Origin of the sequence: Pleurocapsa sp. CCALA 161 (assembly GCF_003003995.1) — a bacterium.
Lineage (GTDB): Bacteria > Cyanobacteriota > Cyanobacteriia > Cyanobacteriales > Xenococcaceae > Waterburya.
Map to the genome: position 1 here is coordinate 1 of NZ_PVWF01000004.1, position 57,671 is coordinate 57,671.

General features: G+C 40.3%; 51 protein-coding genes (1 of these 51 running past the window's edge). 27 read left to right on the top strand and 24 right to left on the bottom strand.

Features of this window, described 5'->3' with window-relative positions; genetic code table 11:
* Positions 1 to 355: 355 nt before the first annotated feature.
* The 5 genes from C7B62_RS01770 to C7B62_RS01790 form a co-directional block, all read right to left on the bottom strand.
* Entirely contained in the window at positions 356 to 1,579 is a 1,224-nt protein-coding gene (locus C7B62_RS01770) for a sulfite exporter TauE/SafE family protein (RefSeq protein WP_106232889.1), read from the bottom strand.
* A gap of 140 nt (positions 1,580 to 1,719) precedes the next feature.
* Positions 1,720 to 4,080, bottom strand: a complete 2,361-nt coding sequence (locus C7B62_RS01775) for an ATP-dependent helicase (RefSeq protein WP_106232890.1) — start codon at positions 4,078 to 4,080, stop codon at positions 1,720 to 1,722.
* A 174-nt stretch (positions 4,081 to 4,254) separates the two neighbouring features.
* Positions 4,255 to 4,749, bottom strand: a complete 495-nt coding sequence (sixA, locus tag C7B62_RS01780; protein ID WP_106232891.1) for a phosphohistidine phosphatase SixA — start codon at positions 4,747 to 4,749, stop codon at positions 4,255 to 4,257.
* A gap of 28 nt (positions 4,750 to 4,777) precedes the next feature.
* The gene (locus tag C7B62_RS01785; RefSeq protein ID WP_106232892.1) at positions 4,778 to 6,001 is read right to left on the bottom strand and encodes a bifunctional oligoribonuclease/PAP phosphatase NrnA; all 1,224 of its coding nucleotides are present in this window, start codon (positions 5,999 to 6,001) and stop codon (positions 4,778 to 4,780) included.
* Positions 6,002 to 6,146: 145 nt separating this feature from the next.
* The gene (locus C7B62_RS01790; protein ID WP_106232893.1) at positions 6,147 to 6,644 is read right to left on the bottom strand and encodes an HNH endonuclease; all 498 of its coding nucleotides are present in this window, start codon (positions 6,642 to 6,644) and stop codon (positions 6,147 to 6,149) included.
* 190 nt (positions 6,645 to 6,834) lie between these two features.
* Here C7B62_RS01790 and alr point away from each other — a divergent pair, with 190 nt between their 5' ends.
* On the top strand, positions 6,835 to 8,013 hold the full coding sequence (gene alr / locus C7B62_RS01795; protein WP_106232894.1) for an alanine racemase: 1,179 nt from the start codon (positions 6,835 to 6,837) through the stop codon (positions 8,011 to 8,013).
* 157 nt (positions 8,014 to 8,170) lie between these two features.
* Here the strand turns inward: alr and cysK are convergent, their stop codons facing one another.
* A complete protein-coding gene (gene cysK / locus C7B62_RS01800; RefSeq protein WP_106232895.1) occupies positions 8,171 to 9,124 on the bottom strand; it encodes a cysteine synthase A in 954 nt (317 codons plus the stop codon).
* Positions 9,125 to 9,571: 447 nt separating this feature from the next.
* Positions 9,572 to 10,957 carry a cobyrinate a,c-diamide synthase gene (locus C7B62_RS01805; RefSeq protein ID WP_106232896.1) on the bottom strand — a complete coding sequence of 462 codons (1,386 nt, stop codon included), beginning with the start codon at positions 10,955 to 10,957 and terminating at the stop codon, positions 9,572 to 9,574.
* 160 nt (positions 10,958 to 11,117) lie between these two features.
* Between C7B62_RS01805 and C7B62_RS01810 the strand changes: the two genes are divergently transcribed.
* The 5 genes from C7B62_RS01810 (at position 11,118) to C7B62_RS01830 (ending at position 19,184) form a co-directional block, all read left to right on the top strand.
* Positions 11,118 to 12,338, top strand: a complete 1,221-nt coding sequence (locus tag C7B62_RS01810; RefSeq protein ID WP_106232897.1) for a response regulator — start codon at positions 11,118 to 11,120, stop codon at positions 12,336 to 12,338.
* Between the two features lie 133 nt (positions 12,339 to 12,471).
* Positions 12,472 to 12,837, top strand: coding sequence for a PleD family two-component system response regulator (locus C7B62_RS01815; RefSeq protein WP_106232898.1), 366 nt, complete (start codon positions 12,472 to 12,474; stop codon positions 12,835 to 12,837).
* Positions 12,838 to 13,054: 217 nt separating this feature from the next.
* On the top strand, positions 13,055 to 13,543 hold the full coding sequence (locus C7B62_RS01820) for a chemotaxis protein CheW (RefSeq protein ID WP_106232899.1): 489 nt from the start codon (positions 13,055 to 13,057) through the stop codon (positions 13,541 to 13,543).
* Positions 13,544 to 13,581: 38 nt separating this feature from the next.
* Entirely contained in the window at positions 13,582 to 15,987 is a 2,406-nt protein-coding gene (locus C7B62_RS01825) for a methyl-accepting chemotaxis protein (RefSeq protein WP_106232900.1), read from the top strand.
* Between the two features lie 89 nt (positions 15,988 to 16,076).
* The gene (locus C7B62_RS01830) at positions 16,077 to 19,184 is read left to right on the top strand and encodes a response regulator (protein WP_106232901.1); all 3,108 of its coding nucleotides are present in this window, start codon (positions 16,077 to 16,079) and stop codon (positions 19,182 to 19,184) included.
* Positions 19,185 to 19,200: 16 nt separating this feature from the next.
* Here C7B62_RS01830 and alaS read toward each other — a convergent pair whose 3' ends face one another.
* The gene (alaS, locus tag C7B62_RS01835; RefSeq protein ID WP_106232902.1) at positions 19,201 to 21,885 is read right to left on the bottom strand and encodes an alanine--tRNA ligase; all 2,685 of its coding nucleotides are present in this window, start codon (positions 21,883 to 21,885) and stop codon (positions 19,201 to 19,203) included.
* 146 nt (positions 21,886 to 22,031) lie between these two features.
* Here alaS and hisC point away from each other — a divergent pair, with 146 nt between their 5' ends.
* The gene (gene hisC / locus C7B62_RS01840; RefSeq protein WP_106232903.1) at positions 22,032 to 23,081 is read left to right on the top strand and encodes a histidinol-phosphate transaminase; all 1,050 of its coding nucleotides are present in this window, start codon (positions 22,032 to 22,034) and stop codon (positions 23,079 to 23,081) included.
* Between the two features lie 156 nt (positions 23,082 to 23,237).
* Here the strand turns inward: hisC and radC are convergent, their stop codons facing one another.
* On the bottom strand, positions 23,238 to 23,969 hold the full coding sequence (gene radC, locus C7B62_RS01845) for a DNA repair protein RadC (protein ID WP_106232904.1): 732 nt from the start codon (positions 23,967 to 23,969) through the stop codon (positions 23,238 to 23,240).
* Positions 23,970 to 24,038: 69 nt separating this feature from the next.
* Positions 24,039 to 24,575 carry a bifunctional pyr operon transcriptional regulator/uracil phosphoribosyltransferase PyrR gene (gene pyrR, locus C7B62_RS01850; RefSeq protein WP_106232905.1) on the bottom strand — a complete coding sequence of 179 codons (537 nt, stop codon included), beginning with the start codon at positions 24,573 to 24,575 and terminating at the stop codon, positions 24,039 to 24,041.
* Between the two features lie 109 nt (positions 24,576 to 24,684).
* Between pyrR and pyrC the strand changes: the two genes are divergently transcribed.
* The 3 genes from pyrC to C7B62_RS01860 all read left to right on the top strand — a co-directional run bounded on the left by pyrC (position 24,685) and on the right by C7B62_RS01860 (position 26,301).
* Positions 24,685 to 25,719: a dihydroorotase gene (gene pyrC, locus C7B62_RS01855; RefSeq protein WP_106232906.1), complete on the top strand. Its 1,035-nt coding sequence runs from the start codon at positions 24,685 to 24,687 to the stop codon at positions 25,717 to 25,719.
* Between the two features lie 119 nt (positions 25,720 to 25,838).
* Positions 25,839 to 25,994 (top strand): hypothetical protein, encoded by a 156-nt coding sequence (locus C7B62_RS26000; protein WP_199194027.1) that lies wholly within the window; start codon positions 25,839 to 25,841, stop codon positions 25,992 to 25,994.
* 103 nt (positions 25,995 to 26,097) lie between these two features.
* On the top strand, positions 26,098 to 26,301 hold the full coding sequence (locus C7B62_RS01860) for a hypothetical protein (protein WP_106232907.1): 204 nt from the start codon (positions 26,098 to 26,100) through the stop codon (positions 26,299 to 26,301).
* Between the two features lie 128 nt (positions 26,302 to 26,429).
* On the opposite strand, the gene C7B62_RS01865 is transcribed toward C7B62_RS01860, so the two are convergent.
* Positions 26,430 to 26,609 (bottom strand): hypothetical protein, encoded by a 180-nt coding sequence (locus C7B62_RS01865; protein ID WP_106232908.1) that lies wholly within the window; start codon positions 26,607 to 26,609, stop codon positions 26,430 to 26,432.
* A 129-nt stretch (positions 26,610 to 26,738) separates the two neighbouring features.
* The gene (locus tag C7B62_RS01870; protein WP_106232909.1) at positions 26,739 to 28,472 is read right to left on the bottom strand and encodes a hypothetical protein; all 1,734 of its coding nucleotides are present in this window, start codon (positions 28,470 to 28,472) and stop codon (positions 26,739 to 26,741) included.
* Positions 28,473 to 28,742: 270 nt separating this feature from the next.
* Here C7B62_RS01870 and bchD point away from each other — a divergent pair, with 270 nt between their 5' ends.
* From bchD to C7B62_RS01885, 3 genes are read left to right on the top strand one after another with little or no spacing between them, the layout of a single operon-like run.
* Complete coding sequence (gene bchD / locus C7B62_RS01875) at positions 28,743 to 30,770, top strand: magnesium chelatase ATPase subunit D (protein ID WP_106232910.1); 2,028 nt, start codon at positions 28,743 to 28,745, stop codon at positions 30,768 to 30,770.
* Positions 30,771 to 30,784: 14 nt separating this feature from the next.
* Positions 30,785 to 30,973: a type II toxin-antitoxin system HicA family toxin gene (locus tag C7B62_RS01880; RefSeq protein WP_106232911.1), complete on the top strand. Its 189-nt coding sequence runs from the start codon at positions 30,785 to 30,787 to the stop codon at positions 30,971 to 30,973.
* Positions 30,970 to 31,182: a type II toxin-antitoxin system HicB family antitoxin gene (locus tag C7B62_RS01885; RefSeq protein ID WP_106232912.1), complete on the top strand. Its 213-nt coding sequence runs from the start codon at positions 30,970 to 30,972 to the stop codon at positions 31,180 to 31,182. Before C7B62_RS01880 ends, C7B62_RS01885 begins: the two co-directional genes overlap by 4 nt.
* Before the next feature lie 173 nt (positions 31,183 to 31,355).
* Here the strand turns inward: C7B62_RS01885 and C7B62_RS01890 are convergent, their stop codons facing one another.
* The 3 genes from C7B62_RS01890 to C7B62_RS01900 all read right to left on the bottom strand — a co-directional run bounded on the left by C7B62_RS01890 (position 31,356) and on the right by C7B62_RS01900 (position 35,608).
* Positions 31,356 to 31,568, bottom strand: a complete 213-nt coding sequence (locus C7B62_RS01890) for an NblA/ycf18 family protein (RefSeq protein WP_106232913.1) — start codon at positions 31,566 to 31,568, stop codon at positions 31,356 to 31,358.
* Between the two features lie 95 nt (positions 31,569 to 31,663).
* Positions 31,664 to 34,270, bottom strand: coding sequence for a CHAT domain-containing protein (locus C7B62_RS01895; RefSeq protein ID WP_106232914.1), 2,607 nt, complete (start codon positions 34,268 to 34,270; stop codon positions 31,664 to 31,666).
* A 111-nt stretch (positions 34,271 to 34,381) separates the two neighbouring features.
* Positions 34,382 to 35,608: a methionine gamma-lyase family protein gene (locus C7B62_RS01900; protein ID WP_106232915.1), complete on the bottom strand. Its 1,227-nt coding sequence runs from the start codon at positions 35,606 to 35,608 to the stop codon at positions 34,382 to 34,384.
* A 234-nt stretch (positions 35,609 to 35,842) separates the two neighbouring features.
* On the opposite strand from C7B62_RS01900, the gene C7B62_RS01905 reads away from it, so the two are divergent.
* Complete coding sequence (locus C7B62_RS01905; protein ID WP_106232916.1) at positions 35,843 to 36,676, top strand: fatty acid desaturase; 834 nt, start codon at positions 35,843 to 35,845, stop codon at positions 36,674 to 36,676.
* Positions 36,677 to 36,681: 5 nt separating this feature from the next.
* Here C7B62_RS01905 and C7B62_RS01910 read toward each other — a convergent pair whose 3' ends face one another.
* The 3 genes from C7B62_RS01910 to C7B62_RS01920 all read right to left on the bottom strand — a co-directional run bounded on the left by C7B62_RS01910 (position 36,682) and on the right by C7B62_RS01920 (position 39,497).
* Complete coding sequence (locus tag C7B62_RS01910; RefSeq protein ID WP_106232917.1) at positions 36,682 to 37,026, bottom strand: STAS domain-containing protein; 345 nt, start codon at positions 37,024 to 37,026, stop codon at positions 36,682 to 36,684.
* A 125-nt stretch (positions 37,027 to 37,151) separates the two neighbouring features.
* Positions 37,152 to 37,754, bottom strand: a complete 603-nt coding sequence (locus tag C7B62_RS01915; protein ID WP_106232918.1) for an ATP-binding protein — start codon at positions 37,752 to 37,754, stop codon at positions 37,152 to 37,154.
* An 18-nt stretch (positions 37,755 to 37,772) separates the two neighbouring features.
* Complete coding sequence (locus C7B62_RS01920) at positions 37,773 to 39,497, bottom strand: SpoIIE family protein phosphatase (protein WP_106232919.1); 1,725 nt, start codon at positions 39,495 to 39,497, stop codon at positions 37,773 to 37,775.
* Between the two features lie 319 nt (positions 39,498 to 39,816).
* Here C7B62_RS01920 and C7B62_RS01925 point away from each other — a divergent pair, with 319 nt between their 5' ends.
* Positions 39,817 to 42,315: a diguanylate cyclase domain-containing protein gene (locus tag C7B62_RS01925; protein WP_233219767.1), complete on the top strand. Its 2,499-nt coding sequence runs from the start codon at positions 39,817 to 39,819 to the stop codon at positions 42,313 to 42,315.
* A gap of 36 nt (positions 42,316 to 42,351) precedes the next feature.
* Positions 42,352 to 43,014 (top strand): class I SAM-dependent methyltransferase, encoded by a 663-nt coding sequence (locus C7B62_RS01930; protein WP_106232921.1) that lies wholly within the window; start codon positions 42,352 to 42,354, stop codon positions 43,012 to 43,014.
* A gap of 74 nt (positions 43,015 to 43,088) precedes the next feature.
* Here the strand turns inward: C7B62_RS01930 and C7B62_RS01935 are convergent, their stop codons facing one another.
* Together C7B62_RS01935 and C7B62_RS01940 are read right to left on the bottom strand one after the other, a co-directional pair.
* Positions 43,089 to 43,667: a biopolymer transporter ExbD gene (locus C7B62_RS01935; protein ID WP_233219769.1), complete on the bottom strand. Its 579-nt coding sequence runs from the start codon at positions 43,665 to 43,667 to the stop codon at positions 43,089 to 43,091.
* A gap of 53 nt (positions 43,668 to 43,720) precedes the next feature.
* The gene (locus C7B62_RS01940) at positions 43,721 to 44,422 is read right to left on the bottom strand and encodes a MotA/TolQ/ExbB proton channel family protein (protein ID WP_106232923.1); all 702 of its coding nucleotides are present in this window, start codon (positions 44,420 to 44,422) and stop codon (positions 43,721 to 43,723) included.
* Between the two features lie 254 nt (positions 44,423 to 44,676).
* Here C7B62_RS01940 and C7B62_RS01945 point away from each other — a divergent pair, with 254 nt between their 5' ends.
* Positions 44,677 to 45,948: a serpin family protein gene (locus tag C7B62_RS01945; RefSeq protein ID WP_106232924.1), complete on the top strand. Its 1,272-nt coding sequence runs from the start codon at positions 44,677 to 44,679 to the stop codon at positions 45,946 to 45,948.
* 16 nt (positions 45,949 to 45,964) lie between these two features.
* Here C7B62_RS01945 and hisH read toward each other — a convergent pair whose 3' ends face one another.
* Complete coding sequence (gene hisH / locus C7B62_RS01950) at positions 45,965 to 46,597, bottom strand: imidazole glycerol phosphate synthase subunit HisH (protein WP_106232925.1); 633 nt, start codon at positions 46,595 to 46,597, stop codon at positions 45,965 to 45,967.
* Positions 46,598 to 46,794: 197 nt separating this feature from the next.
* Here hisH and C7B62_RS01955 point away from each other — a divergent pair, with 197 nt between their 5' ends.
* Positions 46,795 to 47,190: a hypothetical protein gene (locus C7B62_RS01955; protein WP_106232926.1), complete on the top strand. Its 396-nt coding sequence runs from the start codon at positions 46,795 to 46,797 to the stop codon at positions 47,188 to 47,190.
* Between the two features lie 54 nt (positions 47,191 to 47,244).
* Here C7B62_RS01955 and C7B62_RS01960 read toward each other — a convergent pair whose 3' ends face one another.
* From C7B62_RS01960 to C7B62_RS01970, 3 genes are all read right to left on the bottom strand, one after another.
* On the bottom strand, positions 47,245 to 48,102 hold the full coding sequence (locus C7B62_RS01960; protein WP_106232927.1) for a nucleotidyltransferase domain-containing protein: 858 nt from the start codon (positions 48,100 to 48,102) through the stop codon (positions 47,245 to 47,247).
* A gap of 36 nt (positions 48,103 to 48,138) precedes the next feature.
* The gene (glgB, locus tag C7B62_RS01965) at positions 48,139 to 50,433 is read right to left on the bottom strand and encodes a 1,4-alpha-glucan branching enzyme (RefSeq protein ID WP_106232928.1); all 2,295 of its coding nucleotides are present in this window, start codon (positions 50,431 to 50,433) and stop codon (positions 48,139 to 48,141) included.
* A 182-nt stretch (positions 50,434 to 50,615) separates the two neighbouring features.
* A complete protein-coding gene (locus tag C7B62_RS01970; protein WP_233219770.1) occupies positions 50,616 to 50,855 on the bottom strand; it encodes a hypothetical protein in 240 nt (79 codons plus the stop codon).
* Between C7B62_RS01970 and C7B62_RS26005 the strand changes: the two genes are divergently transcribed.
* The 9 genes from C7B62_RS26005 to C7B62_RS02005 form a co-directional block, all read left to right on the top strand.
* A complete protein-coding gene (locus tag C7B62_RS26005; RefSeq protein ID WP_199194033.1) occupies positions 50,849 to 51,013 on the top strand; it encodes a hypothetical protein in 165 nt (54 codons plus the stop codon). The genes C7B62_RS01970 and C7B62_RS26005 overlap by 7 nt on opposite strands.
* A 102-nt stretch (positions 51,014 to 51,115) precedes the next feature.
* A complete protein-coding gene (locus C7B62_RS01975) occupies positions 51,116 to 51,979 on the top strand; it encodes a M48 family metallopeptidase (RefSeq protein ID WP_106232929.1) in 864 nt (287 codons plus the stop codon).
* Positions 51,980 to 52,108: 129 nt separating this feature from the next.
* Complete coding sequence (locus tag C7B62_RS01980; protein ID WP_106232930.1) at positions 52,109 to 52,393, top strand: DUF427 domain-containing protein; 285 nt, start codon at positions 52,109 to 52,111, stop codon at positions 52,391 to 52,393.
* Positions 52,394 to 52,566: 173 nt separating this feature from the next.
* A complete protein-coding gene (locus tag C7B62_RS01985; RefSeq protein WP_106232931.1) occupies positions 52,567 to 53,718 on the top strand; it encodes a quinone-dependent dihydroorotate dehydrogenase in 1,152 nt (383 codons plus the stop codon).
* A 139-nt stretch (positions 53,719 to 53,857) separates the two neighbouring features.
* Entirely contained in the window at positions 53,858 to 54,850 is a 993-nt protein-coding gene (gene pheS / locus C7B62_RS01990) for a phenylalanine--tRNA ligase subunit alpha (RefSeq protein ID WP_106232932.1), read from the top strand.
* A gap of 4 nt (positions 54,851 to 54,854) precedes the next feature.
* Positions 54,855 to 55,070, top strand: coding sequence for a CHAD domain-containing protein (locus tag C7B62_RS26765; RefSeq protein WP_255413973.1), 216 nt, complete (start codon positions 54,855 to 54,857; stop codon positions 55,068 to 55,070).
* The gene (locus C7B62_RS01995; protein ID WP_255413974.1) at positions 55,042 to 55,842 is read left to right on the top strand and encodes a CHAD domain-containing protein; all 801 of its coding nucleotides are present in this window, start codon (positions 55,042 to 55,044) and stop codon (positions 55,840 to 55,842) included. The genes C7B62_RS26765 and C7B62_RS01995 overlap by 29 nt, the downstream gene beginning before the upstream one ends.
* Before the next feature lie 63 nt (positions 55,843 to 55,905).
* Positions 55,906 to 56,562, top strand: coding sequence for a glyoxalase-like domain protein (locus C7B62_RS02000; protein ID WP_106232933.1), 657 nt, complete (start codon positions 55,906 to 55,908; stop codon positions 56,560 to 56,562).
* A gap of 45 nt (positions 56,563 to 56,607) precedes the next feature.
* Positions 56,608 to 57,671: the 5' portion of a SulP family inorganic anion transporter gene (locus tag C7B62_RS02005; protein ID WP_106232934.1), read on the top strand. It continues 640 nt past the right edge of the window; the window shows 1,064 of its 1,704 coding nt (coding positions 1–1,064); the start codon lies at positions 56,608 to 56,610; the stop codon falls past the right edge of the window.

The following is a 57,671-nucleotide window of genomic DNA, read 5'->3' on the forward strand; positions in this document are numbered from 1 at the left end:
CGCTCCCGACTTCTTTTTTTCTTCTAGTTCTCAAACTCTCTTGACAACTGCTTTTCAGACTTAAGTTGTGACCAATGATTCTTTATTTGAAGATATCGTTCATTCTTTGACTGGTTGGGACTATATTTTGGATGCCTTATCTCTCTAGCCACTTTTGAGAATTGGTATCATTACTTGTTACTTGTTACTTGTTACTTGTTACTTGTTACTTGTTACTTGTTACTTGTTACTTGTTACTTGTTACTCGTTACTCGTTACTTGTTACTTGTTACTTGTTACTTGTTACTCGTTACTCGTTACTCGTTACTCAATTTTTCAAGTAACCTATATGAAACGGATTTAGTATAAGCCCTAATTAAGTTTTGGGAGGAATATAAGACTTTTGGCGACCAATAATTTTCCAGATTAAAGGAAAGCGAGATAGCAAAATTAAACTACTCAAAAAGATTACTATAGCTATCCTCAACTTACTCTCTAGGCTGATTTGCAAGTCTCCCAAATAATGAGAACCTAACAATACTGTATGACCAACTGCCAAAATTAAACCAGGTACTGTCAAAAGATGAATTTTGCGCCAGCGCTTACCAAGTTTTTGCTGTAGGCGATCGCTACTAGTCAGAGCAGCAGGCAACATTAACCCTAGACTCAAAATACCCAAGACCATGCCCAAACGATGTTGAGGTAACATAAAGGCAATCCCATCTAAATTCCAATTTAAGGAGTGGTCTAACATATGGGCAGTATGAGCCAAGGCAAGGACAAATGCGCCCACGCCGATTAGACGACGATATTGCAAGGGGACAGTCCAAAAAGCCCCCAGAGGACGGGCAATTAACGCCAGCATCAGCAGCAGCAAAGCACCATGTCCCGTGTAGTCCACCATGGCATCAGAGCGCAGTAGAGTTAAAATTCCAATTGCTAATGTAACCCAGCCTCCTAATCTAAATAATTGACTACGTCGATCTGCACTCACTTGAGAAGCAGACATCCCCACTCCCAACATCATCGGCGCTGTTCCCAAGCCAAAACAAAGCATTGTGATCGCCCCAGCTAGTAAACCACCTGTTTCTACTGCTTTGAGCTGTGCCGTGTATAAAAAACCACAGGGAATCAGTCCCCAGACTGCACCCAACAGGGCGGGAGTACACCACTGTTGTTGAGTAGAAAGCTGATTTATACCTGAATTTAAACGATTGTGAATTGCTCCTGAAACGGGATGTAAAAAAGGTAAACGCGGTAGCCAGTTGGGTTTTATTTGTCCAATCCCCAACCAAATTAGCAAACTTCCCGTCAAGATTGCCATAAACTGCCTGAGACTACTGCCAATACCTGCTAGTTGTCCACTGGCAACTACAATTGATCCTAATCCCCCTAAAGCAGCACCTACCAAGGCATAGCTAAGAACTCGACCCAGATTCAGCAGCAGATGAAACTGCCAAGGATTAATTTGATTAATTGTATTTTGGCGATTATCGCCTTGAGACAATGCTAAGGCTACTGTCAATGGGCCACACATCCCCATGCAATGACCAAAACTTCCCAAAAATCCCAAGACACAAATGAGCAGTAAATCTAACACTTATTCTTAATGGTGAACTTCTTGATCTATTCGTAGCAGATTATTTAGATTATCTATATTATTTAGCATACTTTATGAGTCCTGATAGGCTCTCTACCCCCCAGTCATACTATTTGTAGGCAACATTTAAGTATTTCATATTACTTTTCTACCTTGGTTTTTATTCCGTGTAAGTGTTGAATTAAAGCTGGCAAAATAGGACAGGGTTTTTTCTGTTGCAGACTAGCGGGTTGATCGGGTCGAAATACACTCCAGCGAAACGGACCCAACTCTTCAGCAGACATCCACAGTAGACGTTTAGCCCTAGTCATAGCTACATATAGCAGACGGTATTCTTCAGCTTGTTTGAGTTTAACGGCTTCTTGCCATGCAGCCATGGGTTGAGGAATGACTTGAAGCTGTTGGGGGGATATGTATTGATGGTGTACTATGCTTCTAATCTGAGCGCGAGCAACTTCTGAAAGAGTAAAGCTGCCAAGAAACTTACCAGCATTGGGTATCCAAGGTTCACCTGGGAGAATATCTTGGTGTAGAAAAGGAATAAACACATAGTCCCAATCTAATCCCTTGGCTTTATGCATGGTAATAATCGTCACCTGGTTAGCACGGGTATAGCGATCGCCATCGTCTTCTTCTACTCCTTCAAAATTTTCGGCACTGACAATCTCGGTTAAAGTTCGAATTGTCGCTTTAGTTGAGCTTTCTGTTCTAGTTTGCTGACTAACCTTTTCTGATAGTTTTTGCAGGGTGGCTAATTCCGAACCTGTATATTTAAGAGTCATCCCTAAAAAAGGAATTAATTGATAATGGGGTAACTCCATTCTGGCACGGAGAAGATTCACACAGTAGCGACGGGCTTGTTCTACCTGGGGTTTATGGGCTGGCTGTAAGAGAGTGGGGTACAAAAACTGTTCGGGAGATGTAGCTAGAGCATTGAGATCTTGGGTCGGTATTAAACTTCGCTGCTGAAGCACTTCTAAAGCTGCTTTGAGATTATCTGGAGAATGGGGGCGATCAATAAATTGCAGTAATTTAAGAATTTCAGCAGGTATTTGGGAATATCTTTCACTTTCTCCCACTTCATAAATATTGATGCCGTGTTCTCTGGAGAGATAGGCTAATTCTTCGGCTAAAAACCGCGCCTGACGATTTTCTCTGACTAATATTGCAGCATTTCTGTGGGGGTGAGCAGCAAGTAAAGCGATCGCCTGTTGTGCAATTAAGGTTGCTGTCTGATAGACATCATCGGGGCTACAAATTACTACACCGCTACCTTCGGGCTGCGGATTAGCATCGGGCTGCGGATCGCCAGGTTCAACCATGATTATGTTCTGCAAGCGAAAAGGCAGTGACGACTGGGGTTGGGGAAATTTAGACCACTGTTGATTGACCCAATTAACAACAAAATTAGCGCTATTAATAATAATCTTGCTGCTGCGCCCCGCCTGATTCATAGTAGTTAGGTTATTTTGCTCTTGGCAGCTTTCACAAAACCAGTTGAAATAGATCGGATCTGCTGGGGTAAAGGTAGAGTTGATCGCCTGATTAGGATCGCCCACTCGTACCAAATTGGGAGCTGCATCAGGTTGTTCTCCATTCCCCGCCAGAATTGAAATCAACTTTTCTTGAAGGGGGCTAGAATCCTGGGCTTCATCCTCAAATACCCCATAAACTTGGTTTTGCCACAGCAATCGCATGGGCGGATATTCCAACACTTTAAGCGCAGCGAGAATCATATCGTCATAATCGATCAGGTCTTGCGATCGCATAGACTGTTGATATTCTGCATATAGTCCCGCGGCAATTTCCAAAATGCCATACTCATCAGTAGCATTTTGGCTTAATTCCTTTAGCTCTTGGGGTAATAGCCCTGAACTTTTTGCTTCCCGCACTACTGTGTTAGTTAACCCTGGTAATACCTCTGTTCGCAACACCGACTGACGACGTAATCTTTCTGTCTCTTCACCATCAAACTGCACTCCTTCTAAAAGTCTCTGATACTGCCCAGGATGTCCCGCGATCCATTTTTCTACCGCCCCGCGAATCAGGCGATGCCCCGTATTTGGCACCACAATTGTGACTCGATCTAAATTTAGTCCCGATAATTCTCGATGTGAATTAGCAATATTAAGCGCCAAACCATGAAGAGTATGCACGATAAAACCCCCTGGTGGCAGCATTAAATCTTTGAGGCGATCGCGAATCTTACTTTTAATATTGGCAGCAGCGGAACGAGTATAGGTGACCACTACTAGCTGTTTGCGACTGTGAAGCTGATTTTGGGCAATGGCGATCGCCGCAGCAACCGATAAACTATGAGACTTTCCCGCCCCTGGTACGGCAGAAACGGCCATTTCTCCACCCCGCCAGTTTGCCAAACCTTGCTGTCCCGTACGTAAGCTATTTTTTAGCCGTTCTAATTCTGCCTCCAGCCACTTTGCTCTTTCTGCGGTTGAAATATTGGAGAACTTAGATTGGTTCTGCTGCTTGGAAGATAGCATCTAAATTATTTGCGAAAAACAATACTCGATTGTCACTAGTTTAGTGCATCAGTACTTAATATTAAAATGTGGCGATGATTTCAATTATTGGGCAACCCAAATTTTAAACATGATTAGCAAATACAAGGGGCTTATTAGGTTGGGTAGATTATCGATCTTTTCACTCCTAGATTCTCAAATTAACCACTTGGGTGGAACATGTAAAAATAAAGTGCTGCGGGCGATAGGAGTGCCAATTGGCGGAATTTTCAGCCCCATTACTCCTGCTTTTTTAACCTCAATTTGACCTTGAATAGCTCCCCAGAGCATCATTTCTGCCCAGTTTCCCAAATCGGGCTGATGTCCCACCAAGGCTATTTTGGCATCGGGATGTTGAACTTGATATTGCTGTTGCCACTTTACCCATTCAGCGATCGCGCCATCGGGCTTTAAAGGAGCAAAAGTTTCAATAGTTTTAGCTAAACTTGCTTGCTGAAGAATTTCTGCGGTTTGATAAGCTCGCACTAAAGGGCTGCTGAGAAGCAAATCGAATTTTAAGCCCACACTTAGCAAACGCTGCGCCACTTGAGCGGTTTTATCTTGACCTTTTTTAATTAAAGGACGCTGCTCATCATCGGCATAAGTTCCCTTCTCAGCAGCAATACCATGACGAATTAAATATACTTCCATTACACAACTCAAAAAATGAAAGACTATTCTAGTCAGTTGCAATCACACTATCATCAGGTTCAACTAGGCGCATTAGTTTTTGTTTGATCTGCCTGTCAAACACTTCCCATTTCAATTTAGTATACTCAGCATTATCGTTAAAGCCATTTAAAAAGCCGACAGGAATCTCAAAGCCTCCCGCTAAATGTCTACCACCACCAAAAAATCTACCTTGAATATCTTTACCTAATGTTTCTTTGATAAATTCGTCGGGGTCTAGGGTGATCTTTGTAGTCCGCAAAGAGCCAATTACCAGTTCTTTGTCATCGTCCTCATTATGGACAATACCATATACTACTGCTGTATGAATATCTTCTTCCGTAACCAGAAAATCTGCTGCTTGGGGAATGGCATCGCGATCGTCATAACGTAAATAACCAACTCCAGAGATCGAGAAATTTTTTTTAGTAATGCAGTTGCGTAAAGCTCTTTCAATTACGTTCATCACTCGACGCGATCGCGCGGATTGCATGATGGCATTTAACAGTTGAGAATCGTAAAAACGACTTAAATAAGCAGCAGCAATAAAGTCTTCTTCCTTCGCCTGCATCAAACGGTTGGTATCTGAACGCAAACCGTGCATTAAAGCCGTGGCGCACTTAACGTGATTTTCATTATTAGAATCAAACTCCAGCATCCCTGACTGGATATACTGGGTCAAAATAGTGGCAGTAGCTCTAGTTTGTGGACGCAGATCGACAAATTCTGCCTTAATTTCCCCCTGTTTACTGTGATGATCGACTACTACTATTAATGGGATTCCCGCTGCTTCTACCACTGAATAAAGCTGGCTATTTGTTCCCTGACTATCAATTAATACACAGCCTTTATAGACCGACAAGTCTTCTTCCTGGAGGGCAGTGTGAACATACTTGGTCGCTGGTAATCCTGTTAGTTTTACCAAAGTAATATTTTCTTGGTGAGACAAAATCCCGCCATAAACGATATCACAACTAATTTCATAGTTAGCAGCAATCAGTTGATATGCCCAAGCGCTAGACAAAGCATCAGGATCGGGAAAATCTTGAATTACAACAATTTGTCTTTCTCCTCGATGCTGCTCTAAAACTTTGGTCAGCTGATGGATTATTTTAACTAAATCGCTATCTTTTTTGTCTTTACCAAATTTACCCTCGACAGCTTCAAGCTGTTTTTTAGGCGTAGTTTTGGTGGCTAAACGATGTTCTAGAGAAGTGTTTAGATTAGATGACATATTGTAGGTGTGATAGGTAATGCTAGATTACCCAGTAAGAGAGTAAGTATATTAATTTTTTATTTAGAGCTTTGAGTTTATCATCAACCTATGTCTTCTGTAACTGTCGGCAGAATGAAACTAAATTAAATGTTTTTGAATGCTCTTAAATGCCGATTACGTATTTTTTCCACTCTTGGTTGGAGTTACCCTGAGTGTATTTAATTAACTCAAAATGCAGACTACTATAGGGACGACGAGGTTTAGTTTGTAGCGCCATTTCCGCTTCTTTGGGAGTGCGATTGCCTTTTCTCACATTGCACCTAACACAGGCTGCTACAAGGTTTTCCCAAGTATCACCACCACCTCGCGATCGCGGAATTACATGGTCGATCGTCAACTGGTCGCCTTTAGCTGTACAATACTGACAGGTGTTGCTATCTCTTTCTAAAACATTACGACGAGTTAGCGGGATTTCTTTATAGGGTACTCTAACATAATATCTTAAACGGATTACTGTTGGTAGAGGGAAACCACTATAAATAAATTCGCCCCGATGTTCTAGCTGCTCTGCTTTACCTTTAAGGAGCAAGACTACTGCTCGGCGCCAACTAGTAATATTAAGGGGTTCATAGGAAGCATTTAGTACTAAAACCTTACCCATAATAAAGACTTATGTTATTTACAAGGAATGGTAACACAGACGAACTAGTTGATGTAACTTCTAGCAGATTGTTTTGCCGATAACCTTTAAGAGCAAACAACTATGTTTTGGCTGTTTTCTTGACTTTATCTATTTCTAGACTAATATTTGTCAATAATATTAGCTGATTCTGGAGCATAAATGTTTGGATATGGTGAGTTGGCAAGAGCAAAAGTCCAAAAAATTGCCTCAAAATCCCTTATCTTTATTGGTAAATCGCCAACGCGCTTGGGTTGAGGTCGATCTAGATGCCCTCGGTCATAATGTCTGCGCGCTCAAATCTTGGCTCAATTCTGCAACAAAATTAATGGCGGTGGTTAAAGCCGATGCCTATGGTCATGGTGCGGTTACTGTTGCCCAAACAGTTTTAGCTCACGGTGCAGACAGGGTAGCGATCGCTACCCTAGCAGAAGGAGTTGAATTACGTAACTCGGGAATTACCGCCCCGATCCTAATTCTGGGTGCGATTAATGCCGTGGAAGATATTCAGGCAGTTGCAGCCTGGGATCTTGAAGCAACAATTTGTAACCCTGAACAGGCAGTGGTTTTTAATCGCACTTTGGCGAGATTGGATCAGTTTTTAACAGTTCATCTCAAGCTAGATACAGGTATGTCTCGTCTAGGAACAGATTGGCAGTCAGCCGTTGCGTTTGTTTCTTTAGTAAAAAGCTTATCTCATTTAAAGATTGCCAGCGTCTATTCGCACTTTTCTACGGCAGACGAAGACGATCGCAAGATCATGGATTTACAACATCAGCGTTTTCAAACAGCGATCGCTCAATTAAAAGCTGCTGGATTCACTCCACCCTTGATTCATTTAGCCAATTCTGCTGCTACTCTTGGCGATCGCTCTACTCATTACGACATGGTGCGAGTTGGACTAGCTTTATATGGTTTATATCCCGCTGCTCATCTAACTCAGGTACTCAAACTCAAGCCAGTATTACAGGTTAAAGCTAAAATTACCCAGGTAAAAATTATTCCTCCAGGAGAAGGGGTTAGCTATGGTCGCAAGTTCATTACCCAAGAAGCTACCAAAATAGCAGTGGTGGGAATTGGCTATGCTGACGGTGTACCGCGCAATTTATCCAATCGACTACAGGCAATCGTAGCAGGACAGTTAGCATCACAAATTGGCTCAATCACCATGGATCAGCTAATGCTGCGGGTAGATCATCTTCCTCAAGTGCAGCCAGGAGATATCGTGACTTTAATTGGTCAACAAAATCAACTTAAAATTACTGCCGACGATTGGGCTAATAAACTAGAGACAATTTCTTGGGAAATCCTCTGTGGGTTCAAGCATCGTTTACCCAGAATTTTTGTATGATACTAAATCCGCTTGGCAAAGGTAATGTTTAATTTCTTCGTCAAAATTTGGCTCTGAAATCAAAATAATTAATATTTGCTACTTGTCACTCATTACTCAATTTTTCAAGTAACCTCTAGGAAACGGATTTACGGTGAGGGACTGCTAACCTAACCAATTAATTAAAGACAGGTTGAGCCAGATCGGCAAATAGAGGCGTGCTTAGATAACGTTCACCGAAGCTAGGTTGAATCATGACAATTAGTCTGTCTTTATTTTCTCGTCTTTGCCCCACTTTAACTGCTGCTGCGAGGGCTGCACCTGTAGAAATACCCGATAATAAACCTTCTTCGCTAGCTAAACGACGACCATAAGCGATCGCCTCATCATCAGTAACGGTAATAACTTCGTCAATTAAATCTACTTTTAATACTTCTGGAACAAAGCCAGCACCAATACCTTGAATTTTATGGGATCCTGGTTGCCCTCCTGAAAGGACTGGACTACCAATAGGTTCAACGGCAATCACCTGTAGTTCGGGTTTATATCTTTTTAATACTTCTGCTGTGCCTGTAATTGTTCCGCCAGTGCCTACTCCTGCCACAAGTATGTCTACTTGCCCTTCTGTGTCTGCCCAAATTTCTTCAGCGGTTGTGCTTTTATGAATTTCGGGATTAGCAGGATTGTTAAACTGCTGTAGCATATACGCATCGGGCAAGTTATCGCTAATTTCTTGAGCTTTGCGGATACAACCTTTCATTCCTTCGCTCCCAGGAGTTAATTCAAGTTGAGCGCCATAAGCTTTCAGCATCGCTCGTCGCTCTTTGCTCATGGTTTCTGGCATGGTCAAAATTAGCTTATATCCTTTAGCAGCAGCAGCCATTGCCAGAGCGATTCCTGTATTGCCCGATGTTGGTTCTACCAAAATAGTTTTGCCTGGAATAATTGCCCCCTCAGCTTCGGCAGCATTAATCATATTAACTCCAATACGATCTTTAACAGAAGCGGCAGGATTCATCCCTTCTAGCTTGACAATGATCTTGGCTACGCATTTTTCAGCTTGAGGAATGCGATTGAGCTGAACTAGTGGAGTTTTACCCACCAGTTCAGTAATATTTTTAGCGATTTTCATAGGATGCAAATTTTAGATAGCTTATATTTATTTTGCTTGTTTATTGCCTGCTCTATCTGGCAATTTTTCAATAGTTCATAATTCTCTAGTTTGTCTCCTGGAGTGATTTTACCTACAAACTAAAAAAGTGTGTTTAACGTGGCTGAAGTTAGCAAATTTTGGCTAATAACTGGCAAAAACTATCCGCCCCCACAAGCTAATAACAGAGTTAATGCTTATGGGGGCGGTCTAGAGGGTCTCTTAGTCGAAACCTAACTGCTGGAAGGATCTCCAACAATGTCTACCTAGTTACTTCCGCAGAAGTTTAAGATGAGACTGCTTAAAGAACAGCCCCAGCACACAGCTGGCTATCATCAACTAGGAGACCCATGTTACTACTATGTTCTGTCATGGGCATCACCTCCTATATTCTTATAATGGCTAGTTTGATACTTATGTATCTATGAATCAATATAACGAAGTTTGATAGTTTCGGCAAGATTGGATAAATCTCTTAGCTAAAGCTGTGCTGACACCCCAATGTAGATGTAAATAAGAAGCGTGAACTTGTTGAATGTTCCAGCCTTCTGCGGATACCATACTCGATTTATGAACTCCCTGTAATTGCCATTGAGGATACTCAGGGTAGGTAATTAATTGAGAACGATGGAATTCGTGTCCTGTAAGGGTTTGTTGTGCTGTAACCAAAGGACTGTTTTGTAGAGCGATCGCCTGATGATAGCCCAAAGTTAATTTAGCCTGCATGGTAACTGTACTAGGGATAATTCCCACCATTGGCCATGATTGCTTCTGCAAGTCGATCAATTGTTCGCAGAGATACATTAATCCTCCGCATTCAGCATAAGTTGGTAGATTCGCTTCTATGAGCTGTTTTAGCTGTTGCAAAACACTTTTGTTTGACGCTAGCTGTGGAGCAAATATTTCAGGGAAACCACCCCCAAAATACAATCCGTGAAGGCGATCGGGAATATCTCGATCTTGAAGCGGACTCCAAAATACTAACTCTGCTCCTAATTGAGTCAACAGGTCTAAATTATCCTGATAGTAGAAATTAAATGCCCGATCTCTGGCAACGCCAATTCTAACGCTGGCAGATTGTTGCTGTTGGCATAGACTTGGTGTTGCTTTATCTGTAGCTGATTTTTGACGAATCAGGGGGAATAATTTATCCCAATTAAAAGATGTTTTGACTAAATCAGCTAGTTGTGCAAAGACATGACTAATATTCGCTAGTTCGCAAGAGGGAACTAAGCCCAGGTGGCGATCGGGGATAGCTACTGCTGTATTGCGCCTCAAAACTCCTAATATTGGCAGATTAATACTCTTTAATGCCGTCTCTAATAGTTCCAAATGGCGATCGCTCGCTACTTGATTAAGAATTACCCCCACAATCTTGACTTGAGGATCTAGGTTGACATAACCATAGGCGATTGCTGCTATAGAAGTTGATAAGCTAGAACAATTTAAAACAAGTAATACAGGTAAATTTAAAATTCTGGCGATATGAGCGGTACTGCCATAATCGTTGCGAGCTGCTGGTTCAGGATGATCAATACCGTCAAACAACCCCATTACTCCTTCTATGACTACCCATTCAACATTTTGGGCATGACGTTGAAAACAATCTTGGACATAATGGGGAGAAGTTAAAACAGGATCTAAATTACGACAGGGTAAGCCTGTTACGGCAGTGTGAAACATCGGGTCAATATAATCTGGCCCTACTTTAAAAGATTGAACTCGCCTATTTTCTGCTGCTAGATATGCCAGTATGCCTAGTGTAACAGTTGTTTTACCGACTCCAGAGCGATCGCCTGCAATGATTAAACCCATTTCATCTATCTTTAGTGAGAAATATAAATAAGCTCAACCTGAATTTTAGTTGGAATTTTGGGAACTATAAAAAAAGGTACGACAGAAGAATTTTACTGCGGAGATTTTTAATTCCTTTTTATTACTTTTGCTTATTTCCTCCAAAACTTTCAACATTATCATGAATAATAATTTTCAGAGTCCATTACAGGTTCTCATAGCAAAATCTAAAGCAACTTGGTCTGGTTGTATTGAAATAGAGGAACCAAAAGATCCTTCAATAAGCTGGAATGTCTATCTACTGCAAGGAAAAATACAGTATATAAACACCAATTTAGGTCAACAAGAGCGATTAGATTATCTTTGGCAACGATTTAAGCTAGGTTCAGAATGTCCTCAAGTTGAGCAACAGGAGGTTTCGGAATACGTTCAATTATGTCAAGCCCTATCTAGCCAACAGCCAACGGAGACAGACGTTAAACAGCAATTATTTAGATTTTGCCGTGAGGGATTAGCTAACGTTTTAAGTATTGATAAAACTAATATAGAGCTAGTTCCAGCGAAAAGAATTAATAAAGCAATTATCAACTTCAGCTTGGAGAAATTAGGTGAAAAATTAGAAGATCAGGTGAAGATTAGCAGACAGATGCGAGGCTATATTAGTTCGCCTTTTAGTCGCCTATATTTAGAACAAAAAAATGCCCTTAAGTTTTATCAAATTTGGAAACCCAAATATACTACCCCAGAATTAAAAAAGATCGCTGATAGCCACAAGCTGTCAACTTTTGTTAGTTTGTTTGTCGCCAAAAACAGCTTCTATCAAATTGCCACTAAAACTAATACTGATACATATTTTTTGGCAAAACATTTGGAAGAGTCCATTACCGAAAAATTAATCGATCTTTTTCCCTTTAAAGAACTTACTACAGAAGAGCTTCGTCTCAAACATCAGGCTCAAGAAGATACTTCAGCTTTACCACAGGTTCAACCTAGTGTGATGAATCCCGCCAATACCTCTCAATCATCAACCTTAGTCGCCTGCATTGATGATAGTAAGGCAGTTCAGAAACAAGTAAAAATGACCTTAGAGGCGGGAGGTTATCAAGTACTTAGTATTCTCGATCCTACCTTGGCCTTAAAACAATTATCTCAACATCAACCTGTGGTAATTTTCATGGACATAAATATGCCTAATCTCAATGGTTATGATTTATGTAGCCTCTTGAGAAAATCTGAAAGATTTAAAGATATTCCCATTGTTATGTTGACGGGAAGAGATGGCATGATTGATCGGGTTAGAGCCAAACTAGTTGGAGCTACTGACTATTTAACCAAACCTTGCGATCCCAACAAGTTGATTACTTTAGCTAAAACATTAGAAAATGTGACGGCAAATGTTTAATTTTGAGAGAGCAGATCGAGCCAAATCATTGTGATTAGTAACTGCAAGCATGGTAGTTTTAGGTAATTTTTGGGAATTATAAAATCAGCCAGATTATTCATTTGAAAATAATTGGAAAAAGTAATTAATTATTATGAAAACTGTACTTATTGTTGAAGATACTCATGCAGAAAGACAAATGAGTTCTGCTTTATTGTCCCATGCTGGTTTTGAGGTGGCTGTAGCCGACAGTGCAGAAACCGCCTGGTCATGGCTCAATACTAATCCTATGCCTAATCTAATCTTATTAGACATTGTGATGCCTGGAGAAAGCGGACTAGATCTATGTCGCAAAATTAGAGAACACGATAAATGGAAAAATATTCCAATTTTGTTCTGTAGTTCTAAAGCCGAAGAATTTGATCGTTTTTGGGCAATACGTCAAGGTGGAAATGAATATATTACGAAACCTTATGTTCCCCAAAATTTGGTAGATAAAGTAAATCAGTTTGTTAATTAATTGACTGTGAGCCTATATTTATTTGGTAATTTAGCTTTGACTAAGACTAATTGAAAATTTGAGCCAGTTAATTAAAAATAATTTTACTCAGAATATTCACAACGGTAAATTGTAATCAATCAATCAAAGTTAACTCTTAGTAATTAATACTTAAAAATGTTTTTTATGGCTGCCATTAATAATCACCTCACCGTGTATAGTTAGATTTTTCTGCTTTATGGTTATTCATCAAGAATACTTTACCGTTGAATTAGGGTCAAAAATTACTTTAGGATTGCCTTTGAATGAGATGGGCATCGTCGCCCAATTCGATTTATCTAATATTTGTACTGTACCTGGCGTAGCTGACTTTTGGTATGGAGTTGTCAATTTCAAAGGTTCTTTATTGTGGATTTTAGATAGCGATCGCTATTTTAATTTGAATCTTAAGCATAATGAGCTAGCCCAAAAACTTACAGCAGTAGTTGTTAAAAATCGGCAGTTTGACAGTGAAAAACAAGTAGCTATCGTTACTCAGCAATTAAAAGGCATTGTGGCAATAGAACCATCTTGTTATCAACCTCTAGCTGATGATGCTCCGCCTCAGTTACGTCAGTGCTGTTCTAACCTCGCTCAGATCGAAGCAGAAGCCCAGACTATTTATCTGCTTGATCCTGCTGCTTTGTTGCAACAGCTACACCAACAATCAATGCTGGTATCAACCTAAATTAAATTGCATCTATTGAACTATTAGGAATCAAGTCTATGTCCGATCATACTGGTGATATTGTAAGTAAAATAGTTGAGGCTAATGCCCTAGAAAATGCAGGGCAAGTAGAACAGGCGATCGCTCTATACCGAGAAATTTCCGAGCTAGATCGTAGTGGAAATTATGGTAATGTTGCCAGGGAAGCTTTAGCCAATCTCGAACAGACAAAAGCTACTGTTAGCGATGTTTATACTGTTCAACAAACTAAGAGTAATAATTTTTGGGCGAAAATCAATCTTCGCACCAGAACCACTTTAATTATGGTGGCTATCAGTACTTTGTCCACGATTGCAGTAAGCACGATTGCCTATGGCTTTGCCAGGCAGTCTATGACTAGGCAAATTACAACTGCCCAACAAAAAACCGCCTCAGAAGTGGCAAATAAAGTTGCCTTTTATATGCGGGAACGTTTTGGGGATATTCAAATTATGTCTAATTTGACAATCTTAACCAATCCTCAACTGCGAGCAACTACAACTGCCAAGGATAAGCAGGCTGCCTTAGATTCTTTTATCAAAGCTTATGTAATCTATGATAGCGTCGCTGTTGCCGATGTTCAGGGCAATGTTCTGGCTCAATCCACAGGTAAAACTTTACCCAATTTACTTAGTTCCAGTTATTTCCAAACAGCCATCAAAGCTAATGCTCCCATCATTAGCCAGCCTCAGTTGTCAGAAGGCTCTAATGTTTTAGCAGTTTATTTGGCTGCGCCGATCAAGGATCAGGTGACAGGTAAAATTGTGGCTATGATCCGAGCGAGAATACCAGTTAAATATCTGCGAGATGTAATTCTTGCGGTTGGTCAAGAAGAAAATTATCTGTTGAACAATCAAGGACAAATTTTTGCGACTTCTGAAGAGTCAGAATTTAAAAAAATTCAAACTCTGCCAGGAAGCGTTCAAGCCGCAGGGGATCACTTGGACTTCTTTGGACAGTTGCAAAACGATCAGGGAAATTCTCCAGGAACAGAAAAGGAAGCAGCGACGGGGAACAAATCTTTGATTACTGAGGACAAGATCGCCTCCTATATTCCTTTTTCCTCATTTAAAGATGAATTTCGCTCCCAGTTACCAAACTTAGGCTGGAGTACAATTACTACTGTTGATAAAAAACAGGCTCTTGAAGCACAACAGGAACTGTTAATTTCTTTTGCCGCAGGAACACTGATAATTTCTGCTTTAGTAGGAGCGATCGCTTCTTTGATTGGGTATAAAGCAACTCAACCTATATTAGAAGCTTTAGATGCCGTAAAACAATTAGGGAACGGCAACTTTGATGTACGGATTCCTGTCAAAGGACAAGATGAACTAGCTGACTTGAGTTCTAATATCAACAAAATGGCAGGGCAAATTCAAGATTTGCTATTTACTCAAGAAGCCGAAACTAAGCAACAACGCAAAGAAAAAGAGCTGCTACAACAGGGAGTAATGGGTCTATTGTTAGATGTTGAAGGGGCGCAAAAAGGAGACTTAACTGTCAAAGCTCAGATGACCGATGGTGCAGTTGGTTCTATTGCCGATGCCTTTAACGCAACTATGAGAAAACTACGGGAACTTCTGCAAGAAGTACAGGCGGTTTCAACCGAGGTTGGTCAATTATCTTTGGCAGGAGAAGACTCGGTACGACAACTTTCTGAATCTGCCCTTAAACAAACTGAAGAAATCAACCAAGCGTTAGGCAGTATTGATGAAATTAATCAGTCCGTAGCTACGGTGGCTAACTATGCTCAAGAAGCTGCCAAAATTGCTCGTGATGGTTCAATTCAAGCCAAAGAGGGAGATTTAGCCATGGATGCTACGGTTAGCAGTATTGAAAAAATTCGTGGCACTGTAGCCAACACCTCGAAAAAAGTAAAACAACTGGCAGAATCGTCCCAAGAAATTGCGCAAATCGTGGACATTATCTCGGGTATTTCTGAAAAAACCAACTTACTAGCATTTAACGCTTCGGTGGAGGCAGCGCGGGCAGGAGAACACGGTGAGGGGTTCAGAATCGTAGCAGAAGAAGTACGCCGTCTGGCGGATCGAATTACCGAAGCGACTAAAGATATTCAACGGCTGGTTAGTACAATTCAGCAAGATACTACTTCAGTGCTGCAAGGGATGGAAACCAGTACTTCTGAGGTGGTCAATGGTAGTGAATTAGTTCAGCTAACTAAACTTAACCTGCGTAGCTTGGCAAACACCAGTAAACAAATTGATGAATATCTTAAATACATTTCCACCAGTACTATTGACCAAACTAATACTTCTGAGGTGGTCAACCAGAAAATTAACGGTATTGCCACCATCGCTAAAATCAACTCGACTGAAGCTCAAAATGTGGTGCAGTCACTGCAAACTTTAGTATCTGAAGCTAACAATCTCCAGGCTTCTATTTCTCAGTTTAAGCTAGAAGCTTAGAAGGACGATTTGCAGCGAGTACTATTACTTCAGCAAAGTAATTAGTTACCGACACTAAGTAATAATTTATTGAAGAAATCTAAATTAAAATGAGTTCTCAGTTAGATCCAGCAATCCTCGCTGCCATTACCGCCGAAGCACGCCAGTGTTTTCTAGATGAAGATGCCCCTGAGTATCTAGAGATGTTAAGGTCAGGGATTCAAGACCGCGCCAATCCAGACTTTACTTCTTTATTTAGAGCTGCTCATTCCCTCAAAGGTGGTGCTGGGTTGGCCTGTTTAACCAGTTTGCAACAACTAGCTCACAAGCTGGAAGATGTTTTAGTGGGACTACAACAATCACAGATTGCCGAAGTCGAGCTTGCTTGGGCTTTAGTTGAAAATAGTGTTGATGAGATTGGCTTTGTGGTGAGTCAGGCGCACAATGTTGATGAGGCGATCGCCAATCCTGAATTGATTATTGCGCTGGAATCTTTGGTAAGCACTGTTGCCAATTCAGATTCAAATGCTCAAGAATCTAGCGAACAGGGAAGTAGTGATAATCAGGATTTTATTCGCCACACTTTAACAACTGAATTAGCCAGTAGTTTTGATGCGATTGAAGAATTAGAGTTAGACACCGAACCAGAATTGCTTGAGCCGTTATTGTCAGGTTTTGCTGATGAATGTGGCTTTTTAGCTCAAACGTTAGATCTTCCCTGGCTAGGAGAAGCCGTTACACCGATCGCTAAAGCATTAGAGTCAGACGGGATCGAGGCTTTATTGCTAACTAAAGATATTATTAGTCAGTTACGCCATAAAATTACTGAGTATTTAGAACAGGAAGCATCAAGTTCAGCAGATTCGTCCACAACCCAGCAAGCAAATCAAAGCCTAGTAACAAAAACTTTAAACGAAGATTTAGAGGAATTATGCCAAGCGATCGCTGCTTTGGAGATGGATACTCCCGAAGAGATTATTAAAGAAGCCATAGCAGGTTTTACAGATGAATGTACTTTCTTGAGTGAAACATTAGAATTACCTTGGTTAATTCAAGCACTTGCTCCCATTGAAAAATTATTAACTAATTGCGATTCTCTAGAAGCACTCTTAACAGTACAGGAATTAGTAGGGGAAATTCGTCAGCAGCGCGATATTTATTTAGCCAATAGTGCTGCTCCAGCCGAATTAGATGACGAACCAGAGGCAATTATCAGTAGTCAGGTTAATCAAAATCGTCAAGATGACCAGGCTTTATATTCACAGGCTGGATCGTTTGATTTTGGTGAAAGTGATGAAGATACAGCGTTGTCCACCGTCATGTTTGAACCGCCTGCTGCTGCTCAAGGCAAAATGGTTACCAAAGTAGCAGAAGCCTCAAAACCTGCTGCTAATAATCAAGTTAAGATTTCTCTAGAAAGACTAGAGGGTATAACTAATAACGTCGAAGAATTGATCCTGAGTCAATCTCGTATTAGTCGTCAACAGAGGGTTTTAAATCAGGCAAATCGCCGTTTGCGATCGCTAACTCGTCAGTTCGAACCGATTCGAGAACAGATTCAAGATTTATATAATCAACTTGCTGTTGGCTCATTTGGCAACTCTGACGCAGATTTGGCAGCCGTTAAAAATAATCAAAATGGGTTTGATTCTTTGGAAATGGATCGCTATACCGACCTACATTCTAGTCTACAAACTTTCCAAGAATTAATGCTCCAGATTCAGGAAACCCGCACTGATATTGATTTTATCGACCGAGAAATAGTAGAGAATCTAGAACAAAGCGAGAAGAATCTGAACACTCTATATTCCAAAGTTACTGATTCACGACTAGTTCCTTTTGAAACTCTGGCTAAAAGATTTATTCCCCAAATTCGTGGTTTGAGTCAACGTTTTGATAAGTTAGTGGATTTAAAAATTGAAGGAAAAAATACTTTAGTCGATCAAATTTTACTCGAACAGCTGCAAACTCCCTTAACCCATTTGCTCAATAATGCCTTCGATCATGGGATTGAATCTAAATATGAGCGTCTGGCTGCCAAAAAACCAGAAACAGCGACGATCGCTCTCAATGCCAAGCTACAAAATAATCAGCTAGTGATTACGATTAAAGATGATGGGGGCGGTATTAATCCTGAGAAAGTTTTTCAGCGAGCAGTGCAGCGAGGAATTTGCCCTCCTCATAAATCAATCCAAGATTTTCGATCAGAAGAAATAGTTAACTGGATTTTTGAACCAGATTTTTCTACCGCTGCTCAGGTAAGCGATATTTCTGGTCGGGGTATGGGATTAGATATTGTTTTGAATTTAATTCGTCAACTGCGGGGTCAGCTTTTTGTCACGACTGATGTTGGTTCAGGCTCTACCTTTACGATCAGCCTACCTTTAAACCTGAGTTTGCAGTCTTTGATGCTGATTCAGCTACAAAACAGATTGATCGCCATTCCTCACACCAGTATCTTGGAGATGATACCCTATCAAGAACTAGATTTTACCAATGACAGCCAAGAGAATTTAAACTGGCAAGGTAAGACAATTTCTTTGGCATCTGTGTCTAGTCTGTTTCCCTGCCCGCGAAAACCTCTGCAATTGGCACAAGGTCAAGTAGGGATTATTTTAGAAACTTCTTTTGATCCTTTAGCTATTTTAGTAGATGCGATCGCTGGGGAAGAAAAATTAATTGTTAAACCTTTTGATGAAACTATTCCTGTCCCGACCTATATTGTAGGCTGTACTATTCTTGGTACAGGAGAAGTAATTCCCGTGATTATGCCCCAAGGAATTACCAAAGATGCTCTTTCCTCTATCTCGATTAAAAATAGCACTACTACTGTCGCCCAAACTGCATCTACTATTTTAATCGCCGAAGATTCGGTAGCAACTAGAAGAATGCTTGAAAAGCTCTTACTGGCTGCGGGTTATCAGGTATTAGTCTGTCGTGATGGACAGGAAGCATTAGACCAAATTGGACAATATCAAGGACGGATTGATTTAATTCTCTCGGATATTGAAATGCCTAGAGTTAATGGTTTTGAACTTTTGGAAAAAGTTCGCGCTCAACCCGCCTTTAAAAAGACACCGATTGTGATGGCAACCTCTCGTACAGGAGATCGCCACCGACAAGAAGCTGAACGTTTAGGAGCAACCGACTATCTGAGTAAACCAGTTCAACCACAGGAATTAATCGACACGGTGGCGAGTTTATTGGCTAAAAAATAACCTCTGACTGCATAATCTAACCTAAACCCTCAATTAACTGTTGTTTGGCAGTAGCTAAAGCCTCGTCTAATTTACTGGCATCTCTCGCACCAGCCTGTGCCAAATTTGGTCTACCACCACCTCCACCACCGCAGATTTTAGAGATCGCACCGATGAATTTACCTGCCTGTAATTGTTTCTCTTTGATTACTTTTTGACTAAAAGCAGCAACTAAGCTAACTTTCCCTGGTTCGGGAATTGAAGCAATCACTACCGCAGCTTCGCCTAATTTTTGTTGTAGTCTTTCAGCAGCAGACTGGAGGGATTTCGCATCCATGTCTCCCATATTTGCTACTAAAATCTTATATTCACCCACGCTTTGAGCCTGAGATAGTTTACTATCTGATTTTGCTAATGCCAGTTCTTGTTTTGCTGCTTCTAATTCTTTTTGAGTAGCCTTTAATTCGTTTTGCAGACTGTTAACGCGATCGCTAATTTCTTCAGGTTTGATTTTAAAAGTACTGCTTAATTCCTTGACTACTTTGTCTCGCAGGTTAAGATAATCTAAAATAGCTGCCCCTGCTACAGCTTCGATTCTTCTGACTCCTGAAGCAATACCCGTTTCAGAGATAATTTTAAACACGCCAATTTCCGCAGTATTGGTAACGTGAGTGCCACCACAAAGTTCCATTGACACTCCAGGAAAATCAATTACCCTCACTTCATCCCCATATTTTTCGCCGAACATCGCTGTTGCACCTTTTGCTTTAGCCTCGGCGATGGGCATTACATTAACATCAGCTTCATGTGCTTCAGAAATCCAGGTATTAACTAATTCTTCTACCTGTTGTATATCATCAGCAGTTAAAGCACGAGGAGAATTAAAGTCAAATCGTAGGCGATCAAAGTTTACTAACGAACCTGCTTGAGACACAGAGTCATCAACCACTTTTTTTAATGCAGCTTGTAATAAATGGGTGGCGGTATGGTTTGCCTGTACTCGACGACGGCAAGCGCGATCTATAGTGGCGTTAACGACATCTCCTACCTTGACAGTACCTCGTTCTACCTTACCTTTATGAATTAAGATGTTACCTTGTTTTTGCACATCTTCAATGCGGATTAAGACATCATCGCCAGAAAGATATCCGCGATCGCCAATTTGCCCCCCAGACTCCCCATAAAAGGGTGTTTGGTCGAGAATAATCTGTACGCGATCGCCAGCAGCAGCCTCAGGGGTGTTTCGGGTCAGGGCGTTTCGCGAAATGTCCCTACTCTCACCATCATCATTACTAACCACAATACCCATAATCTGAGACTGGATAGCTAGTTGGGTATAGCCTAAGAAACTAGTCTCATCACTGCTTTTGACTATTTCACCAAGTGCATTTTGAGTCATCAGATCGATAGCCTCATGGGAATCCTGGGAACGAGTTTTTTGCTCCTCCATTTCTCGCTCAAAATTTTCGAGATCGATAGTTAATCCTTGTTCTTCAGCAATTTCTTGAGTTAATTCTAAAGGAAAGCCATAAGTATCATAAAGTTCAAAGGCATCCTTGCCTGAAATTTTTGGTTGAGAAAGGTTGGCGGTTTTAGCAATAATCTCTGCTAAGAGCTTCTCTCCTCTAGCTAAGGTTTTCAGGAATTGTGTTTCTTCCCGCTGTAACTGATTTTTAATAAAATCTTCTCGTTCTCTAACAGTCGGATACGCAGATTCAGCAAGAGCGATCGCTGTTTGAGCCACCTGAGTAATAAAATTACCCTCAATGCCAATTAATCTACCGTGACGAATTACTCGACGAATCAAACGACGTAATATATAACCGCGATCAGTATTTGATGCTGTTACCCCATCGGCAATTAAGTGAACTACTGCTCTAACATGATCGCCAATTACCTTGAGAGAAGTTTTTGTTTTCTCGTCGGCTTGATTGTAATTTATGGCGGCAATTTCCGCTGCCATCTTAATAATCGGCAGAATTAAATCGGTTTCAAAGTTATTGGGTACTTGCTGGAGGATTTGCGCCATCCTTTCTAAACCCAAACCTGTATCAATATTTTTATTTTCTAACGGCGTAAGATCTCCCTCTAGATCTCGGTTGTACTGCATAAATACCAAGTTATAAAACTCGATAAATCTGCTGTCGTCTTCCAAATCAATCTGTTCATCCCCCAATTCAGGATGAAAATCGTAATATAACTCCGAACAAGGACCACAAGGACCAGTTATCCCCGATTGCCAAAAATTATCTTTCTTGCCCATGCGCTGAATACGATTTTCAGCAATGCCAATCTGATCGCGCCAAATTGCAAAAGCTTCATCATCCTCTTCAAATACACTAGGCACAATGCGCTCTGCTGGTAAACCATAAACTTGTGTCGAAAGTTCCCAAGCCCAGGCGATCGCTTCTTCTTTAAAATAATCTCCAAAGCTAAAGTTCCCCAACATCTCAAAAAAGGTATGATGTCTGGCGGTACGTCCCACATTCTCAATATCGTTGGTGCGGATACACTTTTGAGAACTAGCAGCGCGGGGAGAGGATGCTCTGCGCTGTCCCAAAAAGATCGGCTTAAACGGCAGCATTCCTGCAATAGTCAACATTACTGTGGGATCTTCGGGGATTAAAGAGGCGCTAGGTAATATTTTGTGCTGTTTAGCTTCGTAGAATTTTAAAAATTTGTCGCGGATTTCGCTACCGCTGAGGTATGGGAGATCTGCCATAGTAGTTTAGATAAATGCAGTTTGCGTATTTATTTATTTTTACACTTTTCTAGTGCTATTGAGCCTCACCCTGAAAAGCAATCACTATGCTTGAGAACTATGGAAAAACAAACAATATACTATAAATATATTGCTCATTAATCGACATGAACTATTTTCGTCCTGCGATCGCCACAATACAAGGCTATATCCCTGGAGAACAGCCGAAGCCAGGAACACCAATTATTAAACTCAATACCAATGAAAATCCTTATCCCCCATCACCTCAAGCATTAGAAGTGTTACGCAGCCTAGATAGTGAGTGGTTAAGACGCTATCCCGATCCTTATTCGCGAGATTTCTGCAAGGCTATTAGTGAAGCTTTAGATGTACCTGCTGATTGGATAATTGTCAGCAACGGTAGCGACGATCTACTAAATATTTTGATTCGCGCCTGTGCCGAGGGAAAAGAGCGTAAAGTGGTCTATCCAACACCGTCTTACGTTCTTTACCGTACCCTAGCATCATTACAGGCGGCGGAGGTAGTAGAAGTTGCTTATCCTCAGGATTATCAACTACCTATTGTGGAATTAGCTGCCGCCGGAGGTGCGGTTACTTTAATTGCTACTCCTAATAGTCCTTCTGGTCACATTGTATCTCTCAAAGATTTACGGCAGTTGGCTAGTAGAGTGTCGGGGATTCTAGCTATTGACGAAGCTTATGTTGATTTTGCCGATTATTCGGCTTTGTCTCTGGCTCAAGAATTTGAAAACGTAATTATTTTACGTACCCTATCTAAGGGTTATTCTCTCGCTGGTTTACGTTTGGGTTTTGGCATTGCTAATCCCCAGCTGCTTTCAAATCTATTTAAAGTTAAAGATAGTTATAACGTTGATGCTCTGGCGATCCTAATTGGCGCGGCTGCGATGAAGGATCAAGCATATAAAAATAACTGTGTCGAAAAAGTAAAGCGATCGCGCAGTAAACTAGCAATAGATCTTAGACAAATCGGTTTTGAAGTCCAAGATTCTCAGGGGAACTTCTTGTTAGTCACCCCACCTAATCAGCAAGCAGCAAAGATTTACCAATCTTTAAAAGAAAAAAATATCTTAGTTCGCTATTTCCAATTGCCAGGATTATCAGATAAGCTACGCATTACTGTGGGGACTGATGAACAAAATCACCAATTACTTCAGGCGATTAACCTAAGTGCCTAAACAAAATTAATTACACATTATTATTCACCTTTTCCCTTTCCCCCTTTCCCTTTACCCAATTTCAACTAGGAAATTAATTTTACACGACTACTTATAACTTTGACGATGTTATTTCGTAGAGGCGAACGGGCTTTCTTCCCCACCTTTTCTTTTAACTTACTCTCCTTGAGGAAAACGCTCCCATAAATCCGTGCCTTGTCTAAGACTTTGATGATTGCCATTACCTAAGATGATGTGATCTAGCAGCGGGATATCTAAACACTGTGAACCCTGCAACAATTGTTCGGTTAAATAAATGTCTTCGGCAGAAGGATCTAAACTTCCTGATGGGTGATTATGAGCAACTATTAATTTAGTTGCTCCTTGCCGTACAGTTTCTCTAAAAATTTCGCGAGGATGTATTAAGGTTTCCGTAGCCGTACCAATGGTTAAAATTTTGGTAGCTAGTAGATAGTTTTTTACATCCAGCATTAAGATCGCAAAATGCTCCTGATTTTGCCACATTAAGTCACTACTCAATACTGCTGCTGCGGATGCAGGATTATCGATCGCCACTCGTTCATGTGGTTTAAAGATAAAGGCGCGTTTACCTAATTCCACTGCTGCAATGATAGTAGCCGCCTTAGCAGGGCCAATCCCAGGAATTCTCATCAACTCGCGAGGATTAACATCCCTCAACACATCTAAAGGTGCGCGTCTGTATTTACCTAATTCCTGTAGTATATGTTGGGCTAAACCAATTGCTGATAAGTTTCCTTTAGTTTGCCCTGTACTAATTAAAATAGCAATCAGTTCTGCTTCAGAAAGATTCTTTGCTCCTACCGCCATCAATCTTTCACGAGGCCTCTCACTGACGGGCAAGTCAGCAATTCTAAGGCGATAAGTCATAACTTGGCAAAATAATATTTTTGTATGACAAATATAACCCAGATATTACATTGATTAAATAAGCTACATCTAATCTTTAATTAATTCCACTGCATCTTTACCGTCGAGATCGTTTAAGTATACTTTGACCTTTTCTTCTGAAGCTGTCGGCAATTTTTTACCAATAAAGTCAGGATGTATGGGGAGTTCTCGATGTCCTCTATCAACTAGTACTGCTAACCTAATTAATTCTGGTCTACCATACTCTGTGACGGCATTCAGAGCAGCACGGATAGTACGACCTTTGTAGATTACATCATCTACTAACACTACAGTTTTATCTGTCAAATCCATAGGAATTTTGGTTTGAGCAGGAATGCGAGTCCGAATTTTATCTAAATCGTCACGATAGAAAGTAACATCGATCGCACCTACGGCAACAGATGTGTTTTCCAAAATCTCCATTTGTTTAGCTAATAAATGAGCTAAAGGTACACCCTTGGTATGAATGCCTAACAAAATAGTTTGCGATAAATCTGCCGATTTTTCGACAATTTGAGAAGCTAAACGGTTGATCGTACGACGAATTTCTTCAGCAGACAATATAGTAACTACTTGAGCTGACATTTATTACGGTGAGCAAACACTGCTTATTTCTGGTATTTATTGATTATATAGCTCAAGTTAAAAGTCAGTGAGATTAAGCTAGTGCCTAATTTGTACAGGAATCAAAATAATGACCAATCAAACTAAGCAAGTAGTGATCAATTCACCATTGGATATGCATCTGCATTTTCGCGAGGGTGCAATGGCGCAAACGGTAATTCCTTTGACCTCCCATGCTTTTGCAGGAGGGGTAATTATGCCTAATTTAGTGCCAGTAGTGGATAATTTAGAGCGTTTAACAGGATATCTGCAAGAGATTAAAACTAATGTTGGTCAGGATGTGTTTGAGCCTTACATGACAGTATTTTTTAAAAACTATACTTATCAAGAGTTAGAACAGTTAAAGCCATATATTTTAGGAGTCAAGCTTTATCCTGCGGGAGTAACTACCAATAGTGAAAATGGGGTTGCAGCCTTAAATCACGCCGAGGCTACGATTAAGTATCTTGAAGAGTTAGAAATTCCTTTATTAGTCCATGGAGAAACTCATGGCTTTGTGATGGATCGAGAAAAGCTATTCTTGCCAATTTTTGAGCATTTGGCGCAGAAGTTTCCTCAATTAAAAATTATCATGGAGCATATCACTACAGCCGAGGCGATATCTCTGTTGGATCGATATGAGAATATTTACGCCACTGTAACTTTGCATCATCTAATTATTACTTTAGATGACCTAGCAGGGGGCTTGCTTCGACCACATTTATTCTGTAAACCAATCCCTAAGCGTCCAGAAGATCGTGCTGCGCTACTTGATGCTGCCATTAAGGCTCATCCTAAACTGATGTTTGGTAGTGACTCTGCACCTCATCCCCTCGACAAAAAAGAAGCTTGTGGTTGTGCTGCGGGGATCTTTACTGCGCCGATCGCCTTACAGGCTTTAGTAGAGTTATTTGACCGACATCAGGCGATCGCTAATTTGCAGGCTTTTGTTTCCGATCATGCTCAACGTATTTATGGCATCCAACCACCACAAAAATCAGTAACTTTAGTTGCCACTCCATTCAAAGTACCCTCTATGTATGGCACTGTTACCCCCATGTTTGCTAACCAAGAAATATCTTGGTCGATTGCTCGAATCGACACCGCGATTAGTTGCAGTTTGTAAATATTATTGATGTAAAAATCGCATTTAGAATTGCCTTTTGTTGAGTTTTGGTAAGTTTCGCTACCAACAGTTGAAAAAATCAATGACAGCATGGGTGTAATTCTCCAACATCATGCAGCATGAATAACCACGCATCACTCGTAATTGCTTCAATTTTAGGTTTAGTCGCTGGAATGAGCCATGGTATGGTTTCTCACTACCAAAATCTGCCTTTTTCTCTGTCAGAGCAGGTTCTTGAATCAATTAACGTTAGTAATGGTAAAAGTTTTAATTAAAATTTAATTAAAAGCTCAAATATTAAAAAATCCAAAAAGTAGCTATTGTTACAATTTTTTGGGGATAATAGTAACTAATTTACTATTGTCGAGGTTGTAACAGATGCAGTCACCTACATCAAGGGGAAATTTATCTGCCTCCTATGCATTGATCGCGATTCCTTTAGTAGCTCTAATTACTTTTGTGGTTGGCTATACTGCTTCTCGCGCTGCTTTAGAGCAAACTCAAAACCAAAATGCAGTTTCTGAAGATTATAATTTGGTTATTCCACATGAAGCTAGCTTGTGGAGCGATTTTGCTAGATAGTTGAAATATTAGCTGCTGATCAATTAAGAGATTATTGAAAGTTAAACTAAATTAACAGGGAAAAGGCGATCGCATTGATATATTTATACTTTGCGATCGCCTTGTTCAATAATTACAATAATTTAAATTTAAAGTTCGTAACAAAACAAACCCATCTGAGGTAGCTCAAAACACCATTGATTGGAAGTTACAACCGACTGTTTTTTTGCTTGACTATCATTATTTGTTTTCTGAGATGCCTGTGCAGGCAAGGTATTTAGACTAAAAATAGTTAGGGCTAGTAAGATGTAAGATAATTGATTCTTCATGGTGTTTAAGGGTTGATAATTAAGTTTTATTAAGTTTTCTTTTTTTATATAAAGCCAGTATAAAATTGACACCATCAATGAGAAGTGATTATTGTCACTCTTCAAAACCCTATCTAGTCACTCGATCAATTACTTAACTTCAAGTTGGGATTGGTTTGGCTGCTGCTCTAAAAGACAAGAGCCTTTTAATAGCTTTAGAGTATCGGTGGATACAGCTAAACAAGACGGAATTATCTTGATTAGTGCAGGGGGATATTTTGACTTTAATTGCGCGATCGCTTGTTGGGTTTGCTTTGACCAGGAACTATTAATTAACCAATTTTTATTGAGTAAGTATTGGGTAGTAAAAGCATCGTGATCAAGCAGTAAGTAATTTACATGATATTGCTGAATAAAAGACTGAATATTTTTTAGCTCATGACTATATTGAGCCTGCAATAAATCAACCGTTCTTTGTTTTATTTGCTCATAATAAGCAGGATGATATGCCAGGGCAAACTCATCACCGACTAAAATAGATCGCTGGGAAAAAGCTGGTATATTATTAACTTCTATACTTAAGGATGCTACGAGGATATCTTTCGGCTGTTGGGCTAAATATTGATATATTTCCTTGGCTGTACCCACTCGCCAATCTTGAAACCAATTAATTGAAATATAGGGAATAGCAGGAAAAATAACTACCGTTAAGGCAAATAAAGTAATTAAGGTTATTTTAGTTTTTGCTAATAAATTGAATTGCTGTTTATTCTTCAACCATTGCCAACTTGAGTTTAGATAAATAGTCAAGACAATACCTGATGAGATCGCCAAGACAAACTGAATTGTGTGATATGTATAACGGCTAGGTAGATGTAGTTTTGGCAATAGTAAATGTGCCAAAAAAAACATTAGCAACGATGCTATTGTTACTTGAATTAAGATATTGATATTTTTAGTAGTTAGCTTAGAGATTGGTATTTTTTTATTTAATACCCAAGGTAATATTAATCCACTCCAAACTATCGTCGGAAACAATGGTAGAGTTAAACCACTAGAACCAGCCAACCAATATTTAAGGAAGCCTACACCAAAAAAAGGACTTCTTCCTCCTAAGTTAAATTCTGGCATTTGCTGCATTTGTAGAGCAGTAACAGTTGTTGCTAATTGTGCGGGTTTTTGGGTCAGCGGGTAAAGAGCGATCGCTGTCACCATAAATCCGATAATCCACCAGATATAATACTTTTTTTGATTGGTGAAGCTAATTATATTATTTCTATTTTTCTTACTTTGAAAGACGATTAATCTAAGACTAAGTATTACCATCTCGATTAAGATAATATGAGGATAAAATATTCCCTGTAGTAACAATAAAATTAAACAGGGAATAAGAGAATTTAGAGATAGATAATATAAGAAAGCAGCTAATAATGGATAAATAAAAGCTCTAGGGGTAGCTGAAACCAAATCATCATTGAGCCAAATTAATTGGTTGATTAATAAGCTGCTAATAAACCCAGCCAAAGGTAGAGAAAATATTTGCAGCGTAAACCAGTATATATAAATAGTAGTAAAGCCAGCTAACACTGGCGGTAAGAGCTTGGCGAATAGAATTGGCTCAATTCCAAGTTTTGCAGCGAATAAGTATAAAAATTTAAATCCAATTGGAGCAAGACTAGAAAAGTAATTAGCAATTAAATCATTGCGAAATAAATCAGCATCAACAAATCTTTGTAGCCAAACCACGTGCTGTCTAGCATCATCTTGGACGATATATTCTTGATTAAAAACAAAATAATAAAAGCAAAATCCGTAATAGAAGGCAACCAGCAAACTAATCCCCAAGCAGAAATTAGCACCCCGATGGTTATGATTATTTAACATTTACTGAGTATATCTAATCTGGCAAAACTGGCAAAACTAGCGTAACTGTTGCAGTTTTTTGTTGGCAAAATTCATCATCTCAACGGCATTAGCATAGACAGGTAGTCCTAAAGAGGTAAGGATATAGAATTTAAGAAATGTAGATTATGTGATCTCTATGCCAGCAGATTTACCACTTTGTCCCGAGGTATTGCTTTGAGTTTGATCCCCCAAATAGATTAAAGTTAAAAATCTAGGTTTTATTACCCACAAGAAATATAAGGCGATCGCATGGCTGCTGTAACTACTGCCCCCAGAAATTTTAACTTTCCTCTCACTGCCGTTATTGGTCAAGAATCGATTAAGCTGGCTTTATTACTATCGGCAGTCGATCCAGAATTGGGAGGTGTCGCGATCGCTGGTCGTCGTGGAACGGCTAAATCGGTTATGGCACGGGCGATCTATAATCTTTTGCCACCGATTGAAATTATTCAGGGTTCTCTCTACAATTGTGACCCTAATCAGCCTGGAAACTGGGATGATGATACCGCAGTTAAATACGGCAATACTGCTACAGAAGATATTCCTACACAAATTGTGTCTGCTCCTTTTGTGCAGATACCTTTAGGGGTAACAGAAGATCGGCTATTGGGTTCGGTGGATGTGGAAGAATCGGTTAAACAAGGTGAGCCAATATTTCAGCCAGGATTACTAGCCCAGGCGCATCAAGGAGTTTTATATATCGATGAAATTAATCTCTTGGACGATCAAATTGCCAATCAGCTCTTAACGGTTTTAGCTGATGGACGCAATGTCATTGAACGAGAAGGCATTAGCTTCCAGCATCCTTGTAAACCAATTTTGATTGCTACCTATAATCCTGAAGAAGGGGGATTGCGGGAGCATTTACTAGATCGCATTGCGATCGCTCTTTCTGCCGATACTGTCTTATCCCTCGAACAGCGAGTTGAAGCGGTAAACCAAGTAATTGATTTTACTAATTCCCCTAAAGACTTTATCACAGCTTATGAAGGAGATATCGATAGTCTGAAGACCGATATTATTCTGGCGCGGGAATGGCTCAAGGAAGTCAAAATAAGCCACGATCAGATTATGTATTTGGTACAGGAAGCAGTCAGAGGAACAGTTGAAGGACATCGTGCCGAACTGTTTGCTGTCAGGGTAGCTAAAGCCTGTGCTGCTCTAGACGGACGAGATCACGTGACTGCGGATGATTTACGTAAAGCAGTAGAGCTAGTCATTATCCCCCGTGCCACCACTATTGAAGTTCCCCCAGAAGACGCGCCTCAACCACCACCACCGCCACCACAGCAGCAGCTAGAGGACGAATCAAATCAAGATCAGGATGAAGACGAGACAGAAAACGAACAGGAAGAACAGGAGCAAGAACAAGAGCCACCAGCAATTCCCGATGAGTTTATCTTTGATATTGAAGGAGTTGTGTTAGATCCCGAAGTGTTAACCTTTGCTCAAACTATGCAGCGACAGGGGAAATCAGGGGCGCGAAATTTAATCTTTTCCGATGATCGCGGACGCTATATCAAACCAATGATTCCCAAAGGAAAGGTCAAACGGATTGCGATCGATGCTACTCTGCGTAATGCTGCCCCCTATCAAAAGGCACGACGGGAGCGTAACCCTGGCAGAAATGTAATTATTGAACAGAGCGATCTACGTTCCAAACGGATGGCGCGGAAAGCTGGGTCGTTAATTATATTTGTCGTGGATGCTTCTGGTTCGATGGCTTTAAACAGAATGCAGTCAGCTAAAGGTGCAGTGATGCGCTTGTTAACCGAAGCCTACGAAAATCGCGATCAAATCTCTTTGATTCCCTTCCGTGGGGAACGTGCCGAAGTATTGCTCCCACCTACCCGTTCGATTACGATGGCAAAAGGCAGATTAGAATCTTTGCCCTGTGGTGGCGGTTCGCCTTTATCCCATGGTTTAACCCAGGCGGTAAACGTGGGTATCAATGCCCAAATGTCGGGAGATATCGGACAGGTAGTAATCGTTGCTATTACCGATGGACGAGGTAATATTCCTTTGTCCCGTTCGTTAGGAGAAGTCCCCGAAGAAGGAGCAGAAAAGCCCAACATCAAAGAAGAACTGCTAAATATTGCAGGCAAAGTGCGAGGGATGGGCATGAAATTACTCGTAATTGATACCGAAAGCCGTTTTGTGTCCACTGGTTTTGCCAAAGAACTAGCTAAACAAGCTGGTGGCACTTATTATCATTTGCCCAAAGCTACAGATCGAGCGATCGCCGATATGGCAAGAGGCGCAATTGCTCAAATGTAATTAATGTGTAGTTAATGAAAGTAAAAGAGATAATTAAGCTAGTTGAACAAGATGGCTGGTATTTAGCTAGAACCAAAGGTAGTCATCGCCAATACAAACATCAAATTAAAATGGGTTTAGTGACAATTCCAGGTAAATTAAGTGATGAACTAGCTTCTGGAACGTTAAATAGTATTCTGAAGCAAGCAGGTTTAAAACAATGAAATATTTAACATTGATTGAAAAGACAGGTACTGGTTATTCTGCCTACTCTCCAGATCTAGCAGGATGTGTATCTACGGGATCAACAATTGAAGAAGTCACTGCCAATATGGAAGAAGCAATTCAGTTTCATCTTGAAGGCTTGAAACTAGAAGGCTATGAAATTCCCGAGCCAAAAACCACTTCTATATATATCGAAGCTTTAGTTTAGATCGATCAAAGCGATCGCCGATATGGCAAGAGGCGCAATTGCTCAGATGTAATTAACTTTCATTAGCATAGTTTAGTTAAGCAAGGAAGCAGATTAATTTCTAAAACCCAGGTAGCTAACCTTTTCCCTACACCCCTGCCCAAACTATTGTATATTTAATTACACTTACCTACTTAAGTTGTATTTTTGTCGGTATGCCCAGGTAAAGTATTTCCAAACCATACTTTAGCCAACAGGGCTTTATAGTGAGTCTCCTTGATCATCATCTGTCCATAAAGGTAAATCAGATATTCTAGGGCTTGTTCACGAGTCATGTTCTCAACACCGTCGGCAAAGGAACGGAGATGAAATTCTTGTTCCAAAGACAATTTGATTGGTTCGTTCACTTATTTATTGTCCTTACGTAGTTTTGCTAAATCTATACGTATGACAGCAAAAAAATAAGCATTATATTATTGATTATCTATAGCTATTGAATTTGTTAAAGCCAATTGCCCAACAGCACATAAGGTGCCCAGTAAAACGGGTGTTTATACCAGCGACTGTGTAATAGCTTTAGCTGAGCTTGTCGTACTGCTTCAGCTTTAGGTACTTGAGCTAATAATTCCTGATAAAAACTACTCATAAGTTTAGCAGTAGCTTGGTCATTAACTGACCAGAGAGTAGCCAAAGTGCTTTTTGCTCCTGCCCTAACTGCCATTCCCGCCATTCCTAGTGCTGCTCGATTATCCCCCGTTGCTGTTTCACAGGCGCTTAAGACTAGTAACTCGATCGCTTTGGTTAAATCGCCACTCCTAGCCTTGAGGATACTGTCTAACTCGTTGATGTTAATCCGCTCATCCCAAGCCAGGAGAAAAGTATCTTCTAGGGAAGAACTAAACTGTCCGTGGGTAGCAATATGGATAAGAGGATAATCTGAGTATTGAATTTCTTGTTTGAGTGCTTCACTAGTGAAGTCTTGATTGACTAAAACTCGACTATCAATTCGCGATGCAATCTCCTTAAGCTCTGAGGTGACATATTCTAATCCCGCAAAATCATCAACTTTCTCGGTCAAACCCGCAATGAGAGTTTTGAGCTTTACTTGTGTTAAGGAACGAGGATTAAGTAACTGTAGTCCTGGAGTCAGGGCAATGCTATAGTCTTCAATCAGATAATGTTGACCGTCAAACAGGGCGCTAAAAGGAATGTTGGCGAATGCACCATCGGGAATAATGACTAAAGTTTTGATCGAATTTTTGCTTAAACCATCAACAGCAGGACGAATCACTAAGTCGTATAGTTTTTGTGCTGAACGAGAAAAATTACGCCGACTACGAATGACTAGATGGTGACGAAACTGTTCAATAACTTGCTCAAGCTGTGCTTGCGAGATTTTCTGGCTGTAGTGTTGGAGGGGTTGATTTGGTAAACTGAGAATAACTTCTAGGCGATCGCTTAAAATAATGGGATAAATTACTGCTGCGTGGGGATCTAAACGATCAATATCAATCTCTTGAGCGTCTAAACAGGCTTCGCGAAAAAAGTGATTCAGTTCCGCAAGCTGGAGAGATTCCATCACTTTTCGAGCTTTTTCTAGACTTGACTGAGCAATAGTTTCTCCTGCATCACTTTCTAGTAATAAGCTAACTAGCCCTCGATAAACAGGTTCGACACTATTGCGAAAAGAAGACTGTACATCAGGGTTGATCGCGACTAAATCGCGACTCAAAGACTTAAGTAATTCTACTGCCTGAGTATAATTAGCGATCGCCTGATCGGACTCGCCTAAAGCCTGATTAATTCTGCCTAGCTGCCATTGCCAAAGATAGCTTACTTCGGGCGCATTAATACCTTGAGCGAGAATTAGAGCTGCTTGAGTATACTGCTGGGCGTTTGACCAATCTGTTAATTTTTCTCTAATTTGTCCTCGCAATCCTAAACCATAAGACTGAGCCTGGGGATAGGAGATTGTCTTGGCTTGCTCGATTGTTGCTGCTAAAAATTGCTCAATGTCTGCTACCTGACTCTGCTTGAGCCCCCAGTTGTAAGTTAGTTGAACCAGTTCAAGCCAACTATGAGCAAAATTGAGGCGACGGTCAATATTAGTTCGATTAACTGTTAATCTAGCCAACTCTGCCTTAATTTGAGTAACTAAAGCCCAACTTTGCTGCCCAGGAAGACGGGGAACGCTTGACCTAGTATTTAATTGAGCAAGATAAATCTGAAGAGGTAAATCAGTCTGCCAGCAATTATCTTGCTGTTGACAAGTTGCTAATCCTTGCTGAAAAAGCTTTAAAGCTTTTTCAGGCTGATGAGTTTTGTAAGTATTGCCCAGTAATAGTAAAATTTTGCTCTGTTCGTCCGTAGAATCTAAACGAGTGGCAATAGTTAAGCTCGATCTTAAAACTTCTCGCGCTCCCTTGATTTCTCCTACTAGTCGCAGGATATCGCCATAGCTTCTTAGTCCTGCTACCTTAAGTTCGGAGTCAGACTGTTGTTCTAAAACGTTTGATACCTCGGTTAGACTGTTCAGGGCGCGTCGATATAATCCCAACTGTTTAAAAGCACTTGCCTGATTAATTGAAGTGCGAATTACACCTGATTCATCTCCAACCTGCTGATAATTTGTCTGAGCTTGTTGCCAAGTTGCGATCGCTTGTTCTGCTTCTCCCTGACTTAGCTGTAAAATCCCTTGATTGTTTAATACCTGTGCTATCGCCCGAACTTTTTTAGTTTCGCTTAAGTTAGGGTCATTATGCAGTAACTTTAAACTTGCGTTAATATTTGCAGTTGCCTGTGACCAATTATTCAACTGGCTTTGAGCTAGTGCTAAATGGCTCATAACCCTGGCACGACCTAAAGAATCTTGTGGGTCATATATTTCTATTGCCTGCTGCCACAAATCTGCTGCCTGTTTAAATTGAGAGATTGAATAAAAATATTTTCCCTGAGTTTCAAGTTGGGCAGCACTTTTAGTTGCTACTATCTGTTGCTCGGTGGGGACTGTCGCAAAAACCGCAACAAGCTTATTAGGCAAGAAACTCATCGACAACCCAACTATTGCTACAAACAGCAACAAGTAACTTCGACGAAGTTTAAAAGGCATAGAAACACCAACTAAAGATTCATAATTACTGATAGAATGCCCATTTCCTAATTTGCAGTTAGCATTGATAACTATCCGCAGTCAACGGTTTGATTGAAAAAATAGATCATTTCAGTTGAAAACTGCTGTAATTGCTGCTTCAAGAGCGATCGCAATATGTGTCCAGTGAGTTCCCCCCTGACAGAAGACAATATAGGGTTCTCGCAAAGGGCCATCGGCAGAGAATTCGGAGGTACTACCGTCAATAAATGTGCCTCCTGCCATCACTAATTGACTGGCATATCCAGGCATTTCTCCAGGAATGGGTTCAACATAGGAATCGACGGGAGAATGTTGTTGAATCGCCCGACAAAAAGCAATCAGCTTCTCGGCTGATCCTAGCTGTACTGCCTGAATCAGATCGCGACGGGGTTCTAGCGGTAAAGGATTAACCCGATAGCCTAGCTGTTCAAAAACATAGGCGATGAGATGACTTCCCTTAATAGCTTCTCCGACCATTTGGGGTGCGAGAAACAATCCCTGAAACAGCAGACGATTTTGGTCAAAAGTTGCGCCACCACTGCTGCCAATTCCAGGTGCGGTTAAGCGACAGGCTGCCATTTCAACTAATTCTTTTTTCCCCGCAATGTATCCCCCTGCCGTCACAATTGTTCCCCCAGGATTCTTAATCAAAGAACCCGCCATTAAATCTACTCCAACTGCTGTTGGTTCAAGGTCAGAGACAAATTCGCCATAGCAGTTATCGACAAAACAAACCGTATTTGGATTTTGCTGTTTAACGGACTCAACAATTCTTTGGATCTCTGAAATTGATAAACTTTGTCGCCAGGAATAACCGCAAGATCTCTGGATTAACACTAGACGAGTCTTCTTGGTAACGGCGGTATTCAACCCCGACCAGTCAATTGTGCCTTGTTCGGTCAATTCAAGCTGACGATAATCAATTTGCCAGTCTTTTAAAGACCCCTGATGCTGACCTCGTAAGCCAATTACTTCCTCTAGAGTGTCGTAGGGTGCGCCAGCCACGGCTAACATCTCATCCCCTGGTCGCAATACGCCATATAAACCACAGGCGATCGCCTGAGTTCCTGAAACGAACTGTACCCGTACCGCAGCCGCTTCCGCCTCCATGACTTGAGCAAAAACTCGATCTAAGGTTTCCCGTCCCAAATCGTTATGTCCATAGCCACTAACGCTAGCAAAATGCTGCACTCCCAAGCGATGATCGCGCAAAGCAATTAAAACTTTTTTGAGATTTTGCTTGACCTGAGCGTCAATTTTCGAAAAAATCGGTATTAGTGCTTTTTCTGCTTCTAACAGCAGGCGATCGCTTTTCATGATTTTTAATGGAGTGCTGAGATTAATCTTCCGTCATCTATTGAGTCATGCTTTTGCAGTTTATCTTGGTAGGGACACATTCTAATTATTAATCTGAAACGAATTTCCTGACTGAGTATTTTGAGCATAAAAACCAACAGCATTTATTTCTGTTGTGTTGCAGGTGCTACTGGTTAGATGATGTATTAAATTACACCATCAATAATTATATAGAGTTGAGATTTAGGTTTATAAATGACAATTGTGACATCCAAAAATATTCCTCCTGCTTGGGGAACAATTATTTACCTGGCTATAATTCATTTTGTAGCTTTATTTGCGATATTGCCCAGCAATTTTAGCTGGGGTGCGTTGGGGGTAGCGTTTATCCTATACGTAATTACCGCAGGAGTGGGTATTACTCTGGGATTCCATCGTCTCGTCGCTCATCGTAGCTATCAAGTTCCTCAACTACTGGAGTATTGTTTGATTTTTTGTGGCACTTTAGCTGGTCAAGGAGGCCCTTTGGATTGGATTGGACTGCATCGGATTCATCATCAATATTCCGATTTAGAATCCGATCCCCATAATTCTTTGAAAGGCTTTTTTTGGAGTCATCTCGGCTGGATGCTTTGTCAAAACCCTGCTAACGAGAAAATTGCTCGTTATACCAAGGATATTTCAGGCGATCGCTTTTATCAATTTTGTCAGCATGGTATGATTCCTATCCAGCTTGTTTTAGCGGGAAGTTTATATTATTTTGGCGGTCTACCCTGGGTAATTTGGGGCGTTTTTGTCAGGCTGGTAGTGGTGTTTCACTGTACTTGGTTTGTCAATAGCGCAACTCATAAATTTGGCTATAAAAGCTATGAATCTGACGACACATCCCTCAACTGTTGGTGGGTAGCACTGCTTACTTTTGGTGAAGGTTGGCATAATAATCATCATGCTTTTCAATATTCTGCTCGTCATGGTCTAGAGTGGTGGGAAATTGACCTAACTTGGATGATGATTAAAACTTTATCTTTTTTAGGACTGGCGACTAACGTTAAGCTGCCACCAAACAAGGGTAAACGAGTGACTAGCTAATGCCTTTAGTGCAATTCTAATTGCAATGAAGGCATTAGCCGTTGTAAGTTCTTGAGTGACTTACTCTGCCAAGGATTTTTTTTAGCGCCAATGATCATCATTTGAATATTTTGGCGCTTGCGCACATTAATTACGAATCTGGATAGAATGCTGATCCCCGAACTATTGAGAAAATTGAGTTGGGTTAGATCTAAAACGATTTGCTGAGGTTCTTGTTGAGCAACTTTATTGAGTAGCTCAGAAATTAAAGCATATTCGCCACTACCGTTGAGTCTTAGAGAACCGTCAAAAGTAATTTGGTGGGATGTTTGATCGTAGATGACGCTGTAGTTTTTACTTCTTATCTCCATAAATCGTCTCTAAAAAAGTTTTGGCCGTAGTGACTCAATCAGTGGTGTCTCAAAATTAGCTTTAGCTATAGTCAAAAAAAGCAATTTTTCAAGGTTCAGCTATCTTAACCTCGAAACCATCTAAATCAAATTAATAGCTGTACCATAGTTGTCACGTTGATGGCATAAGAATGATTGACTAATGGCTCAAAATGCCAGCCAATCCTAGCATCATAGTCGTGAAGCATAGTTAGCAAACCCAAGTTTGAGAATTTCTGGTTTTCTTCGAGGGCATTGTGTTCTAATTGCGCCAGATACATTTCACTGGGATTGCCATCCAGCAGTTTGTTAATTTGTTGCTGAAAATGCTTGGTTTGCTTAATAGTAATGCTATTTTTCAGCTGTAAAATAATAATATTAGGAATTAGCTGAATTTGAATGCTGATGGGAAAAGAAGCTGCTTTAATACAGTACTTCATGCCGTTTTCTAACAATTCATTGGCGATGTAGCTCACTGCACTTTTGACCTCGTCTTGCTTGGCAAGATCTGGCTGTTGATCGTTCTCACCCAAAAAAAAAGTACTGAGGTAATTGGCTAAAAAATCTGCTGACAGACAGTTATTGCGCCATCGCTGCTGTAGAGGAATCGAACCAGGAGAAAAGCTGAGAATCAAATATTCTGTACTAGGAGGCAAATTTTGCCGAAAGTCCCCCATGATTTGCTCAAAAGCAAAGTTGCTGGTATTCATAGAAACTAGTTATTGATCTTATTTTCGTTTCAAAACCACTAGGGTAATATCATCGTAAACTTGCTCAATGCCAATATGCGATCGCAAATCCTGAATTACCGCCTGGCGAATATCTTGGGCTGATTGTTGCCAATTTTGCTGCACTACAGCAGATAATTGTTCTAAACCATAATGGATTCCCTGAGAGTTTTCCGCCTCCGTGATACCATCGGTATATAGTATGGCTACGTCTGATTTGCCCAGGGGAATTTTTGTTTCAAAGACAAAATCGGCAATACTTTCTGCTAAACCAAGGGGAAATCCTAAATCCACCGTATCAATTCTTTCGATCTTGCCTTGGCGGCTCAGCAGAATTTCTTCGTGTTGACCGCTAATACTGAGAACACCTTCGTAATAATCGACTAGAGATAAAGAAATATTTTTATCAGAGTTTAAACGCTGTACATTTTTATAAATTGTGCGATTAAGTACCTCAAATAAACGTTTGGGATCGGTTTCATTATTTTCAATCAGAGTGCGAATTGCCGTCTGCACCATCAACATCAAGACACCACTTTCTAAACCATGTCCTGAAACATCACCAATACCAATAATAATTCTGCCTTGATGCTGCACCACATCATAGTAGTCTCCGCCAATTTCAGCAGCAGCTTCGCTAAATCCCGCAATTTCTAGCGCCTCGATCTGCTGTAGCTCTTTTTCCTTGGGTAACAACATTTTTTGCAGTTTTTGATTGACTTCCAACTCACTACTAAGACGAGTATTTTCTACCTGCAAGCAATTATTAAACTGACTAATTTTTTGATTAGCTTGAGCTAACTGCTGTACGTAGATTGATTCTAAGTCTCGCCATTTTTTTTGTTCTAAACAAGCTCCCAGCCTAGCTTTTAATAATATGGAGTTAAAAGGTTTGGTTAAGTAGTCTTCAGCTCCCATTTCGATACATTTAACGACGCTATCGATTTGCTCTAGCGCTGAAATCATAATGGTGGGAATATGTTTCCAAGGACTATTACGAATCCATTTTAAAACCTGATAACCATCTATTTCGGGCATGATAATATCCAGCAGAATCAGATCGAAAGCTCCTGTTTGAATCATCTCGATGGCTTGCTTACCATCTTGTGCTGTTGCAGCCTGGTAACCTTCAGCCTGAACCTGTTGAGCTAATATTTCTCGATTCATGGCGCTGTCATCAACTACCAAAATCATCTGACCTTTGCTAGCTTTGGCTAATTGATGGTCAGCCAAAGAAAAGTTGTCTAGCAGGGGATTGGTATCGATATCTAGAACAATATCCTCGAAAAACTCTTCTGAAGCAACAACCTCTATTAGTCCTGAGATCTCCTGTAAAAGTAGGTTAGCTGCACGATTAATCTGCTCTATCTCCAGCATAAAATTTTGGTCTACTTGTGGAATCAATTGCTGACACCGAGCAATTACCAATTGAGTTGTTTTCTCCCACTGACTCTTTAATTGAGGATTATTAATCATTGCCTGTAAACTCTGCCAATCTCCAGTTAAAATAGCGGGATCAAGCACAATGTTAACTGAAGTCAATAATTCTCTGCCAGAGGCGCGAATTTGCTCTAGTTCCTGAAGATAAGTCACATCTTGATGTTTATTTTCGGCAATGGCGGCGATGATCATGTCGCTATAGCCAATAATCCTGTTGATCGCTAGGCTTAATTCTTGGCGAAGTTGGAATAGCCGAGATAAGTGTGATTTACTGTCGGTAAGCATAAAATAAATGTCAGCCTGACTAAAGCTCAAATGGGGATGCAAGATTGTTATTTACCTATATTGCCCAGATCTTATCCAAAATGTTGACAATTAGCTTTATTTAAGCGAAGACGGTACTAGATTTTAATCCGAGTCACCGTCGTTTAGCAATTTAACTTTTAAGTTCTAGCTTATGAATAATAGACAATTAAATTAGAATAGATATTTTAGTGTGATTTTATTTTACTTTCAGTCCAGCAATGTCTTTGAATTTAATTGGGTTGCCAAAATATAAAATAAGCGTTAGCTAATAGTTATAGTTGATTAGATGTTTTACGAAATGCAGTTCAAAGTAGGAAAAGTAGCCCAGTTAAAAGCAGCTACTTTATCCTCGTCTAGCCTCACAATCAACAAATTACGTGAGGCAAAAATTATTTTTGACGCTCATAATAACTGTTTGTTTTTAAATCAAGCAGCGGAACAAATATTTCGCGATCGCTCTAATGTTTCTTTACTAGGAGATTGGATTCGAGATAAAGTTCAAGCTGGGTTGACTCAACCAATAGTCTGTAAGCTACAAAAGCTTCCTTTGAAACTAGCTGCGACTGATGAATCTGAATTGCAAGTAGCCGTTATTCTGCAACAGCAAAAGGAATCTGATACATTTTGGCAAGAATTAAATCAACATAAGTCTTTAGCTATTCGTGAGCCAAAAATTAAACCTAACCATCTTGATGAAAATGGAACATTGTCTTTAAAATCTGCTAATCAAACTATTAGCTATGACCGCTTAACTGGACTCCCTAATCATGATTTATTGTTGGAGCATATTGAACAAGAAATTAGATTTTGCCAGAGCAAACCAGACTATAATTTTGCGGTTTTGTTTGTTGATGTTAATCGTTTTAAAGTAATTAATAGTAGTTTGGGGAGAATTATTGGCGATCGCCTGTTAATTGCGATCGCACAACGGCTCAAAATTTGTTTGCGAACGCAGGATTTTATTGCTCGCATGGGTAATGATGAATTTGTTATTTTATTAAGCAATGTTGAACATTTAAACTATGCTACTAATGTTGCTAATAGGATCTATCATGAGCTATCAGTAACCTTTAATTTAGGGGGATATGAAGTCTTTATTGAAGCTAATATTGGGATTGCGGTGGGCGATCGCGAATACAATCGAGCAGAAAATTTACTCCGAGATGCAGAATTAGCTCTATCTAATGCTAAAAGACAAAATAGACTTCCTTATGAAATTTTTAGTCAATCTATGCGAGGTAAAGCTCTAACTTTATTGCAGTTAGAAAATGACCTTAGAGGTGCGATCAAAAGAGAAGAATTTATTCTGCACTACCAACCAATTATTTCTTTAGTTAGCAATAAAATCAAAGGATTTGAAGTATTAGTTCGTTGGCAACATCCCCAAAAAGGTTTGGTTTCTCCTGGAGAATTTATTCCCCTAGCAGAAGATACAGGATTAATCATTCCTTTAGGATTTTGGGTTTTAAAAGAAGCCTGCTTACAAATGTATAATTGGCAACAGCAGTTTAATGGTTTAAGTGAATGGAAGATAAGCGTTAATATTGCTAGTAAACAGTTGGCAATGCCAAATTTTGTAGCTGAAGTAGAGAAAATTTTAGTAGAAACTAAGTTAAATCCTCATAATTTAAAACTAGAGATTACTGAAAGTTCTTTAGTTGAAGATACACAACAAACTATCGCTATTCTTAAGCAACTTAAAGCTTCAGGGATTGAATTTTCTTTAGATGATTTTGGTACGGGTTATTCATCATTAAGCTATTTACATCAATTCCCCTTTGATACCCTCAAAATTGATCGTTCTTTTGTTAATAGTATTGGTGATAATATTGAAAAATTAGGCATTGTTAGAGCCATCGTCACCTTGGCGCGTAATTTAGGGATGGACACGATTGCTGAAGGGATTGAAACCGTCAATCAGCTAACTAGATTAAAGGCTCTTAAATGCGAATATGGTCAGGGTTACTATCTGTCTAAACCTCTGGATAAAATGGTTTTAGAAAATTTGATTGCAGCAGATTTAGCTAAACCATTGAAACTCGAATCGGCAGGTTATCGCTCCTTAATGGATGATGAATTAGCCAGGGAACAACTATTATTTCAAATTGAACAACTGCGCCATGAATTAAACGAAGTTAAATTAGAAAAAAACGATCTAGAAATTGTCTTAGAAAATGCCACCGAACATGCCGATTTAGTGGAATCTCAGCTACATAATGAAATTTGCGATCGCCAAAAAGCACAGGCCGCTCTTAGTCTAGCTAATCGAGAATTAGAACAGCTTAGTGTGCTGGATTGTTTAACCCAGGTAGCTAATCGTCGTCGGTTTAATGATTATTTAATTCAAAAGTGGCAAGAGCTTTCCCAGCAAGAAAGTGATCTCTCTCTAATTCTTTGCGATATTGATTACTTCAAACTTTATAATGATACCTATGGTCATCTTGTCGGCGACTACTGTTTACAGCAGGTAGCTTTAGCAATTGAATGCGTCATGGAATCAATTCCTGGTTTAGTTGCTCGTTATGGTGGTGAAGAATTTGGGATCATCTTACCGAATATTGATGCGCTCCAAGCATTAAAAATTGCTAATAAAATTGCGGTTAACGTCAAAAATCTGCACGTTACCCACCAAGAATCTATAGTTAGTAACTATGTCACCATTAGTTTAGGAGTTCATAGCCTAATTCCTTCCTCAGAATCAACTCCTGAATTACTCATTGCTTTAGCAGACAAGGGACTATATCAAGCAAAAGCGACAGGTAGAAATCGGGCTTGTTTATATATGGAAGACCTATGAAAACTCAGATAATCTTGGTAGTTCTCAAGAAAAAATATGAGTAAAGAAAGTTTTGGGGTAGATAATCGACTATATGAATACTTACTCTCCGTATCCCTAAGAGAACACGAGGTACTGGCTAAATTACGTCAAGAAACTAGCCAACATTCCGCTAGCATTATGCAAATATCTGCCGATCAGGGGCAGTTTATGGCATTGCTAGTCAAGCTGCTGGGGGCTAAGAAAACTTTGGATATTGGTGTGTTTACAGGCTATAGCTCTTTAGTGGTGGCGCTGGCGCTACCTGAATCGGGAACAGTAATCGCTTGCGATCGCGACCCCCAATGTACCAAAATTGCTCGTCGTTATTGGGAATTAGCAGGAGTAGCCCATAAAGTCGATCTACGTCTTGCACCAGCTTTAGACACCCTCGATCAATTGATTGCCGATGGTGAATCTGGCAGTTTTGACTTTGCCTTTATTGATGCTGATAAACTTAACTACTCTAACTATTATGAACGGGCTTTAACTCTCTTGCGTCCTGGAGGAATAGTGGCGATTGACAATGTTCTTTGGTTTGGTGGCGTTGTCGATCCTGATGATACAGATAAAAGAACGGTTGCCATTCGGGAATTTAATCAAAAACTCCATCAAGACAACCGAGTAGAAATTTGTATGTTAGCGATCGCCGATGGTTTAACCCTGGCGCTTAAGCATTAATTTTCTGAGCTGTAGGAGCGAACGCCCTAAAGGATTAGCTTCGCGTCGCTGTTCGCCCCTACAGAATATGCCATTTATGGTAATGGTGGACTAGGAGGATTAGGAGAATTAGAAAAAGGATCGATGCTGTTGGGCAAGCCAGGCAAAGCGCTAGGTAGAGCAGGATTCACTCCTGGAGTTGCAGGAACTTGTGCTGGTTGAGAACCTTCTGGTAGAGTAGCCAACGCCACGCGATCGCCTCCCACTTCCCGCAGAATATCTAAAACTTCGACCACTTCTCTGTAGGTTGAGTTTTTAGCGGCATACAAAGTCATCAAACCATCAGGATTAGCCTGTTGATATTTCTTAATTTCCCATTTCAAATCGCTGCGACTAACTAAATTCTTATCAACGTATAGCTGACCAATATCATCAATAGTTACAATCAAAATATTTTGCAACTGTGGCGTGCCAGTTTTTGCTTGAGGCAAATCGAGGCTGATTGCTTGTTGACGAGAAAAATTAACCGCAGCTAAGACAAAAAAGATCAAAATACAAAAAATAACGTCAATTAGAGGCAAGATTTCAATATGCGCTCCACTTTGGTGGCTGTCATCCTGCCACAGATTCATGGATTTAATTGGCTTAGGCTGGTACTTTCGTTTACGACTCATGTAATTAATTACTGATTATTTGCGAAGCTGATCCTTTAGGACTAATTACTTGTTCACTGCTTAGGTGGTTTAATCTCGACAAAGGAATATTGATCGTTGCTGACAATACTAGTAGGTTCTTCTTCTGATTCTAATTGTGACCAGCGATCGCGATACATAACTTCGAGACGACTACCAGTGCGACGCAAAATTCTCACTTGATTTGCCCAAAAAGCCTGAAACATTCGATAAAAACTGAGACTAACAATGGCGACTAATAAACCTGCTGCCGTAGAGATCAATGATTCACCAATACCCAAAGTTACTCCAGAAGAATCTGCTGTACCCAAGTCACTAATTTTAATAGAACTTAAGGCTTGAATCAGACCCCAAACTGTTCCAAATAATCCTAATAAAGGAGAAAGAGCAATAATTGCCTCTAATATTTTGTCTCCCTTACGCATCCTCGCTACTTGTTCTTCAGCAGCGGATTCTAGAGCGAGATGAAACATGTCTGGATCGGGGTTGGATAGCCGAAAAGGTGAATAAACGAAATTTCCTAAAGGGTGATTAATATGTTCTTGAGCAATTTTACCTACTAAATTCCAGTTACGTTCGGCAGCTTCCATGATTTGATTAAAAATTTTCTTCTCTTGGAAAACGACTCGTGACCAAAACCAAAGCCGTTCGAGGATGGTTGCAATCGATAGTACTGAAAGAAGCAGCAGGGGATACATAGAAATACCACCCTTGTCAATAATTTCTAAAAAATTCATTTTACGCCAATTACCTCTTAATATAATTTTTAATTAAAATTACTTGAACAGTTTAAACAGTTTAGGCTATTCCAGTTTAAGTCCATAAATACAAATAACACAGGTTATCTGTAAATCTTGGTTATCTAAAATTTTTCTAACATGGGTTTTGATTGATGTCTATAGCCAAGGAATTTAGTATTTTACCTCAACAACTTAATATATTTTTCGCGTCTTAAACTACTATAATCTGCACTGTTAACAACTAATTACTCATGAACCGTAATACTCTTTGGGGAACTTTCGCTGTTATTTTACTACTTGGTTTGGCGGTATTAGTATCTAAGCAAGAAGCAAGTTCGATTAGTCCTCTTAATCAATCAGCTACTGCACCTAAGCTAATGGTTAGCCAATCAGATCAGCTAAATCAGTTAGTAAACGCCAATAATCACTTTGGCTTTGCTTTATTTGCTCAACTACAACCACAAAAATCTCAGCCTCAAAATATATTTATTTCACCTCAAAGTATAGCGATCGCACTTGCCATGACACGCAATGGTACGGGCAGAACAACTCAAGCAGAAATGACCCAAGTTCTGGGATTAGAGCAATTTGACGCAGCAACAGTAAATGCTAGCTACGCTGAGTTAATTAAAACTTTAAACAGTGCCGATGGTGATCTAGAATTGGCGATCGCCAATTCTTTATGGGTCAATCAAAATATTAGTTTAAAACAGCAGTTTATTAAAACTACTCAAGACTTTTATCAGGGATCATTAACTAACCTAGACTTTAGCAACCCCTCCGCTAAGAATAAGATCAATCAATGGGTAGCTAGCAAAACCGCCAACCAAATTCCTGAGATTGTTGATTCCATTTCTCCTGAAGACGCTCTTTATTTAATCAACGCGATCTACTTTAAAGGAAACTGGACAAATAAGTTCGATCCTAACGCTACTACAGAACAACCTTTTTATCTGGATTCTAATCAAACAAAACCCGTAGCCATGATGAGTCAGACAGGAGACTATCGCTACTATGAAAATGAGCAGTTCCAAGCAATTCGTCTACCCTATGGCAAACAGGGTCAACTAGGAATGTATATTTTTCTACCCCAAAAAAATAGTAGTTTAAAGCAATTCAATCAGCAGTTAAATTTAGCTAATTGGCAAGAATGGTTAAAACAAATGCGATCGCAATCAGGCAATATTTCTCTGCCAAAGTTTAAGCTGGAATATGACACAGAGTTAAAAGATGTCCTGTCATCTTTGGGGATGCAGCAGGCATTTAATTTTGCTCAAGCAGACTTTTCTGCCATGACGGATAGTGCTGTAGCGATTAATACGGTCAAACATAAGGCAGTAATTGAGGTTAACGAAGAGGGGACCGAAGCTGCGGGAGTTACCTCTACTGGTATCCGCATTACTTCAATACCTCAACAACCCTTTAACATGAACATCGATCGCCCTTTTTTCTGCGCCATCGGCGATGATAGTACAGAAACGCTACTTTTTATGGGTAATGTTGTCAACCCTCAACAGAATTAGTTTTGAGCAACATCCCTTAACTTTTTTGATTTTGCACTAGGCTGACAAAGTTAGCCAGAATCTTTAAACCATTTTCCGAAGACTTTTCTGGATGAAACTGAACTGCCATAAGATTATCATGGGCGATCGCTGCTGTTACCGTTTGTGAACCATGAGTCACCATCGCCGAATTAAATTGAGACTCTTGGGGGTCGGCATAAAACGAGTTGACAAAATAAACATAAGGATCTTGGGGCAAATCTTGCCAAAGCTGATGATCGGGTTGGTTAAACTTAAGTTGATTCCAACCAATCTGCGGAATCGTAATTCCAGGCTCGTTTTTAAAGCGACGCACCATACCAGGAACAATCCCCAATCCTCGTTCAGTTCCTTCAGCCGATCCTTCAAACAAAAGCTGTAGTCCTACACAAATACCTAAAAACGGTTTCCCGCTAGCAACGACTTGCTTAATTGTCTCTTCCAAATTACGCTCTCTAATATTTCTCATGGCAGGATCGAATGCTCCCACTCCTGGTAAAACAACGGCATCCGCAGCCAAAATATCGACCGCAGCATTAGTTATGTGAGGCACTGCACCAGCCTTCTCCAAACCTTTGCAAGCAGAATGCAGATTTCCCGTATCGTAGTCAATCACAGCCAAATTAACCATTTTCTACCGTCACCATTTCACCATTGAATACTCTCTATATCATTATTTTAAACAACTTTGGTCACAGCCTTGTTGTTCTACCCATACCATTGAATTTAATCTCTACCAATATTTTCAATTATGTAACTAGGCGGTGTGATCTTGCCCTGTCTGTAGTAGCTTAAAACTTATAGCTAATTACTTATGGCTCAAGAATAATGAAACCAACTTTTAAAAATACGTTAGCATGGGAACAAGCTCAGGTGTTGATGCAGCCAGCTATGCTCAGGGTTGTAGACAATATTCGTAAGGAAATCGAAAATTCTCATTGGAAAGGAACATATAAGGAAGTTACAGCACCTATTCCTGGTTATCATCTTTGTCTTACTTCCGCTAATTATCAAATAGAAATTGATATTTGGGAACTTTGTTACAAAGTTTGTTTTCAAGAATATGAGCCAATTCAACACATATTTAGTCAAGAGAATGAAGCTGCTTATCCCGTCGAAATAGACACTCGTCTTTTAGATGATTTAGGAGAGATAGACTGGCAGTTATTAGAATCTAAAGCACAACAGTCTGTTAGAAAAGTTTTTAGTACTTTACCTGAATAATAAATTCTTATTCAGGAGAAAAAGCAATGAGTCGTCAAGTGAACATCCTAGAATTTACACGGCTAACCGACGATTACCATACCATTGGCTTAAATCCTGCTCAATTCTATCCAGAATAGCGATCGCATCTATGATTGATTTTGCCTCAACTGATAACAAAGCAAACACGTTCTCAATCCGTTCTTGATAGTTTTTTGGGCAAAGCGCAAAGCTTTTGGCAATTGCCACTGCGCCTTTCTCATTCAATAGGTACTCTTCATTAAGGGCAAATAATACTTGATTCATACAAGCCACACTACGAAAACAACAACCTGCTGCATAGGCAACATCACCGCGTATAACTGCCTTTCGGGCAATAGATAATGAAAAACTAATTTCCCAAGCAAACTTATTAATCGTGGCTTGTTTAAGCTCAATCGGGTAGGGTTTTGTTTTAGCCTTGAGAGTGTCTAAAAAGCGATCGGGATCGTGAAGTGGTAGACAAATGGCAACCTCACCCATATAAATCGAGGAGACAAAGCCATGAGGATGTCCAGGTTGATAATCAATCGTAATTTTTCCTGCTTGACAATCATCAATTACACAGCTAACCTGAGCCAAATCTCGGTAGAGCAAATCTACAGATACACCTTCTACTTTTAGCCAACCACCACCATTGATCCATCTTCCCCATTCACCAATTGAAGTGATTAAATTGGCGCGGTGGTGATCGTCAAGTTCAGAGGCAAGGTGATTTAGAGCGATCAGATCAAATGAACTTTCTGATTCGTAATAAATTCCTATATCCACATCTGACTTCTGGGTATAGTTGCCTCTTGCCCTTGAACCTCCTAAAGCGATCGCAGAAATTCCTTGAATTGAGCGCAAACGAGCTACAAGGTGTTCGATCAATTGAGACAGTTGCTCATTCATATTGACTCCATTTTCAGCATAAACAAGGTAGTCTAATTAATTTCCTTGCAAAGCTGCCTGAGTTTTCTTGCGGTCTAGCTTCAGCATCAAAACACCCAGAGGAGGCAAACAGAGATCTAACGAAAAAGGCATATTGTGGCAAGACCAGTCATCTGTCCATTTACCGCCATAGTTACCCATATTGCTACCGCCATACTTACCAGCATCGCTATTAAATATTTCGGTATAAAAACCCTTTTCAGGAACACCAATGCGGTAGTGACTATGGGGTTGAGGAGTGAAATTGCAGACGGCAACTATAAATTCATTAGCATCTTGACCACGACGAATAAATGCCACGACGCTATGACGATTATCACTACAGTCGATCCATTGAAAACCTGCTTCCTCGAAATCTTGACTATATAGTGCAGGCTCGCTCTTATAGATTCTATTCAGGTCAGCAAAAAACTGCTTCAAAGCTTTATGACGATGATAGTTTAGTAAATCCCATTCTAAATCTATCCAAACATTCCATTCACTCCACTGGGCAAATTCCATGCTCATAAACATAGTCTTCTTGCCAGGATGGGTAAACATATAACCAAATAGACAACGCACATTAGCAAATTTCTGCCATTCGTCTCCAGGCATCTTACCAATGATATTGCTCTTCCCGTGAACAATCTCATCATGAGATAGAGCAAGCATGTAGTTTTCGCTATGGTGATACCACATACTAAAAGTTAGATTGTTCTGATGAAATTGGCGAAACCAAGGATCCATGTTGAAATAATCCAACATATCGTGCATCCAGCCCATATTCCACTTCATGTTAAAGCCTAAGCCACCAGTATAGGTAGGCCAAGAAACCATTGGCCAGGAAGTCGATTCTTCAGCAATGGACAATATTCCAGGATAATAACTAAACAAGAGGCTGTTGACTTGACGTAAGAAATTTGCAGCTTCGATGTTTTCACAACCACCATATTCGTTGGCAATCCACTCTCCATCTTTACGACAGTAGTTAAGGTAAAGCATCGAGGCTACAGCATCAACTCTAATGCCATCGATATGATATTTATCGAACCAGAAAAGAGCGTTTGCTACTAGAAAGTTACGTACTTCGTTGCGATGGTAGTTAAAAACAAGAGTTCCCCATTCTTTGTGTTCACCCTTGCGCGGATCGCTATGTTCGTAGAGGTGAGTTCCATCAAAAAAGGCTAAACCGTGACCATCTTTGGGGAAATGACCAGGAACCCAGTCAACAATTACGCCAATGCCATTGTTATGACACTGATCGACTAAGTACATGAAATCTTCAGGGTTGCCAAAGCGAGAAGTTGGAGCATAGTATCCTGTTACTTGATATCCCCATGAACCATCAAAAGGATGTTCGGCAACAGGTAGCACTTCAATATGGGTATAGCCTAATTCTTTGACGTAAGGAATCAGCTTATCTACTAATTCGTAATAGCTTAGAAAACGTGCCTTCGGTTTCCATTCGGACACAACCACTGGTTCGCCCGCTCCAGAAAGTAGCTTGGTTGGTTCATCTACCGAACCGTGCATCCAAGAGCCTAAATGCAGTTCATAGATTGAGATTGGTTGTTCTAAAGGAGTACTGCGACGACGTTTTTCCATCCATTCGGCATCGTTCCATTGATAGCTGTCAAGATTAGCCACAATTGAGGCTGTTTTAGGTCTAACTTCTTGCTGAAAACCATAAGGGTCGGATTTTTCATAGATATGCCCTTCCCAGTTTTTTACCTCATATTTATAAGCAGCACCATAAGTTATTTCAGGCACAAATAATTCCCAAATGCCGCTATTGCCTTTGCGCATCTGGTGCTTTCTACCATCCCAGCTATTAAAATCGCCTAATACAGAGACATTGCGAGCATTAGGAGCCCAAAGAGCAAAATATACCCCAGTAACACCGTCTATTTTGGCAGTGTGTGCGCCCAATTTCTCGTAAATACGATGATGATTTCCTTCCGCAAAAAGATGAATATCAAGCTCTGTCAGCCTAGGTGAATCAAAGGCGTAGGGATCGTAAATAACTCTTTCGCTATCTCCTTCTTTGATCCGTAATTGGTAGTTAGCCAGCTCAGGATTTTTGACTACACAAACAAAAAAATGAGGGTTATGCATTGGTTGCATGGGATACTCGGTTCTTTCTTCGGGGCAAACTACCCAGGCAGCAGAAGCATCGGGAAGATAGGCACGAATTACCCAGCTTTGAACTTTTCCGTTCTCTTTATAAGGATGGCGACCCAATACCTCAAAAGGATTATGGTGAAGATTATGAACGATCTGATTGACTTGTTCGGGAGCAATGGTAAGAGACATCAAAGTATCAATATCAGGGGTGTATATTTATGTGGTCAGTTTGTTAAAAGAGATGCTGAACAGGCATTAATTAAAGCCAGTCAGAAAATTAAAGTGGTAGTTTTATTTATAGCGTTTGTATGAATACTTTAACTAGTTTTAAGCACAATACAAATAAATTCTTATTTTTTAGCCAAAATACTTTAATAGAAAGGAATTATAGTTTTAATCAGTTTTCTAATTTGTAGCAAAAAGATAAGTTGCTGGATATCTCCCTTGATTTCTGGCTGAAAACGCGCTTCTGTTAGCTCTGCCTCTAGTTCCTCGTATTCACTAGCTGACAAAGGCTTTCCATCTACAGGCGATCGCCCGCCCAAAATGACCTCGGTACGCAAAATTTCTTCGGGAACATCATGTGCAGGAGGCAGAGCTAAACATGGCAACGGTTGAAGGCAAGTCAGTAAAAGGATTACTAGAGCTGGTTTACCTAAAGAAAAAATCTTCAAATTATGCTGATGTCTATCTTTTAAAATATCAAATTCAATTATTCTGGTTATTTCCATACAGTCAAGCGATCGCTCGCTCCAACAATAATTATTGAGGATCAAATCAAGCAAAAATATCTCGAAAATACTAAGATCTAAAGTACCACAGCTAGTTGTATTGGAAAGTTAGCTACTGTCCTAATTGTTAGATCTTACTCATGAATTTATCAAAACAAGCTTTAATTGGTCTAAAAGCCGATCGCTTTCGTCATCCCCTCGATTTACAGGCTACTAATACCCTGAAGCAGCTACCAGGGATAGATATCGCAATTCGGAGTGTTTTGGGTTCGGTAGCGGAACAATTTTTCTATCTCAATAATATTGCCTCAAGTGTTTTAGTCAGTGAAAAACAGCTACCTCACCTGCATAAATTATTAATTGAAGCCTGTGAGATCCTCGATCTAGAACCACCCCAGCTTTATATACAGCAAAATCCGACTCCCAACGCCTACACCTTCGCCATGAGGGGGAAACAGCCTTTTGTGGTGCTGCATACATCCTTAATTGAAATGCTCACTCCTGAAGAAATCCAGGCGGTGATTGCTCACGAATTAGGACATTTGAAGTGCGAACATGGAGTTTATTTAACCATGGCAAATCTAGTAGTATTAGCCGCTAATCTGCTGCCACCTTGGGGAACAGTGTTGGCTCAGTCATTACAGGATCAAATGCTGCAATGGGTTCGCTGTGCTGAATTTAGTTGCGATCGCGCAGCACTACTAGCTATTCAAGATCCCAAAGTAGTCATGTCTGTTTTAATGAAGTTGGCAGGTGGATCGCCAACTCTCGCACCCCAGTTGAATCTTGATGCCTTTATCGAACAGGCTAAGGCCTACGATTCTATAGGTACAGATAGTTTGGGGGAAATGCTTCAGGCTGCCCAAACGGCGCAATTAACTCATCCTGTTCCCGTGATTCGCGCTAGGGAAATCGAACGCTGGGGGAGTTCTGCTGAATATCAGTCTATTTTAGATAAACGTCAATTAGGTACAGAGCAAAAATTAGGCTGGAGTAACTGGTAAACGAGCTTTGCTTTTAGCTATAAGCTATAAGTTATAAGCTTTTAAAAGTAAATTTGGTGGCTGGTAGCTGGTCATCATAAAATTAATTTTGTTGGTAATTGTTTAAATAAAGAGTTGAAATCAAAAAAAATGCCAAAAGCAATTTGGAATGGTCAAGTTTTAGCCCAAAGCGATCGCACAGAAGTAGTAGAAGGAAATCAATATTTTCCCCCAGATTCAATTAATCAAGAGTTTTTTAAAGCTAGTTCAACCCATACTAGCTGTCCGTGGAAGGGTCAAGCAAGCTACTATACGTTGGTAGTTGATGGCAAAGAAAACCCCGATGCTGCCTGGTATTATCCTGAAACTAAAGAAAAAGCCAATAATATTAAAGGGTACGTAGCTTTTTGGAAAGGAGTTAAAGTAGAAGCCTAAGCCTAAAGCGATCGCAACTTCCTAAATATATCAAATCATTAATTCCCTAATTCAATGTAGGTATTATTAGACAACCATCAGGTTTTAATCTTGATGGTTGTGATTATTTTGATCGCTATTTTAAACTGAAAGCTTAAAGCTTAGAGCTAATTAATTTGTTAGTTAAAAACACAATGCTCAACTTCACCAAACCTTTTTATCCTTTGCTTTTGGCTACTGTTAAAAGCGATCCTGAGACGGCTCATCGTCAGATGCTGAAAACATTGAATAACCTAGAAGTTAACCGTCATTCTGTGTGGGGTAGTTTGGCAATTAGACAATTAGAAAAATCTTTTTGTGTTCAAGATAATCGTCTACAACAAACTCTCTGGGGATTAGATTTTAACAATCCTCTGGGGCTGGCAGCAGGTTTTGATAAAGACGGCACAGCAGCAGGAATGTGGAGTAGCTTTGGTTTTGGTTTTGCCGAATTGGGTGCTGTCACTCTCCACTCTCAACCAGGAAATCCTCGCCCACGTATGTTTCGTCTCCCAGAAGACCAAGCGGCACTTAATCGCATGGGTGCAAATAATCTCGGTGCAGCAGTGATGGCGGATACTTTAAGACAAACTTGGAACAGACAACCCCGCAGTATACCGATTGGGATTAATTTGTGTAAATCAAAAATCGCAGCTTTAAATGAGGCAGCAGCAGATTATGTGGGCAGCTTTAAATATTTACAGGATGTGGCAGATTACTTTGTAATTAATGTCAGTTCACCTAATACGCCAGGATTGCGATCGCTCCAGTCAGGTGAACAGTTAGAACCAATCTTAGCGGGTTTACAGCAGTCCAACACCCAGCAAAAGCCGATTCTAATCAAAATTGCTCCAGATCTTGAGTGGAATGACATCAAAGATATTCTGGACTTAGCGACTAACTACAATCTTGCTGGGGTGATTGCTACCAATACCACAATCCGCCGTGATGGTTTGAATACCAAGATTTTAAAAGAGACAGGCAAGAGTATCCAAGATGAAGCGGGTGGTATTAGTGGTTTGCCAGTAAAACAACGCTCGACTGAAGTAATCCGTTTTATCTATCAAGAAACAGCAGGAAAGCTACCCATAATTGGCGTTGGTGGCATTTTTAATGCTGATGATGCCTGGGCGAAAATTATTGCTGGGGCGAGTATCCTCCAGATTTATACAGGATGGGTATATGAAGGCCCTTGGATGGTTAACCAGGTGCTATCGGGTTTGTTATCTAAACTAGACGAACAAGGTTTAGATTATCTTGGGGATGCGGTAGGCTTAGAGCATAAAGCAGCTTCGCTCCAGCGATAAGATCGATTTAACAAAGTATTAAACTCGGCTGTAGGCTTACATTGAGCAATATTTCTTAATCTCTTTGCGTCTTTGCCCCTCTGCGCGAGATAATTACTTGTAGTCTCAACCTTTACTTCGACTGAATTAATTATCCTGAATGACTTCGATCCTCGAACAACTAACCGAATTAAATACCGTCGCTGTCAAGGCGATCGCTTCTAGCAATAGCTTAGATGACCTCGAACAGCTAAGACTTAAGTATTTGGGTAAAAAAGGCGAACTATCGCAAATTTTGCGCGGGATGGGTAAATTATCTCCAGAAGAAAGACCTGTGGTTGGTTCTCAGGCTAACGTAGTTAAGGAAGAAGTGCAAACCAGTCTCGAACAGCGTAAACACAACCTCCTGCAAGCACAGATAGAGGCGCAAATTAAGGCAGAAAGCATCGATGTGACTATGCCTGGGGTAAATCGTCCTTTGGGGCGCATTCACCCCCTTAACGGTGTAGTAGATCGAGTGCTAGATATCTTTGTGGGGTTGGGCTATACCGTGGCCACAGGACCACAAATAGAGACGGATTATTACAATTTTGAGGCGCTCAACACTCCTGCGGATCATCCCGCCAGAGACATGCAGGATACTTTTTATTTGCCTGGGGGAAATTTATTACGCACCCATACTTCCTCAGTACAAATTCGCTACATGGAAAATCATCAGCCACCGATTAGAATTATTGCTCCTGGTCGGGTATATCGTCGAGATACTGTGGATGCCACCCATTCTGCGGTGTTTAATCAGGTAGAAATTTTGGCGATTGACCGAGGCTTAAAATTTACTGACCTGAAAGGCACGATTAAAGTATTTCTCCAGCAAATGTTTGGCGACGATTTACCCGTACAATTTCGCACTAGTTATTTTCCTTTTACCGAACCTTCAGCAGAGGTAGATGTGCAGTGGCGAGGACAATGGTTAGAGGTTATGGGTTGTGGAATGGTTGACCCCAACGTTTTAGAAGCCGTCGGTTACGATCCTGAAATCTATACAGGTTTTGCAGCAGGTTTTGGGGTGGAAAGATTTGCCATGGTATTACATCAAATTGACGATATTCGCCGTTTATACAATAGCGATCTGCGTTTCCTTAATCAATTTTAATTTAATGATGAGCGATAGCAATAGTGTAATTACTTTAAAAGAATTAGCCCACGAGGCGATCGCTAAACACAGTCGCCGAATATTTAAGCATGAAGCTGGAGTAATAAAAGATCGAGATCCCGAAGACCTACATCAAATGCGAGTAGGCATGAGACGTATACAAAGTGCGATCGCACTTTTTGGATTTGGCGATGGATTTACCAAAGAGCGTGACGATTAAAAACACGGTTAAAATTGGGCATTCTTTAGGTAAACTCAGAGATTTGGATGTTTTGCTATCTGTCTTAACAGATAACTATCGACCGCTACTATCAACTAAAGAGCAGAAAAATTTAGATAAAGCACTCCAACATCTGAGTAAAAAACGTAAACATAAACTAGCACAGGTACGTAAAACTCTCAACAGCAAACTATATTTGAATTTTAAGCAGGAACTAAATGATTGGCTTGAGCAACCAAAATATACGGTATCTGGAGATTATTCTCTTAATTTTGTGCTGCCAGATCTGCTTTTACCTTCAGTGTCCCAATTTTTACTGCATCCAGGCTGGTTAGTGGGAGTAGAACTTCAACAGGGAGAATTAAAATTTCTGGAAATTTCTAATCTGGATGCAACAGATCGACTTTTAAAATCAGAAGACGTTTATTTGCACGATCTACGTAAATCAGCCAAGAGAACTCGCTATAGTTTAGAGTTATTTGCTCAATGCTACGGAGAGACTTATCATCTTTACCTAAAACAAGTAGAAGCAGTTCAAGAAATTTTGGGAGAGATTCAAGATCTTCATGTTTTGATCGAGGTACTAGAAAAAGTATTGCGATTAGGCTCCGCCTACGCTCCGAGATCGCCAATCACCAAAAAATTGCCCGAACTAGCTGATTTACTCTCAAAAACTAGATTTCAAAAATGGCTAGAATGGCAAGTCTTAGAGAAACAATTTCTTACAGATAAAACTCGCTCAGAGTTCAGGCAGATAATACAGCAAGCTTAATATCAAGGAATTAAATTAAAATAAATCCAAATAAACGCATAAACTATACGCAGCATCATTTTAATGACTATTGAGCTAGACCATTTGTTTATCTGTTCCCAAGTAAAGGCACTAGAGTTAGAACACTTATTAGACTTGGGACTTATTAAAGGTCGTTCCAATACTCATCCTGGACAAGGTACGGCTAATCAGTGTATCTTCTGGCAGAATTTCATGTTGGAATTATTGTTTATTGTCGATGAAACGGAAGTATCTAGCCCAATTATTGCCCCAACCCATCTTCAGGAAAGATGCAATTATCAACAAACTGGCTACTCTCCTTTTGGTGTTGCTTTTCGTCGTCAGGCACCAGATTTGGTGTTACCATTTAAAACTTGGACATACAAGCCACCTTATCTACCAAAACCGCTTCAGATTGATATTGCTGCGGATACAAATCCATCTGAGCCGCTTCTATTCGTAGTACCTTTTAACCAGAAGCACCATACTCAACCAATTAATCATCCTGCGGGAATGAGACAGGTAACTGGAATACAAATAATTATTCCTGCTACCACAGCCTTATCTATGGCTGCTCAGGCAATTGATCGCCAGGGCTTATTAAAATTTTTCCCAGGGAAAGAGCATAAAGATCATTTAGTCACCATTGAATTTGATCGCAACCTTCAACAACGACAGCAAGATTTTCGTCCTTATCTACCCCTACAATTTCGCTGGTAGGATATAAACTACCCCACCTCAGAGGAGAATAAATGATCTCGTCACATGACCAAAGCTAAAACCCGAAACTTATTCTCAATTCAAATGCCTGGTTTGAGAAAACTGTTGTCTTATCGCCGTAAATGGTTACGAGGCGATGTGTTGGCGGGTTTGACAGTGGCTGCATATTTAATTCCGCAATGTATGGCTTATGGCGAGTTAGCAGGAGTTGAGCCAGTAGCGGGTTTGTGGGCAATTTTACCACCGATGATTATCTATGCCATCTTTGGTTCTTCGACTCAGCTATCGGTTGGGCCAGAATCCAGTACGGCAGTAATGACGGCTGTAGCGATCGCGCCTTTAGCAGCAAAGGGAAGTGATACTTATGTTAGTCTGGCTGCGTTGCTGGCAATCATTGTCGGGTTGCTGTGTACGGTAGGTTATCTCGCTAGATTAGGTTTTTTAGCCGACCTACTTTCCAAGCCTGTGCTGATTGGCTACATGGCAGGAATTGCTCTAATTATGATCGGTGGACAAATAGGTAAGATTGCCAAAATTGAGATTGAAGCAGATACTTTTTTTGGTCAGATTAGCGAATTTGTGAGTAAGTTACAGCTAGTTCATACGCCAACTTTAATCTTGGGCATTGCTGTCTTGGTTTTCCTGTTTACTTTACAGCGTCGTTTTCCAACTGCACCCATACCTTTGATAGCTGTTTTATGCTCTACCGCAGCCGTGGCAATCTTTAATCTCGATCATCGCGGAGTGGCGGTGGTAGGAGTAATTCCCGCTGGCTTACCCCAGTTTGCCCTTCCCCAAATATCGGTGCGTGATTTTAGTTCTTTAATTGCTGCTGCGGTTGGCATTGCTATTGTCGGCTATTCTGATAATGTTTTGACAGCTAGGGCATTCGCCAGTCGCAACAACTATAAAATTGATGCCAATCAAGAACTATTGGCTTTGGGTTTAGCCAATTTTGGTAATGGACTGATACAGGGATTTCCGATTAGTGGTAGTGGTAGTCGTACCGTGATTGGGGATTCAGTAGGAAGCAAAAGCCAGTTGTTTTCCTTAGTAGCAATGGTAGCAGTAATTATTGTGTTGCTGTTTTTACGTCCTGTGTTGGGCTT

Bases quoted from the DNA above. Each gene is read 5' to 3' on its own strand.
- C7B62_RS01775 (WP_106232890.1), bottom strand. From the start codon at position 4,080: ATGCTATCTTCCAAGCAGCAGAACCAATCTAAGTTCTCCAATATTTCA.
- sixA (WP_106232891.1), bottom strand. From the start codon at position 4,749: ATGGAAGTATATTTAATTCGTCATGGTATTGCTGCTGAGAAGGGAACT.
- C7B62_RS01785 (WP_106232892.1), bottom strand. From the start codon at position 6,001: ATGTCATCTAATCTAAACACTTCTCTAGAACATCGTTTAGCCACCAAA.
- C7B62_RS01790 (WP_106232893.1), bottom strand. From the start codon at position 6,644: ATGGGTAAGGTTTTAGTACTAAATGCTTCCTATGAACCCCTTAATATT.
- alr (WP_106232894.1), top strand. From the start codon at position 6,835: ATGGTGAGTTGGCAAGAGCAAAAGTCCAAAAAATTGCCTCAAAATCCC.
- cysK (WP_106232895.1), bottom strand. From the start codon at position 9,124: ATGAAAATCGCTAAAAATATTACTGAACTGGTGGGTAAAACTCCACTA.
- C7B62_RS01805 (WP_106232896.1), bottom strand. From the start codon at position 10,957: ATGGGTTTAATCATTGCAGGCGATCGCTCTGGAGTCGGTAAAACAACT.
- C7B62_RS01810 (WP_106232897.1), top strand. From the start codon at position 11,118: ATGAATAATAATTTTCAGAGTCCATTACAGGTTCTCATAGCAAAATCT.
- C7B62_RS01815 (WP_106232898.1), top strand. From the start codon at position 12,472: ATGAAAACTGTACTTATTGTTGAAGATACTCATGCAGAAAGACAAATG.
- C7B62_RS01820 (WP_106232899.1), top strand. From the start codon at position 13,055: ATGGTTATTCATCAAGAATACTTTACCGTTGAATTAGGGTCAAAAATT.
- C7B62_RS01825 (WP_106232900.1), top strand. From the start codon at position 13,582: ATGTCCGATCATACTGGTGATATTGTAAGTAAAATAGTTGAGGCTAAT.
- C7B62_RS01830 (WP_106232901.1), top strand. From the start codon at position 16,077: ATGAGTTCTCAGTTAGATCCAGCAATCCTCGCTGCCATTACCGCCGAA.
- alaS (WP_106232902.1), bottom strand. From the start codon at position 21,885: ATGGCAGATCTCCCATACCTCAGCGGTAGCGAAATCCGCGACAAATTT.
- hisC (WP_106232903.1), top strand. From the start codon at position 22,032: ATGAACTATTTTCGTCCTGCGATCGCCACAATACAAGGCTATATCCCT.
- radC (WP_106232904.1), bottom strand. From the start codon at position 23,969: ATGACTTATCGCCTTAGAATTGCTGACTTGCCCGTCAGTGAGAGGCCT.
- pyrR (WP_106232905.1), bottom strand. From the start codon at position 24,575: ATGTCAGCTCAAGTAGTTACTATATTGTCTGCTGAAGAAATTCGTCGT.
- pyrC (WP_106232906.1), top strand. From the start codon at position 24,685: ATGACCAATCAAACTAAGCAAGTAGTGATCAATTCACCATTGGATATG.
- C7B62_RS26000 (WP_199194027.1), top strand. From the start codon at position 25,839: ATGAATAACCACGCATCACTCGTAATTGCTTCAATTTTAGGTTTAGTC.
- C7B62_RS01860 (WP_106232907.1), top strand. From the start codon at position 26,098: ATGCAGTCACCTACATCAAGGGGAAATTTATCTGCCTCCTATGCATTG.
- C7B62_RS01865 (WP_106232908.1), bottom strand. From the start codon at position 26,609: ATGAAGAATCAATTATCTTACATCTTACTAGCCCTAACTATTTTTAGT.
- C7B62_RS01870 (WP_106232909.1), bottom strand. From the start codon at position 28,472: ATGTTAAATAATCATAACCATCGGGGTGCTAATTTCTGCTTGGGGATT.
- bchD (WP_106232910.1), top strand. From the start codon at position 28,743: ATGGCTGCTGTAACTACTGCCCCCAGAAATTTTAACTTTCCTCTCACT.
- C7B62_RS01880 (WP_106232911.1), top strand. From the start codon at position 30,785: ATGAAAGTAAAAGAGATAATTAAGCTAGTTGAACAAGATGGCTGGTAT.
- C7B62_RS01885 (WP_106232912.1), top strand. From the start codon at position 30,970: ATGAAATATTTAACATTGATTGAAAAGACAGGTACTGGTTATTCTGCC.
- C7B62_RS01895 (WP_106232914.1), bottom strand. From the start codon at position 34,270: ATGCCTTTTAAACTTCGTCGAAGTTACTTGTTGCTGTTTGTAGCAATA.
- C7B62_RS01900 (WP_106232915.1), bottom strand. From the start codon at position 35,608: ATGAAAAGCGATCGCCTGCTGTTAGAAGCAGAAAAAGCACTAATACCG.
- C7B62_RS01905 (WP_106232916.1), top strand. From the start codon at position 35,843: ATGACAATTGTGACATCCAAAAATATTCCTCCTGCTTGGGGAACAATT.
- C7B62_RS01910 (WP_106232917.1), bottom strand. From the start codon at position 37,026: ATGGAGATAAGAAGTAAAAACTACAGCGTCATCTACGATCAAACATCC.
- C7B62_RS01915 (WP_106232918.1), bottom strand. From the start codon at position 37,754: ATGAATACCAGCAACTTTGCTTTTGAGCAAATCATGGGGGACTTTCGG.
- C7B62_RS01920 (WP_106232919.1), bottom strand. From the start codon at position 39,497: ATGCTTACCGACAGTAAATCACACTTATCTCGGCTATTCCAACTTCGC.
- C7B62_RS01925 (WP_233219767.1), top strand. From the start codon at position 39,817: ATGCAGTTCAAAGTAGGAAAAGTAGCCCAGTTAAAAGCAGCTACTTTA.
- C7B62_RS01930 (WP_106232921.1), top strand. From the start codon at position 42,352: ATGAGTAAAGAAAGTTTTGGGGTAGATAATCGACTATATGAATACTTA.
- C7B62_RS01935 (WP_233219769.1), bottom strand. From the start codon at position 43,667: ATGAGTCGTAAACGAAAGTACCAGCCTAAGCCAATTAAATCCATGAAT.
- C7B62_RS01940 (WP_106232923.1), bottom strand. From the start codon at position 44,422: ATGAATTTTTTAGAAATTATTGACAAGGGTGGTATTTCTATGTATCCC.
- C7B62_RS01945 (WP_106232924.1), top strand. From the start codon at position 44,677: ATGAACCGTAATACTCTTTGGGGAACTTTCGCTGTTATTTTACTACTT.
- hisH (WP_106232925.1), bottom strand. From the start codon at position 46,597: ATGGTTAATTTGGCTGTGATTGACTACGATACGGGAAATCTGCATTCT.
- C7B62_RS01955 (WP_106232926.1), top strand. From the start codon at position 46,795: ATGAAACCAACTTTTAAAAATACGTTAGCATGGGAACAAGCTCAGGTG.
- C7B62_RS01960 (WP_106232927.1), bottom strand. From the start codon at position 48,102: ATGAATGAGCAACTGTCTCAATTGATCGAACACCTTGTAGCTCGTTTG.
- glgB (WP_106232928.1), bottom strand. From the start codon at position 50,433: ATGTCTCTTACCATTGCTCCCGAACAAGTCAATCAGATCGTTCATAAT.
- C7B62_RS26005 (WP_199194033.1), top strand. From the start codon at position 50,849: ATGGCAACGGTTGAAGGCAAGTCAGTAAAAGGATTACTAGAGCTGGTT.
- C7B62_RS01975 (WP_106232929.1), top strand. From the start codon at position 51,116: ATGAATTTATCAAAACAAGCTTTAATTGGTCTAAAAGCCGATCGCTTT.
- C7B62_RS01980 (WP_106232930.1), top strand. From the start codon at position 52,109: ATGCCAAAAGCAATTTGGAATGGTCAAGTTTTAGCCCAAAGCGATCGC.
- C7B62_RS01985 (WP_106232931.1), top strand. From the start codon at position 52,567: ATGCTCAACTTCACCAAACCTTTTTATCCTTTGCTTTTGGCTACTGTT.
- pheS (WP_106232932.1), top strand. From the start codon at position 53,858: ATGACTTCGATCCTCGAACAACTAACCGAATTAAATACCGTCGCTGTC.
- C7B62_RS26765 (WP_255413973.1), top strand. From the start codon at position 54,855: ATGATGAGCGATAGCAATAGTGTAATTACTTTAAAAGAATTAGCCCAC.
- C7B62_RS01995 (WP_255413974.1), top strand. From the start codon at position 55,042: ATGGATTTACCAAAGAGCGTGACGATTAAAAACACGGTTAAAATTGGG.
- C7B62_RS02000 (WP_106232933.1), top strand. From the start codon at position 55,906: ATGACTATTGAGCTAGACCATTTGTTTATCTGTTCCCAAGTAAAGGCA.